The sequence below is a fragment of the Pseudomonas syringae genome (assembly GCF_001698815.1).
GTDB classification, from domain to species: Bacteria; Pseudomonadota; Gammaproteobacteria; order Pseudomonadales; family Pseudomonadaceae; genus Aquipseudomonas; species Aquipseudomonas syringae_A.
Window position 1 is genome coordinate 287,569 of record NZ_LGSI01000068.1, and the last position, 57,671, is coordinate 345,239.

A 57,671-nucleotide genomic window follows, 5' to 3' on the forward strand; every position below is an offset into this window, starting at 1 on the left:
CACGGGCCGAGCGAACGCGCCAAGTAAACCAGTCACTGGAGTTGGTGCAACTGGGCGCCCATGCTGACAAGTTTCCGCGAGACCTTTCCGGCGGTCAGCGGCAGCGCGTCGCATTGGCCAGGGCTTTGGTCATTAAGCCACCGTTGCTTTTGCTAGACGAACCTCTATCCAATCTGGACGCCAAGCTGCGTCACGATATGCAGACTGAGCTGCAAAGTATTCAACGCCAAGTGGGGACAACCACGATCATGGTCACTCATGATCAGGATGAGGCCTTGGCCATGAGCGATCGAGTTGCCCTTCTAGATCGTGGTCGCATTGTGCGCTTTGATAAACCCAATCATCTCTATGACGATCCAGGTTCGCGCTTTGCTGCTGATTTCATCGGCCGCGCCAATCTGTTAACTGGCGAGGTCGTGCTGCGGGGCAGTCAGCGACAATTCGTCTGTGGCGTAGGCAGTCTTAACCTCAATGCTGAAATCCCCTGTGGTCGCGCGACGTTGTCCTTGCGGCCTGAGCGAATTGACCTTGTTGATAGTTCGAATGCCGTTCTTCGCGGTCAGGTAATGGGATGCGTGTTTAAGGGGAATTGCTGGCTGGTCACGGTCATGACCGAGCTTGGGGTTCTGCATGTTATGCGTGCCAATCGCGGTCAGCTTGCCGTGTTGCCTGGTGAACATGTCGGTCTAGCGTGGGAGCCTTCGGCTCTACGTCACTTGATTATTAGTAATGATTCAGCAGCGACCTCTTCTGGGGTGGAACCATGAATCAAGTGTCTGTATTGGCTCCTCGGCGGAAAGCTTTCTCCTTTAGTAGCCGTGCACTGTTACTGCTACTCCCAGCGAGTCTATTGTTCATCGCTCTCCTCGCAATTCCAATGTTGATGATGGGCGAATTAAGCCTGTACAGTTTTGATATAACTACCAGCACCACGTTGCCTGCCCGCTCGTTGCACAACTACGCCTTAGTGCTAGTCGATCCTTATTACCAAACGATTTTTCTGCGCACCTTTGGGCTGGCGTTAGCTGTCACAGTGGGCGCAGTGGTGCTTGGCGTCCCAGAGGCTTACATCATCTATCGGATGCGGCCCCGCTGGCGTACGTGCTTCCTGATCCTGACCTTGGCTCCGTTGCTGATCTCTGCGGTTGTCAGGACTCTCGGCTGGTCGATCTTGCTCAGTCAGAACGGGATCATTGGTAGCGTGCTCGTGTGGTTGGGGCTGATGGATAGCAATGCACAACTGCTGTTCTCGTTTTGGGCTGTGGTTGTGGTTCTGATCCATGCCTTAGTGCCGTTGGTCATTTTGTCAGTCTGGACCTCGTTGCAAGGCATAGACCCTCAGAGTTGTGATGCTGCCCTTAGCCTGGGTGCTGGGCAACTGGCGGTCTGGCGTCGAATCGTATTGCCCCAAGTGTTGCCTGGTGTGTTGTCCGGGAGCCTGATGACATTCGCCCTTAGCGCTAGTGCGTTTGCTACCCCGGCGCTGATTGGCGGCCGACGTTTGAAGGTCGCAGCAACCGCTGCTTACGATGAGTTTCTCAATACCCTGAACTGGCCGATGGGCGCGACCATCGCGGTTCTATTGCTGCTGATTAACCTTCTGGTGATTGGAGTGTACGGCAAGTTAGTCGAACGTCGAATTCAAAAACGGCTGGGGCGCTGACATGAACAAAAATGGAGTCTTGGCGCTCGTTTTTCACAGCATTTTTTCAGTGTTCCTGGCAGCACCTTTGGTCGTCGTGTGTCTGGTCGCTTTTACACCGGACAACATGTTGACCATTCCGACACTGCACTTTTCACTGCGCTGGTTCGTAGCGCTGTTCAATGACAACGGTTTTATCACTGCATTCTGGAACAGCATTATTCTGGCGACTCTTTCCGCGACAGGGGCTGCGCTACTAGGTGTTCCTGCTGCTATGGGATTGTCTCGTTACCAGTTTCCCGGTCGGGCGGCTCTGAACGGTTTGCTGTTGTCGCCGTTGATGATTCCTCCTGTAGTTCTCGGCGTTGCGTTGCTGCGGCTATTTAATGAATTCAACGTGAACGGTTCGTTTAGCTCGTTGGTATTGGCTCACGTGATGTTGATCTTTCCTTACTCGCTGCGCCTGATCATGGCGTCGATGGTGAGTCTTTCTCGTGAGCCTGAGCATGCAGCGTTGTCTCTGGGCGCTAGCGCCTGGACGACCTTTCGGCGCATCACGTTTCCCTCACTTCTCCCTGGAATACTTGGCGGTTGGGTGCTGGCGTTTGCTAGCAGTTTTGACGAACTGACTGCAACCATATTCCTCGCTTCCCCCGCGACAATCACCTTGCCAGTGCGGATCTATATGAGCATGACCGAAACCGTTGATCCCATGGTAGCGGCCGTGGCAGTCGTGATCATCGCGGTGACCTTGGGCTTAATGATCGTGCTTGACCGACTGGTAGGGCTGGACAAAGTTTTAATGGGAAAAAAATCATGAAGATCGATTACGACTACGTAGTGGTCGGTGGCGGGCTGGTGGGGATGGCCATCGCTTATGGACTGGCTAAACGAGGTGTCAGAACTCTGGTGCTGGATGGCGAGGACTCAAGCATACGCGCCGCCCGAGGCAACTTCGGCCTGGTATGGGTCTCGAGTAAGGGTTCCAAGCAAATCGATTATGCACGCTGGTCATTGGAGTCCTCGCAGCTTTGGCCCGGCTTCTGCCAAGAACTTGAAGACGCCAGTGGTATGAAACTGGGGTACGAAAAACCCGGTGGAATGATGATCGCGATGAGCGAGGAAGGTCTGGCCAGCAGTGCAGCGGGGCTGGCAAAGCTCCATGCGCAAGACAACAGATTGACCTATGAAGTCCTCGACAACGCGCAGTTGAAGGAGCGTATACCAGCGATCGGCGCCGACGTGACCGGGGCCGTCTATTCGCCCCACGACGGGCACGTCAGTCCGCTCTATACATTACGGGGCCTGTTCGCGGCCTTTGAGCAGGCCGGAGGCGTCTATAAGACCGACTCACGTGTCGATTTGATTGTTCCGCATGAGGGTGGTTTCCGGCTAACCGTGGGCAAACAGGTAATTGATGCTGGAAAAGTTGTTCTGTGTGCCGGCCTTGGGAATCGTGAATTGGCACCTATGGTGGGCCTGCGCGCTCCTGTAGTGCCGCTTCGGGGGCAAATTCTAGTGACCGAGCGGGTTAAACGGTTCCTTGATTACCCGACCATCTCTGTACGCCAGACGGCCGAGGGTTCTCTGTTATTGGGAGAGTCCGCTGAAGATGTGGATATGGATGACGGTGTAACCCCTGGGGTCATCGCTCATATCGCACAGAAAGCAATTGCGCCGTTTCCCATGCTCAAAAACGTCCGCGTTGTACGAGCTTGGGGTTCGCTGCGGATTATGACCCCTGACAGCATGCCGATTTACGAAGAATCACTCACCCATCCTGGTGCGTTCGTTGCCATGTGCCATAGCGGCGTGACGCTGGCGGCAGCCCATTGCGAAAAACTCGTGCCCTGGCTGATGGGTGCTCCACGTCCCTCTCTTCTCGATTACTTCTATGCCAAACGTTTCGTTATTTAACGCGCGCGCTAGTGCGCCATCCACTCAGGTTTCAATCCTGATAAATGGGCATGACTTTTCCGTGCCTGAATACATGACAGTAGCGGCTGCGCTGCTGAGTGTAGGCATCACTCAGGTTCGCGAGACACCGGTGTCGAATGCACCGAGGGCACCGTTCTGCATGATGGGTGCCTGTTTTGAATGCCTGGTGGAAATTGACGGGGTTCCGAATCAACAGGCCTGTATGACGCTGGTGAAGCCCGGAATGACGATTCGATCCATGATCGGAGCCAGGAGTCTCAAATGAGCATGATCCATGTTGACCTTCTAATCATCGGCGCAGGCCCTGCTGGTATGGCCTGTGCGTTACAGGCCAAAGAGGCGGGCCTTGACGTATTGTTAATGGATGAAAATCCCCTGCCTGGGGGACAGATTTATCGCAGCGTCTCCCAGTCTCCTCTGGCTGACCCCATTTTGTTGGGCAAAGACTATACCGCTGGTGCGGCGCTGGTAGAGCGTTTCCTAGCCAGCAGCGTTACCTACTGGCCAGATACCTTGGCGTGGCAAATTACCCAGGACCGGCAAGTTAGCTTTACTCGCAATGGACCTAGTGGCGGTAGTGGCCAGATTCAGGCTCGCGCATTAGTGATCGCTAATGGCGCTCAAGAGCGGCCCTCTCCATTTCCGGGCTGGACATTGCCTGGCGTTATGGGAATCGGCGCGGCTCAAACGCTGTTGAAGTCAGCGGCGCTTTTACCGAGCAAGCGCGTTGTACTCGCTGGAAGCGGGCCGTTGCTCTATTTGTTTGCCTGGCAATTGATAAGGTCGGGCAGTTCCGTGGCAGCGATTCTGGACACCACTCCACGAAATAATCGTCTTCCTGCACTTCGCCATTTGTTTTCAGCGTTGCGTGCCCCAGGATATTTACTCAAAGGGCTAGGTCTATTAAGGGCTATTGCCGCAAGTTCTATCCCGCATATCCGTCAGGTCGAAACGCTGGAAGCGCGGGGCGATGGCGCAGTAGATAGCGTTCGCTACTCCGTAAGCGGGTCCTTCACGGATATTGACTCTGACCTACTGCTGGTCCATCAGGGGGTCATTCCAAACGTTCAGTTGTCCCGCTCTCTGGGTTGTGAACACCGTTGGGACGAGGTGCAATTATGTTGGCGCCCTGATGCTGATGTTTGGGGTGAAACGTCACTGGCGGGAGTTTTCATCGCGGGTGACGGTGCAGGCATTGATGGCGCGAAGGCCGCGGAGCTTTCCGGCGCACTGACGGCACTACGGATCAGTCAACAACTTGGATGTTTGACAGAGAACGTCCGAGATATACGGGCGGTCAAGCTACAACGTCAGTTAAATCGCCATCAAGCCATACGGCCATTTCTAGACACGTTGTATCGCCCCGCAGACATTTTTCGTCGTCCCGCAGACCAGACCATTGTTTGCCGGTGCGAAGAAGTCAGTGCGGGTGATATCCGGGCGATGAGCCGACTCGGTTGCAGTGGGCCTAATCAAACGAAATCATTTTCGCGTTGCGGCATGGGCCCATGTCAGGGGCGCATGTGCGGCCTCGTTGTTGCTGAACTCTTGGCCGAGTGCACAAAGGCAACGATGCAGAAGGTGGGTTACTACCGGATTCGTCCTCCGATCAAACCAGTACAGCTAGTTGACTTGGCAAACGCTTATGTTCCGGATGTGAATGCGGTCCCGTTGAAAGAGTTTGCACCTAAGTAGCTTGATGTCTGTTTTAGATCGAAGTGCATGCCTTGGGTGGTTTCTGAGTTTCCTTATTATCAATCCTTCAGGAGTTTAAAGTGAAAGATATCGTTCGTATCGACTGTAATCACCGTATGAGTCGGGCCGTCGTGAGTAATGGTTTTGTGTTCGTTGGCGGCCAAACGGCCGCAGATTCTTCACAGGATATCAAAGGCCAGACCGCCCAAGTATTGAAAAAAATAGACGGATTCTTGGAAAAGGCGGGAGTAGACAAAACCCGCATTGTTTCCGCGCAGATATGGCTCGCAGACATTAAGTCCCATTTTTCGGACATGAACGAGGTATGGGATGCGTGGGTGCCGCAAGGGCATACGCCCGCCCGTGCTACGGTCGAGTCGCGACTGGCTTTGCCAGAGCTGCTGATAGAAATCACAGTTGTAGCGGCTGTCTATTCTTTCTAGGTCAACACCGTTTTAGAGGAATTCTATGAACAAGCTCGAAATAACTCCTGGGCAAATGACCTTGCGGGAGTTGAGGAGTGTCTACGCCAGCCCTACAACCGTGACGCTTGCGGAGCACGCTTCAGACGATATAGCGGCGAGTGTCCACTGCGTCGAAAGCATCCTCAGCGAGGGGCGTACAGCTTATGGAATCAACACCGGTTTCGGATTGCTCGCTTCTACGCGAATTGCAACTTCTGATCTTGAAAACCTTCAGCGCTCGCTAGTACTTTCCCATGCCGCCGGGGTTGGAGAGGCGTTGGATGACGCTATGGTTCGACTGATCATGGTCCTGAAGGTCAATAGCCTCGCGAGGGGGTACTCGGGAATTCGCAAGATTGTTATTGATGCCATGATTTCTTTGATTAACGCTGAGGTGTACCCACACATCCCAGCGAAGGGCTCTGTAGGCGCCTCAGGCGACCTGGCACCGCTGGCGCACATGTCCTTGATTCTCATCGGTGAAGGCAAAGCCAGATTCCAAGGGCGTTGGGTGTCTTCGGGTGAGGCGCTGCAATTAGCCGGAATTGAGCCTGTCACGCTTGCGGCCAAAGAAGGCCTAGCGCTTTTGAATGGCACTCAAGTATCAACGGCATTCGCGTTACGTGGACTGTTCGAAGCGGAGGACTTGTTCGCGGCAGCTACGGTATGCGGTGCCTTGAGTGTAGAGGCCCTATTAGGCTCTCGTTCTCCGTTCGATGCTCGTATCCATGAGGCACGAGGGCAGCTTGGACAGATAGCTGTGGCCAGCGCCTACCGTGAGCTGCTGACGCCTTCTACTGAGATCTCTGAGTCGCATGTTGAGTGCGGTAAGGTTCAAGATCCTTATTCACTGAGGTGCCAACCGCAGGTCATGGGGGCGTGTATTACACAACTGCGTAACGCTTGCGACATCTTGGCAATTGAATCGAACGCCGTATCAGACAATCCACTCGTCTTCGCAGACGAGGGGGATGTTATCTCTGGTGGGAATTTCCACGCAGAGCCTGTCGCTATGGCAGCAGATAATATTGCGTTGGCAATCGCTGAAATTGGGGCTCTATCAGAAAGACGTACATCCTTGATGATGGACAAGCACATGTCGCAGTTACCCCCATTTCTGGTCGCCAACGGGGGAGTAAACTCAGGCTTCATGATTGCCCAAGTCACCGCTGCTGCATTGGCGAGTGACAACAAGGCGCTTGCCCACCCGCATAGCGTTGACAGCCTGCCGACGTCTGCTAACCAGGAGGATCATGTGTCGATGGCACCCAACGCAGGACGCCGGTTATGGGCGATGGCAGAGAACACTCGAGGAGTTATCGCGATTGAATGGTTAGCGGCTTGCCAGGGACTCGACCTACGCGGCGGGCTGAAAACTTCTCCAGCACTAGAGCGCGCTCGAGCGATTTTAAGGGAGGAGGTTACGTATTACGAAAAGGATCGCTTCTTTGCTCCTGATATTGAAGCTGCTACAACGTTAATTGCGAATAATGCCTTACATAGTCTCGTGCCACGAAACCTGCTGTTTACTGTTTAGTTCTAAAAATTGATTTCTTCCCCGTCCTGACGAGTTGAGTCTTGTGCTGAAGTGCTCATAGTCATACCGGTAATTCAAAAGGAATTAGAATATGCGCGTCCTTGTACTGGTGTTTTTGCTACTGATGTCGTTTTTTTCAATCGCGCAGGCTGCGATGATCAAAGTATCCGATGATCTGGATATTCACTATGAAAGCTCTGGGCAGGGGAAGAACGTCATACTTCTTGTTCCAGGGTGGACAATGAGTACGGAAGTGTACGTACATCAGTTGGAGCATTTCAGAGACTCTAAAGATTATAGGTTAATCGTCCTCGATCCTCGGAGCCAGGGCTTATCCACCGATACAGTTGAGGGGAATTTCTACGAGCAGCACGGTCGTGATATTGCTGCCTTCATGAAAGCCCTTGGCTTGCATGACGTTGTGCTGGGCGGCTGGTCTTACGGAGGCTTTGATGTCTTAGCGTATGTGCATCAGTTTGGGACTGACAACCTCAAAGGGTTTATTATGATGGACTCTGTCCCAAAATGTCTTGGGAGTGACGATCCAAAGAATCCGAATGACTGGTATTGGTTTAAGTCTGATGGCTCGGACGGAGTACGGGAGCACTTCACCCAAGGCGTATTATTGCATCGCGAGCAGCTCAACGATGAGTTCGCCCGTTACATGGTTGATAATCCACATCCAGAATACATGAAGTGGATCACGCGGATTAGCAATCAAACGGGGGATGGTGTTGCTGCTTTATTGAATGAGTCTGGCTCATATCAAAATTACGAGATGGACCTCAAGGGGATGGAAGGCAAGGTGCCCTTGTTCTACTACATGAGTCGAAAAAGTCAGAGTGTTGATAAGTGGAGCAAAATTAATACCCCATCAGCAATGATAGTGAAATTCGGAAAACATTTATCTTTTTGGGAACACCCAGAGCATTTCAATAAAGCGCTGGACGAGTTCCTGGCGATGATCAAGTAGTGCTAACGCTACCTGGGGAGGACTGACGTCTCCATGGCTCTGATTTGGTAGCCGACTTCACGAAAAAAGCCGACTCACTCGCCGGATTTGTGCAGCCGCTCCTAGCGGAGGAGCGATGAGCACCGGGTGCTACTCTGGCCCGGTAGTAAGGCTGTTTAGTGATGGTAAATGCAGCAATCGTCGTCAGGTAGCGAATTGCTGCGTTCGCCAACGTCTTGGACTAACGCCAACAACTTTTGTGAAAGTACGAGTTAAATGTGATTGGTCAGAAAAGCCGCATTCCAGGCATATCTCGGAAATTGACATACTTCTATGGCTGAGTAGCTCTTTAGCTCTTGTGATTTTTTCTTGCCGAAGCCAATCTCGCGGCGCGTAGCCGGTTGCACTTTTAAATGCCCGAGAGAAATGACTTCTGGACAAGGCGCATTCCCGTGCGACCTGCGCAATCGAGACGCCTTGTGCCATTTTATTAATCATGATGTTTTTCGCGCGTTTTTCCTGCCAAGGCGCTAGCGTAAGCTTTGGCATGGGTAGCGTAGGTGGCGAGGTGAAAATTAATGCTGGTAACGCTATAAATCGAAGCTCTAATTTTGGGCAGTCTTTTTGCAGGATTGATTCGAGGAAGAATCTGTTTTGATTGCCAGGTAGAGTGACGGATTTATGTAAGCTCGGCATGTAGGCGCTCCTATGTTACAGGTGCTCACAAGCTCATTGGAAAAAATGAGTTCGCAAGCCTGTTTTATGCTGGTTGCTATAACGACAATGATCAGTCAATAAGTCGGATGTTGCCGAATTCCATATATAGGATTATGAGAGGTACTGTGTTAAGTAGCACTGTGGCACTGTGGTAGTGTATAGGCGGTAAAATAGAATTTATTAGATGTAGGTAGTAGCCCTATTAGTTTTTTCTTAATGAGTCAGAATTTGCGCCAGAAATTCTTGGGCCCTGGGAGAGCGATTTTGTACATCACCAAAGAATGATTCGGTGGGACAGTCTTCTATAATTTTGCCGTGATCCATGAAAATCACTCGATCACTGACCTTTCGTGCAAAACCCATTTCATGGGTTACACACACCATGGTCATTCCGTCTTCTGCCAGTTTTACCATCACATCAAGTACTTCCCCGACCATCTCGGGATCCAGTGCTGAGGTCGGTTCGTCGAAGAGCATTGCTACTGGGTCCATCGTCAGCGCGCGGGCGATTGCTACGCGTTGCTGTTGACCCCCCGAGAGTTGGCCCGGGTATTTATCGCGATGAGAAAACAGGCCCACCTTTTTCAGGTAGTCGGATCCACGCTCCACCGATTCCTGCTTGTTTCTTTTGAGGACACGCATTTGTCCCAGGGTCAGATTTTCAATCACACTCAGGTGGGGGAACAACTCAAAGCTTTGAAAGACCATGCCGATTCTGCTACGCAGTTTTGCGAAGTCGGTTTTCGCGTGTGTCAGCGAAACTCCCTCCACGACTATGTCGCCACTGCTAATGCGTTCCAGACCGTTGAGGGTCTTGATCAAGGTCGACTTTCCTGATCCTGAAGGGCCGCAAATGACGACAACTTCCCCGCTCTCTATCGACGTTGAACAGTGGGAAAGCACCTCAAAGGCACCGTAGTGTTTAGTGACATCTTTGACTTCTATCATTAGTTTTCTCACCGCAAGTACATGGCTCAGCAGGCCTGTTTGTTCTTTTTCTGAAGGTGATTAACCAGCGCCACCCCAGCACTGCAAATCAGCAGATAAATAGCTGCCGCAAATAAATAAAACTCCACCAACTGCCCATTACGTAGTCCCATTTGCCCAGCTGCTCCAAGAAAGTCGTTGAGGCTGATGACATAGACCAGAGAGGTGTCTTTGAGCAATCCAATCGATTGATTGACCAGTGCGGGTGACATGTTCCTGAAAGCCTGTGGAAGAATCACCCATCGCAAGCACTGAAGGGTCGTCATGCCAATGGCCTTACCCGCTGCCATCTGTCCACTTTTAACGCTGCCTATTCCCGCGCGGATGATTTCGCAGTAGTAGGCTGACTCCGCCAATACTAGAGCGATCACGGCGGAATACATCGCGCCTACTGACAGGTAGGGATTTCCCGTGATCTTTCGTAGCACAAATGGCATCAGGAAGAACATCCAGAATATCGTCAGGATGAGCGGTATTGCCCGAAAGAAATTCACATACCCGGCGGCAAGTTTTGCCAGTGGTCGGGGTCCGAAGATCCGGATGACAGCTAAAACGCACCCCAGCGATATACCCAGCGTCATACCTACCAGAACCAGCAGCAATGTGGTCTGCATGCCTTGGGCAAGATAGGGCAGGGCGGGGATAATGCCGCTCCAATTGAATTCATAATTCAATGGACAATCCCCGCGGTTATCAGGCCTGGTACGGTCAAACTTTTCTCTAGGCGACGCATAAAAATAACCACCCCGTAGGTAATCACCATGTAGATCAGCGTCGCAGCAATGAACGACTCAAAGGGATGACCCGAAAACTCGCTGACCTGACGACTTTGACCTGTCAGCTCCATCAAGCCGATGGTGAGCGCAGCAGCCGAGTTCTTGAACACGTTCATGAAGTCGGACGTCATGGAAGGCAGGATTATTCGAAAAGCCTGAGGCAGCAAGACATAGCGCTGAGCTGCCCACGGCCCCAGGCCAATCGCCTTGGCCGCATTCGCTTGTCCTCCGGAAAGTGATTGAAGCCCAGTTCGTACCTGCTCGGCGACACCGGCCGTGGTGTAAAGCGTCAGACAAATCACTACGCTCAAAAACTGATTCAGCGTGGGGTTCATCTGCTTGATTGCCTCTCCCCACTGGATGGGCAACAGCTCTGGAAGTACGAAATACCACAGAAACAATTGCACCAGCAGCGGCGTATTTCTGAAGCAATGCACATAGATCGCAGAAGCCCAGCGCGCAGCCGTACTGTCAGATGCCCTCGCTATTCCCATCAGTGTCCCCAGAGCCAACGCGAGAATCCAGGACAGGAGCGAAAGAGAAACTGTCCATAACACACCCTCTGCCAGCAGCACCCCATATAAGCCTTCGCCTGTAACAGACGGTTGGAAAAATATTGCCCAGTCCCAGCTGTAGTTCATGAGGTGCCTGCTTGATCAAAGATTACTGAAAAGCTTTGTCGCTTGGATTTTTGTAGAGCTGCGCATTTTCGCTAGACAATGGAGCCGGAATTTCCATTCCTCCGTTCACATTGATGCGGGTATTGAAGTATTTGTCATACAGCTTGGTCATCTCTCCGGACTGCTGCATTTCGATGATCACGCTGTCGGCCAGTTTTTTGAATGCAGGATCACCTTTGCGCATCATGCAACCGTAAGCTTCCAGAGATTGAGGGGTACCTACCACTGTCCATAGCTCGGGCTTCTTGGCGAGCGCTATGTTTCCGTAAAAAATGATGTCGTCGCCCATTGATGCTACAGCTCGTCCGGTCTCTACCGTGGTGAAGTTCGATATCGTGTCTTTGGAAAGTAAGATATTAACGCCGAGGTTTTTCTCTGTATTGAGTGTGCGTAGCAGCCGCTCTGACGTGGTGCCAGCCTCGACCACCACATTTTTCCCCTTCAGGTCTGAAAAATCATTGATCCCCGAGTCTTTACGCACCAGGAGTCGAGTACCCACGACGAAGAAGGTGTTGGAAAACGTAACCTGCTGTTGTCGTTGGGTGTTGTTGGTAGTTGAGCTGCACTCCAGATCGACAGTTTCGTTCGCGACCAGTGGAATACGTGTCTGCGGTGTAAGGTTCAGGGTTTTGATTTGCAGCGCGGACAACCCCAACTCTTGTTTTGCACGTTCAGCAATGCGCTGCGAAATTTCCCAGCCGAAGCCAGCGTGCTGACCCGCGTCATCAATGAAGTTGAAGGGCGTTGATGCCTCTCTGGTGCCTAAGGTGATCTCACCCGTAGCCTTGATCTTATCCAGCGTCCCAGTGGTTTGAGCGCAGACCACTTGGGCGACCACAAGAAGAGGGAGGGCTGCCAATAGTTTTTTCATGATTGCCTCTAGGCTTAGGTTATTCAGGAGTAAGTGTCGAGAACGCTCTATCAAGGTCATGCATCAAAGCTTCAATGGGCTCCAGACCAACGTGCAGGCGTAGAATCCAGGACAGGCCTTTCCATCTCACTGATGTACGTGACTTGCTGATATCTGTCAGTGCAATAAGGCTGTGGGTGCCGCCCCAGCTAGCGCCGATCCTGAAATGCTCAAGGCTGTCGATGAACTGCTCAATCTTCGAAAGATCTTCTTCGTGCAATATCAGGCTGATAACCCCGTTAGCACCGTAGAAGTAACGCTTGAAGCGTTTATGCTGAGGATCGGTATCCAACGCGGGAAAGAACACGCGGGAGACCGCCGGGTGCCCGTCTAGCCATTTGGCGACTGCCAAACCACGTTTTTCGTGTTCCGCCAAACGAACAGTGAGAGTCTGAAGGCCGCGCATCACCAGATACGCATCGTCGGCCGCCACCCCTGTGCCCAGCGCGATGAAAGACATTTTCAGTTTCTCAAAAAGACTGCGCTCTTTGACAGTGCACGAGCCCATGCAAACATCTGAATGTCCGCTGGCGTATTTGGAGAGTGCGGTACAGACAATGTCCACACCATGCTCGAAGCAGTTGATTTGACCAAAGCCCCAGGCATTGTCCATGAGCACCAATGCGCCCCCCTTGTGTGCCTGAGCGGCAATTACCGCTATGTCCTGAATCTCCATGGTGTACGAACCAGGCGACTCCAGCACGACGAGCTTGGTCGCATCATTGAGCCATGGTTCGATGGTTGAAGCATCAGAGGGGAAAAAGGTATGCGTGATGCCGTACTGAGCTAGTACAGACGTACACAGGTCACGGGTTGGGCCATAGACGCAATCCGCAAGCAGTACGTGATCGCCATGCTTTAGCAAACAAAGCATTGGATGGGTAACAGCGGCTAACCCCGACGGAAGCAGCATGCAATAGCCGCCACCTTCTATCTGGGCTATCTGTTGCTCTAGGGCGCGTCCGGTTGGTGTGCCGTAAAGCCCATAACTGAATCCATCCATCATTCTCTCAAAACGATTCAAGAAGTCGCGGGCAGACGCATAAGTCAATGTGGATGCTCGGTGCACCGGCATATTCAACGCGGTGAACTCAGGCATTGCAGTTTGGACGGGACGCAGATCGCTTGGCAGGTAATGTGATTTCACGGAGAGGGCGCCTTTGGGTTGCCGATTTCTTAGGGCTCCAAAATGCGCTATCCAGCGTATAACATCCAATGCGAATATGTCTTGGATCAATTCGTTTTGGACATAGGTAAGTCTGCATGAATCCGCGTCAGATTGAAGCATTCAGAGCTGTCATGATCACCGGTAGCACGGTAAAAGCCGCCGAGCTTATTCATACCTCACAGCCGGTGGTGAGCCGGTTGATAGGGCAGCTTGAGGTCAATCTGCGCTTGAAGCTGTTCGAGCGGGAGTCATCAAGGTTGCGCCCGACTCCCGAGGCCAAGGCGTTGTTCATTGACGTCGAGAAGTTCTATTCGGGACTGGAGCAACTGGCAGAAAAAGCTCAGAGCCTGCGTGAAGGTCGCAGTGGATTGCTTTCGATAGCATGCCTGCCAGCGCTGGCTTACGGCCCTATGCCCAAGTTCCTGGCCGAGCTTCAGCGCCAGTTACCCAACCTCTCTGTACGCCTTGAAATCAATTCATCTAACGAGGTGCGGGAGCTAATTGCCAGTGGGCGGTGTGACATAGGCTTTGCAGCCCAAGAGATTGATACCCATGGCATCGTTGCTAGAAGTATTGCCAGACGAAGAGCCTTGTTGGCTGTACCGAATGGACACCCACTGGCGACGTTGTCGACAGTATCAGTCCTTCAATTGGCGGATTATCCCTATTTGAGTTTGTCCTCTACTGACTCGACCCAGCGCTTTTTGAACGGCGTCATGGCAGAAGCGGGTAAGACACTCAAAATCGCTATAGAAACGCCCTACACGTTGACAATCGCCTCATTAGTCATGAGCGGCGCTGGTGTAGGGTTAATTGATCCCGTTGCATTGGAAGGCTTTGATTGGCCGGGGTTAACGCTTATTCCGCTGAAAGAGGATGTGGATTTCAATACGCTGGTTATTCACAGTGCGACGGCACCGCTTTCTGGCCCGGGGAATTTATTGATTGATATTGCACAGGGCCATCTCAGCGGCTCGAACCCTTTGTAGCTTTACAAAGGGAATATCCCCAGCAGTCAGGCGTGAACAGGTGGCAGACTTTGGAATTTTTTCGGCTCTGCTGCCAGGACCGATTGCTGAAGAATTTTCGCCGCCGGATGGGTGAACTGCATGCCCGGAATGACTGCGCGATCCTCGACGATACCTCCCTCGGCAAGAACGATGACCCGCTCGCAAAAGTGCTGCACCAGGCTCAGATCATGGGTGATGAGAACGAAAGCCATCCCTAGACGTTGGCGCAGGTTCGCCAGTAACTCAAGCATCTGCACCTGCAAAACTCGGTCAAGGTTGGAAAGCGCCTCATCCAGAATGATGAGTTTAGGTTCTGCTGCTAGCGCTCTGGCGATGCCCGCGCGTTGCAGTTGGCCACCGCTGAGTTGCGACGGCAGCTTTTCAGCATCACTCGACGCCAGTTGTACTTGCTGGAGCAGCTCGGCCACGCGTGTCTGTTGTTCGCTGGCATGCAAGCCACGGAGGTTGCGTAAAGGTTCGGCAATGCTCCAGCCGATTGTGCGCTGTGGGTTGAAGGCACTGATTGCATCCTGAAAAACCATCTGTACGGTTTGCAGAAAGGCTTTGCTCGCAGGCTCAAAGGCGCCATTGTAGAAACTGATGCGACCCTGCTCCGGCGCTTCAATGCCCATCAATAAACGAGCAAGGGTACTTTTACCGCTGCCACTGCCGCCGAGCAGGCCCAGGCTTTGGTACTCGTGCAGGGTCAGGCTGAGGTCATGCAGCACTTGAATGCGGTGCTTGCGAGTCAACAGGCCGCCACTGGTATAGCCGTGACTCAGGTTTTGCGCTTGCAAGAGGCTCATTGGCTGGCGTGCTCCATAGTCAATGTACGGTGGGCGTGCAGAAGGGCCCGTGCGGCCGTGCTTTGAGGCGAATCGAAAAGGGTTCGGACATCGGCTTTTTCGACGATCAATCCACTCTCCATCACGGCTACGTGATCACAGCTACGTGCCACGACGCCCATGTCGTGGGTGACCAGTAGGACGCCCAGACCACGCTGTGCTGTCAGCCTTTCGAGCAGATCCAGAAACCGAGCTTGCGCGACGACGTCCAGGTCGCTGGTGGGTTCGTCAGCCAGAAGGAAGCGACTTTCGGCCATCAGCGCCAGGGCTATCATCATCCGTTGCAGCATGCCGCCACTGAGCTGAAAGGCACATGAGTCAAGCACGCGCTCTATGTCGACCAAGCCCACGTCGCTGACTGCTTCGTTCATGCGCATCCGGGCCTGAGCACCCTTGATTCCTCGAACGGCGAGGGTTTCTGCCGCATGTTGACGCAGAGTGCGTACCGGATTGAAGGCGCTGCGAGGGTTCTGCAATACCAGAGCGATCTCCCGCCCACGGAGCTGTTGTGCCGTGACTGTCTTGCCATCCAGTAGCAGCTCGCCTGACAGGCGTTGCAGGTTATCGGGCAGGAGGTCGAGCATACCCAGGCAGGTCAGGGACTTGCCCGAGCCGCTGGCGCCTACCAAGGCGCAGATATGCCCGGCATTCAACGTGAGATCAATGCCGTTAACCAGTGGGTCGCCCCGGTGCTCAATGTGCAGGTCACGAAGCTGAAGTTGCCCGCTCATAATTTCACCTCCGCGCGCAAGGCCGGATCAAGTCGGTCACGCAGGGCATCACCCAGTAGGTTGAATGCCATAACCGAGAAGAAAATCATCAGCCCGGGCCACAGCAGCAGTTGTGGTTGCGTCCAGATAAACTCCTTGGAGTCGTTGATCATAACGCCCCATTCCGGAGTCGGCGGACTGACGCCCAGCCCCAGAAATGACAGGCCGGAAACGTGCAGCATCATGTGACCGATATCCATCGACGCCAGCACCAGCAACTGCCCGGCAACGTTAGGCAAGATGTGCTGACGGACGCGAGTGAAGCGAGAAGCCCCGGCCAGCCGTGAAGCGAGCACATAATCCCGTCCGCGCTGTGCGATGACCATGCCGCGCACCATGCGGGCATACCAGGCCCAATGAGACAACGCGATAGCAATAATCACGTTGCCCAGGCCGGTACCCAGCAAAGCGATCAGAAAGAACGCCAGGACCAGCGTTGGAAAGGTCAGGAACATGTCACACAGACGCATCAACAGCATGTCGACACGCCCCCCTACGAAGCCTGCCAAACCACCGATAACGACGCCTAGTACGAGTACCAGGCCGAGCGTGAGGACTACGCTGCCCAGTGATAAACGAGTGCCAACGATAAGGCGCGACAGTACATCTCGGCCCAAGTGATCGGTTCCCAGCCAATGACTTGTGCTCACCGGTAACAGCCGTTCGTTGAGGTCGACCAATGTAGGATCGTAGGGTGCCAGCCACGGCCCCAGGATTGCCAGCATCAGCAAGATACCGACCATCGCCCAGCCGATGCGCAGCCCCCAGCGGGTGGCGGGGCGCAATGCTGTCAAAGCATTCATGCCGGAACCCCCGCCAGACGCGTACGTGGATCGAGCCACGCATAGCAGATGTCCACGATCAGATTGCACACCACCAGCAACGCAGTGAGTAGCAGTGTGAAGCATTGCATCACCGGGAAGTCCCGATTCAGCACAGCACCGACGGCGAAACGACCTACCCCTGGCCAGGCGAAAATGGTTTCGATCACCAGAGCGCCGCCGAGCAGCTCACCGATGTGCATACCGGTGGCGGTGACGAGAGGCATCCAGGCATTGCGCAGAATATGACTGCGCCATACACGGTTTTCATCCAGACCGCGTGCCCGGGCATAAAGTACGTGGCGGTGCTTGCTGACATCCAGCAGGCTGGCGCGCAGCAGACGGGCATTGATCGACATGGACATCAGGGCAATGGCCAGAACCGGCATGACTACATGCGCGATACCGCCCCGGCCCATGGGTGGCAGCCAGCCAAGCCATAGGGAAAATAGCGCGATCAGTACAAAGGCCAGCCAGAAGTTGGGCATTGACACCCCAATGAACGTCACTAGACGCACCAGTTGATCCGGCCAGCGTCCACGCCAGCGTGCGGCTGCAAGTCCCAGCGGAATGCTCATCAGCAAGGTCATGGCCAGCGCCAGGCCACCGAGTTGCAGAGTGGCAGGCAAGTAGTAGAGCAAATCATCCAGCACCGGCCGCCCGGTGATGTAAGAGGTGCCGAAATCCAAGTGCAAGGCATTCCACAACCAGGTCAGGTATTGCTCTGGTAGTGGCCGATCAAGCCCGAGTGCGTGCCTTGCTTCTTGCAACGCGGCATCGGTTGGCGGGATCTGCGAAAGACGCAGGTAGTCCAGCGCCGGATCACCATTACCCAGGTGCAGCAGGGTAAACACGATCAGGGACACGCCGAGCAATACGGGAATCAGCAGCACCAAGCGCAGGATGATGTAGCGCAACATGAGTTATGGTTTCCCGGCCGCTGGGCGCATGCGTTCGAAAGGCACGTCGAACAGCGTGCTGCCAAACTCGACCCCGTCGACAGTCGGGCGGCTAACGCTGATCGCGGTCAGATAGGAAATCGGCAGGTAAACGGCTTGATCGTGGAGAGTCGTCAGAATTTCCCGATAGCCGTCTGCGCGAACCTGTTCCTGAGTGCTGGCCAACACCTCGGCGATTTTGCGGTCGATGGCGTCTTTCATTGGCAGACCGCGTTGGGCCATGTAGTCGGCGTGCCCGGCATAACGCATGGAACTGACGAATGAGTGCGGATCGTAGGGCGCGCCCCAAGTGTCGCCGAATATCATGCCAAAACGGCCTTCGCGCTGACGTTGCACCAGGGCGCCTTCCTCCTCGGCGCGCAACTGCACTTGGATACCGACCTTGGCCAGCTCGCCCTGAATGATCTCGGCGAGGCTTTTTTGCAGTGCGCTGGTACCCAGGAAGCACAGCTCGATACTCAACATCCGACCCTCTTTTACCAACGGGCCTTTGCCCGTTGAAGGTTTCCAGCCAGCCGCTTCCAAGGTCTTGCGAGCGGCGGCGGGATCGTAGGGCAGGGCTTTGAGGCCGATGTCGGTGTACGGCATGTTGTTGGAGAACAGTGCATCGGCGCGCGGTTCCAGACCATGCAGCACCTTGGCGATGATGGTGTCTTTGTCGATGGCCTGGTTGATTGCCTGGCGTACTGCCAGTTCATTGGTGGGGGCGAGACCGGTGTTCATCGCTACTGCGCGGGTTGCCAGCGGAGCGGAGATTGCGGTTTTGAAACCGGCATCACGTAGGCGTACAAACGTGCCCGGAGATATCTCACCCTCAGAGCCCTGAATCAGATCCAGTTCTCCGGTTTGCAAGGCGATAGCGCGGCTATCGGGGTCAGAGATGACTTTTACCAACACTTCCTTATAAGCAGGCTTTGCCCCCCAATAGCGTTCGTTACGCTGAAAGCGGTCGTACTCGCCTCGCCGGGTTTCAACAAGCTTCCAGGGGCCTGTGCCTATCAAGCTGCCGGGCTTGTCGTCGGGCGCGGCAAAGCGCAACGGCCGAACCTGGGCCAGCTCAAGTAGAGTGGGGTAGTAGGGGTGTTTGAGAACCAGCACCAGTGTCGCGGGGTCTGGTGCTTCGACACGGTCAATCGTAGTGACCAACTCCATCCATTGATGCCTGCTGGTGTTCGCCAGTGCGGCATCCAGATTAGCTTTCGCGGCAGCAGCGTCGAAGATCGCCCCGTTACTGAAGGTGACGCCTTCACGCAGCTTGAAGGTGTAGGTCTTGCCGTCCGGGGAAATGGTCCAACTTGTCGCAAGCCAGGGTTCAAGTGCGCCGGTCGTGGTGTAACGCACCAAAGGTTCATACACCATGGCCTGCGCGTACATCTGATTGGGGGAGTAGCCTCGGGGATCAAGAGGCCCGGCATTGGTCGGCCAGCTGTAGGTGAGTACGTCTGTTGATGTTTCACCGCTATCCGCGTTGACAACCTGACCAAGACTAACGGCGAGGCAAGCCGCGAAGATCCAACTGTTGAGCTTTTGTTTCGTCCGTTGCTGCTTCACACTCGTACTCCCCAATGATGGCGGGCATAGAGTATTCATCAGTAAGTATGATGTCTATGGATAAACCTCATACTCGCAGGAAGGTATTGATGCAACGAGTCACCATCACGCTGGACGACGAACTTCTGGCGGCCATTGATCAGCGCGTCGCCACTCGCGGCTATCAAGGGCGCTCGGAAGCCGTCCGCGATTTGCTCCGTGCAGGCTTGCTTGAGCCTGGAGCGGGTAATCCTGAAGCAGACTGCGTCGCTACCTTGAGCTATGTCTACGATCACCACACCCGTGAGTTATCCAAACGCCTGAATACTACCTTTCATGCTCACCATGATCTGACCATGTCGACGCTGCATGTGCATCTTGATCACGGTAATTGTCTGGAAGTCTCAGTGCTAAAGGGACCCACAGGCCAGGTAGCGGAATTGGCTCAGCATGTGATGGCAGAGCGTGGGGTAAGACATGGGAATGTGCAGATCATTCCGGTGGCGAGTATCGAGCATGTACATGAGTAGTCGTTAATCAATCGATCAACCACTCTGGCTCAGTACCCAGCAGGTTTAATGACGGCAACTTTCGACCTGCGCAGAAAATTTGAAGATACCAATTTCATCAGCCCCGCATTATCCAAGTGATAGCGCGCATGCCAGCCCCTTTAGGTTGTGGCTCGAAGGTGGACATCTGCGCCATCTTGAACGACTGGTCGCTATCACAGATTGCACGCAACCTGCGGACGCAATCTGGACGTGTTATTCCCGAACAGCGTCGGTCCCGATGTATTGAGGTCGATTCCAAGCAGGCCGTAGAGGGCGGACAATTGATCCAGCGACCTTAGTCTTAACCCTGCACCCATCATGAGCCTGACTAATTTTTTATTGAAATCAATTCGTTTTCGGTCATGTGTTTACTCGATCTAGAATGCGCGCAGCTCTTCATGAAAGGTTGGAATGCCAGCACTCAGTGAAGAAACAGAACGTAGGTCAAAGCTTAATGAAGGCGAAAGTCCATTTCAGCTTTGCGTTGAAAAACAGGATGCTAGGTCAGGATGAAAAAAGAACTCACATTTGCTATCAAGAGCATTTCTTTTGATGAGCATTACTCTCCATCAGCCACTACGCGCATCACGACGAACTTTGCCAATCTTGCCAGAGGGGAAAGTCGCCAGAAGAATTTGCGCAACACGTTGACGATGATCAACAACCGTTTCAACGCCTTGGCGCACTGGGACAACCCTACAGGTGATCGTTACACGGTCGAACTGGACATCATCTCCGCTGAGCTGACTATTGCTGCTGACGGCGGGGAGAATGCCATCCCGCTAATCGAAGTTCTGAAAGCCACGATTATTGATCGAACAACCGGTGAGCGCATCAAAGGTATTGTCGGAAATAACTTTTCTTCTTACGTGCGCGACTATGACTTCAGTGTGCGGTTGCTAGAACACAACAAGGATCAGTCCCAGTTCAGTACGCCAGAAAATTTTGGAGATTTGCACGGAAAGCTGTTTAAGTGCTTCGTTAATTCATGTGCCTACAAAGATAATTTCGAAAAGCCGCCTGTTATCTGTCTGAGCGTTTCGAGTAGCAGAAGGTACCATCGGATTGAGAGTCAGCATCCCGTTCTAGGACATGAGTACCAGCAAGATGAATACTCTTTGACGGATGAGTATTTCAATAAGATGGGGTTGAAAGTTCGCTATTTTATGCCGCCGAACAGCGCCGCACCTTTGGCTTTTTATTTCTCTGGCGACTTACTTAGTGATTACACCAATCTTGAACTTATTGGCATCATTAGCACAATGGATACCTTCCAAAAAATTTATCGACCTGAAATCTATAATGCAAATTCAGCGGCAGGAAAATGCTATCAGCCTAGCTTGAAAAACCAGGATTATTCACTGACTCGAATTGTGTATGACCGCGAGGAACGCAGTCGGCTTGCTGCTGAGCAGGGAAAGTTTGTCGAAGAGCACTTTATGAAACCTTACCGCACTGTTCTTGAGCAGTTTTCCGCTAGCTGCGCTCTTTGATTAGTTTAAAACCAAGGTCATCTTCATGAAAAAATTGTTACCCACTTCGACTGCTGGCAGCTTGCCTAAACCTTCTTGGCTTGCGCAGCCTGAGACCCTTTGGTCACCTTGGAAGTTGCAAGGCGAAGAATTGACTGAAGGCAAGCAGGACGCGTTACGTTTATCACTGCAAGAACAACAAATGGCCGGTATCGATATCGTCAGTGACGGTGAGCAAACTCGCCAGCATTTCGTGACGACGTTTATTGAGCACCTCGACGGCGTTAATTTTGAAAAACGTGAGACTGTCAGAATTCGTGACCGCTACGACGCGAGCGTACCAACGGTGGTGGGTGCTGTTGCTCGTCAAAAGTCTGTTTTTGTTGAAGACGCCAAGTTTCTACGACAGCAAACCAAGCAGCCAATCAAATGGGCCCTACCAGGCCCCACGACGATGATTGACACCCTCTACGATGCTCACTACAAAAACCGTGAAAAACTGGCTTGGGAATTCGCGAAGATTCTCAATCAGGAGGCCAGAGAGCTGGAGGCTGCCGGGGTAGATATCATCCAGTTCGATGAGCCTGCATTCAACGTGTTTTTTGACGACGTGAATGACTGGGGTGTAGCCACTTTGGAACGAGCAATCGAAGGGCTCAAATGCGAAACCGCCGTGCATATTTGCTATGGCTATGGCATTAAGGCCAACACCGACTGGAAGAAGACGCTGGGTTCAGAGTGGCGACAGTACGAAGAAGCGTTTCCCAAGCTGCAAAAATCCGGCATCGATATTATCTCGCTGGAGTGCCATAACTCTCACGTACCTATGGATCTGCTTGAACTCATTAGGGGTAAAAAAGTGATGGTAGGAGCCATTGACGTGGGGATCCATACCATTGAGACGCCCGAGGAAGTGGCCAATACCCTGAGAAAGGCACTCCAGTTCGTCGATGCCGACAGGCTTTATCCATGCACTAACTGCGGCATGGCACCTTTGCCACGTCGAGTCGCCAGCGGCAAGCTGCACGCGTTGAGTGCTGGTGCAGAAATCGTACGTAAAGAACTCTCTAGCGAGCGCTGAGCTACATTCGCAAATGGCGTACGTAGGTTGAGTGGGCGATCAGGTCGATTTTGATCGACGGGCCGCTTTCAAAACTGAAGAAGACTGAAGCCAGCCAGATTATCGGGCCACTTCAGGCTCGGGAGCTGCTTTTGATCCTACTCCCCCTGTTTATGCTTATGAGGTTTCAGTTTTGGATGATCCTTTTGCTTTTCAGGCGTGACTCTCTGCCTCTTGTCCGGGGTGCCATCCTCGTTCGTTCTCTTAGGGCCAGGTTTAATACTCATCGTCGATTTCCTTTATCGCTTGGGTTGTTAAATCCTGCTTTGTAGATATCCCAGCCCCTTATAGCTGTCAATAGGAGGAGGGCAAAGTTCGCGTAGTCAAAGTATAGGCATTAGGATGTCAATAGCCGACTTGGTCATGACTTGGCCGCCGCGAACTCAGGGCTTCATCGAGCTGCTTGAATCGCTCCCTAGCTTTTAAGTATGTACGTAACGTCTCCCATTCAGCCGCCTGCTGCCCCCATTACAGGCAGCAGGCGTCCCAAAGCAAACGCCGAGGCTGGCGGCTATCTACTAGCGGGTGTCTTTGCATGTGCGTATTGTTTGATTGCCGCTACCTTCCCTGGAAACCACGCGGAACCACGCAATAAGGACGATGCAAATGAATGTTGGAATGGATCATGCGATTGAGGCCGCAGAAAGCGAGTATTTGTGTGCGCGCGTCGAGAGTTTGTCTCGGATAAGCGGGAACCCTTTTGGTGCTCGCGTGTTTTTTAACGACGCTTTTCCATGTTTTCGAGTGAAGGCATCATCCAGCCCGATGCTCAATCGTATCTACGGCGATAGCTCCGCCAGCCCCGAGGCACTAGTGAGCTTGCTCCTTGAGTCGGCGGAGTATTCGACCGTAACGCCTCTGATCGGCAAGGCCTCTACATTGGAGCAATACGCTTTTGTGGGAGAGAGGCAACTGGAGCGTCTGAGGGGATGGACGCATCTGCAACTCGCGTGCGCCATCGAGGACGTGGTCTTGAACCACCACTCATTCGAAATCGAAGAGGCCACCTCACAAACGCTTCCTGAGTTCGTGGCCGTACATGCGAGTGGATTTCATACCAAGCCGGAACATCTTCAGTTGAGCCAAGCTTCGTTCGCAGGGCTGATCTCAAATGAACGTATGAAAATTTACGTCCTCAAGTCTGATGGAAAGATCGTTGCAGGAGCGTTGATGTACTTGGCCTGCAACGGGGTTGCCTACCTTGGTACGGCTGCAACGCGAAAAAACGCACGAGGCCAGGGCTACCATGGAGCGCTGATATCTCATCGGATAGAGCAAGCAAAGAAACACGGCGGCCTTTTTATTGCCGCAACCGCGCTTCCCAGCTCGCAAAGTCGCCGAAATTTGCAACGTACAGGGCTATCGATATCCCACGCTCAAACCCTATATCGCCTAGCAGATAGCTAAAATATGTCTCCGCAGTAGCGTTTCCTTTTGGTCGGTAACCAATCATTTGGCGTTTGATTGACTATAAACAATTCCCAACCATCAATTACTCATGGACTATAGGTGTATTTGTCGGCCTCTTCATGAGGCCAGCGCTCGTAGCTCCAGGAGCCTATGAATGAACATCAAGATTGAGGCGCTGATCGCACGCAAGATCGGCTTCGCCTCCCACCAGAACGCCGTCCCGCTTGTACGTGAACTGAGTCTCTGGAACCAAGAAGAAACAAACTTTGAGAACCTTACCCTGACATTGAGCACGGACCCAGACTTTGTCGAAAGCCGGACTTGGCATATCGACCGCATTCACGCGGGTGATCGCCTCAGCATCTCTGAGCGCGACATCAAGCTCAATGCTGGTTATCTGTCCGGACTGACTGAAAGCCTGAGCGCCGATGTGGTCATGCGCCTTTCCCAAGGCGACAATTTACTTGTCGAACAGCGCTTCCCTACTGAACTTTTGGCACGCACTGAATGGGGCGGTTTGAGCGCCATGCCGGAGTTGCTGGCTGCTTTCTGCATGCCCAATGATCCGGCTATAGATCGGGTTCTCAAAGCGGCCTCTCAAGTCTTGAGACGTGCAGGGAAGAAAGACGGCATTGATGGCTATGAGAGCAAGTCGCGCACACGTACTTGGGAGCTTGCCTCGGCCATCTGGTCTGGGGTATGCAGCTTCCAACTGAGCTATGCATTGCCGCCAGCTAGCTTTGAGCAACAGGGCCAGAAGGTAAGGCCTCCGAGCGTGGTTCTGGAGAATGGCATTGCAACATGTCTGGATACCGCATTGCTCTTCGCAGCGGCTTTGGAGCAGGCTGGACTCAACGCCCTGCTTGTCATGACCAAGGGACATGCTTTTGCAGGCGTTTGGTTGCAACCACAAGAGTTTTCCCAGCTGTTGACAGATGAAGCGTCGGCGGTACGTAAGCGTCTAGATTTGAAAGAAATGGTGGTCTTCGAGACCACCCTTGCTACCCAAACGCCTGCGCCTAGCTTTTCCCAAGCCGTTGCGGCTGCGGAGCGGCAACTCGATGATGAGCAGTTCATCATGGCCATTGATCTGCATCGTGCCCGGATGCAGAAGATTCGCCCGATGGCATTGGTGTCGGCAGTGAGTGCATCCGAAGCGACCGATGATGCACAACCGGCTGTTGAAGGATTGGAGGAAGCTCCGGCCCTTCCAGGCTTCGATGTTGAGATAAATGACGGTAATGAAGGTCCGGCTGGCAAACTCACGCTATGGCAACGTAAGCTCCTTGATCTGACAACGCGTAACCGTCTGCTGCATCTCCCGGACAGTGCCAAAGGCGTGCGTCTTCTCTGCCCGGATCCAGCGGCGCTTGAAGACCTCCTCTCCAGTGGCGGTCGCATTCGGGTAATGCCAGTACCTGACCTGAACAGCAGTGGCCGTGATGTGGCCCTGTATGAGCAGCAGAATAATGAAAGCTTGGTCGACGAAGTGGCTCGTCAGGCACTCGCACGCGGTGAAGTGCTCGCCAGTCTGGAGAAGGTCAAACTCGAAGCGACGCTGATTGATCTGTTCCGCAAAGCGCGCAGTGATTTGGAGGAGGGTGGCGCGAATACTCTTTTCCTGGCTATCGGTTTTCTTAAATGGAAAAAAACCGCAGAAGACCCGAAGACGTATTCAGCTCCGTTGATTTTGCTTCCGGTAAAACTCGAACGCAAAAGCGCCTTGTCCGGGGTAACGTTGAGCCTGCTCGACGAGGAGCCGCGTTTCAACCTGACACTGCTTGAGTTGCTCCGCCATGATTTTGAACTGGTGATTCCCGGCCTGGATGGCGAACTACCGAGTGATGAAAGCGGCATTGATGTGACTGGCATCTGGAACATGGTACGGCGAGCGGTGCGCGATGTCCCAGGATTCGAGGTGAGCACTGAGCTGGTTCTGGGCACATTCTCGTTTGCCAAATATCTGATGTGGAAAGACCTCAACGCCAACGCAGCGCAGCTGCTGCAAAGCCCGTTGGTTAAGCATCTTTTGGAGCCAAACGCGGCAGGTGAGGGCTTCTCCGGCTCAGACGATTTTCCTAAACCTGAGCGTCTCGATTCCACAGTAACACCGGCACAGCTCTTTGCCCCATTACCGGCTGACTCTTCGCAGCTATCAGCCGTTGTGGCATCCGCTAGTAATCATAGCTTTGTAATGGATGGACCTCCCGGAACCGGTAAGTCGCAGACCATTGCCAACATGATTGCCCATAACCTAGCGCTGGGCCGTCGCGTGTTGTTCGTGGCTGAGAAGCGTGCCGCCCTCGACGTGGTTTATCGTCGTCTGGCCGAGAAGGGGCTGGGCGAGTTCTGTCTGGAGCTGCACTCAAGCAAGGCTTCGAAAGTTGAAGTGCTCAAGCAGCTGGATCGTGCGTGGGACGTGAGCGACGCATTGAGTGCTGAAGAGTGGGAGCGTGAAGCCGCTAGATTGCAAGCGCTGCGCTCACGTCTCAACCAACTGGTCGAAGTTCTTCATCGCCGTTGGGGAAATGGCCTTACCCTGCACCAGTCGATAGGCCGTGTTGTTCGTGACCATGGCCTTCAGACGCCAAGATTATCCTGGCCTGCAAACACCGAACATGACGCTGCTGAGTACGGCCAGCTCCTCGACTTATCCCGTCGACTTGGCCTCAATGGGGCTACTGCGCGAGACCTGTCAGGCAAGTTCGGCGCTCTGGCGCAGACCCAATGGTCGAACGCCTGGCAGGCGCAGATCGCCAGTGCTTCTCGTGAGTTGCCGCAGGCGCTTGATGCGTTGAACGCCGCCAGCGAAAGACTGGTTGGCCTGACGCACCTGTCGTTGCCTATCGCTGAAGTGATGCAGGTCCAGCAGCTCAGCGATTTGGTAGCCCTGGTTGTAGAATCTTATGGCCAGAACCTTTCATTCGCTTTCTCCCCCGACGCTGTCACACGTATCGAATCAGCCCGTCGCGCTTGTCAGTTGATCGAGAGCTATCGGGAGCTGGAAGAAAGCCTATCTTTGGATTACGCCGATGAAGCTTGCCGTCGCATTCCGTTCGAACAGATGCGCAGTGAGTGGAGAGAGGCTGAGAGTAAGTTCTGGTTCCTGGCGACATTCGCTAAGAAAAAAGTGGCGAAGAAATTGGCCTCTTTAGGTGGCGCAGCGGGCATTCCTGATATGGTTGCCGATCTCGCCATTTTCGAGCGCCTGCATTCACAGCTAATGGAGCTGGACGCGTTGTCGAGTGACATGCAGTCAATTCCTGGCTGGCAAGGACTGGGGAGCGATACCTCCCGCACACTGCACGCCGTCATACTGGCCGAGAATCTGCGCGCGCTGCTGAGCGGCCTGGCTGAATCGCCCGACCACTTGGTTGCATTGCGCGGCGCAGTCGCGCGTCTAGTCATCGATGCGAACGACATGTTGGCGCCGGGTGGGCAGATCGGTGCTGCGCTAACGACTTTGCAACAGACCTTGTCCCGATATGACGATGCAGTCCGGTTGTTTACTGGATTAGCTGCATCGCCCCCTGGCACGCATCCTAGCGTTACCGCATTACGTACTACTTCACTGTCCATCCAGCAGCAGGAAGAGCAGCTCAAGGCCTGGTGCGATTGGTGTCGAGTGCGGGAGCAGGCTACCGAGGTGGGTTTGTCCAGCCTTGCTCAGGCGTTAGAAGCGGGAAGCTTGTTGCCAACGGCAACTGAGGACACCTTCGTCACCGCCTATGCGTATTGGTTTGCCACTCAGGGCATCGACAGCGAACCGCTGCTGAGAAACTTCGTCGCAGCCGAACACATGAGTGATATTGGCTCTTTTGCTCGATTGGACGATGAGCTGGCAAAACTTACGGTGCGTTACATCAGGGCAAAACTCTGTGGTCTGATCCCGTCAAAGAATGACATTCCCAAGAGCAGTGGCTTCGCAATTCTCAAGCATGAATTGCAGAAGTCTCGTCGGCACAAACCCGTCCGGCAGTTGGCCATTGAAATGGGGGATGCACTGAATCGCCTGGCGCCGTGCATGCTCATGAGCCCGCTATCGATTGCGCAGTTCTTGCCTGCCGATCAGCCCCCATTCGACCTGGTCATCTTCGACGAGGCATCTCAAATTGCTCCATGGGACGCAATCGGTTCGATTGCTCGCGGCAAGCAAGTGGTGATAGCTGGTGACCCGCGTCAAATGCCACCGACGAACTTCTTCAGCCGTGGGCCCAATGCCGGTGACGACGATACGGCCGAAGACATGGAGAGCATCCTGGACGAATGCTTGGGGGCAGGGGTGCCAAGCCACAGTCTGAGCTGGCACTACCGCAGTCGCCATGAAAGCCTGATCGCGTTCTCGAATCACCGTTACTACGACAGCAATTTGATCACCTTTCCTGCGGCAGAGACCCGTGCAAGCGCTGTTGAGTGCCGCAGAGTCGAGGGTGTATACGCAAAAGGTAAGGGCCGCTACAACCAGGCGGAAGCTGAAGCGATTGTCAGCGAGACCGTCAAGCGTCTTACCGATCCTGCGTTCATTGCAGCTGGTCATTCAATCGGGATAATCACGCTCAACTCTGATCAACAAAAACTGATCAACGATCTGTTGGACGCGGCCCGCAAGCAATACCCACAGATCGAGCCGTTCTTTCAGGACACCCAGACCGAACCGGTAGTAGTGAAGAACCTGGAAACGGTCCAGGGCGATGAGCGGGACCTGATCATGCTCGGGATCGGTTATGGTCCCACCGAAGCAGGCGCGCCGGTCATGTCCATGAACTTCGGTCCGCTCAACAAAGACGGGGGATGGCGCAGGCTGAACGTCGCGATCACCCGGTCTCGGCGGGAGATGTTGGTGTTCACATCGTTCGACCCGTCAATGATCGATCTGAATCGGACCAACGCTCGCGCCGTTCGCGATTTAAAGCATTTCATTGAGTTTGCGCAGCGCGGTCCAAGGGCCTTGGCTGAAGCGATACAAGGCTCTGTAGGCGGCTACGACTCGCCGTTCGAGGAAGCCGTCGCCCAAGGGTTGCGGCGTCTCGGTTGGCAGGTCGTCCCTCAAATCGGAGTGTCACGCTTCCGCATCGACCTAGGTATTGTTCACCCTGATCGTCCGGGCGACTACTTGGCGGGTGTTGAATGTGATGGTGCTACTTACCATAGCGCTGCCACCGCGCGGGACCGTGATAAGGTCCGGGGTGCAATCCTTAAGGGCCTGGGCTGGAGCCTGGTACGGCTGTGGTCAACAGAATGGTGGGTCAACAAAGAAGGGGCGTTGCAGAAGCTGCACGCTGCTCTAAACGATCTTCTCGATCGATCGCGGAACGAGTTTAGTGCCGGTCAAGTAGCCGACGAGCCGTCGGTAGCTCCCTTCGTGATCGACTTCACGACCGACATCGCTGTTAACAACCTGTTACCTGAAGCTACTGTGGCATCCGAGAGTGAATGGCCAGCGGAGATTGGTGAAGTTCGCATCGCACGAGCCCATAGCGTTCAATCAATATCTCTGGGGCAGAAGAGGGAGTATCGCGTTGCGGACCTTTCGCCCCTTTCGTTGATGATCCAGGCCGACCAGTTTCACATGCCCGAGTACACCCCTGTGCTACGTCAGATCGTCGAAGAGGTCCTGCGCCAAGAAGCGCCAATTCTAGATGCACTTCTGGTCCAGCGGGTCGCTCGTGCACATGGCTTCCTGCGATCAGGGCGACTCATTCGGGACCGCGTGCTGGAGTTGGCCGAACAGCATCATTACGTTCAGAAAGCAGGGTTTGAAGAGGTATTCATCTGGCACGCAGAAGGCGATGTGATGGAGTGGTCTACATACCGCGTTCCGGCTTCGGCCAATGACGCGCGCTCTATCGAAGAGATCGCAGCAGAGGAGCTACGTATCGCAGCAAGCATCATTGATGCGACTGATACTGCATTGGACGTGGCACGGTTGCTCGGTGTCAAACGGCTTACAGGCGCAGCTCGTCAACGGATAGAGCGGATTCTCGGCAGCTAGGAGCACTTGATCGATGTAGCGATTCAAGACACTCAATAGGATTGGCTTAGGAATAGACTTTGAATTGTATCCTGAGAGGCATATTCCAGCGGTTCAGTAACTTTTGCCGCTGGAATACGCCTAGCTAATGGCGTGATGGGGCACCTATGCAGTAAGTTTTCGCCGCGCCTCTAATTCGTCACGCCATTTTTTAAGGGATTCGATATCTACCCTTAGCTCCGCCTCCTCCGGTGGCTGAACCGGCGTCTCATCGGATTGGCTGTGCTCAAAGCAGCTGAACTTCGTCATCAGCTCATCAATGCGGTGAAGCTCCTCGTGAGTGATCCCAAGCAGGGCAGGAAGACGTCCATCGGTGGAAATTCCCCGGCGGTGACGTACAACGATTTTCTGTAGCAGGTCGTCCTCAACGGAGCGTTCGATCAACTTGCGGAAATCGCTACAGATCCCTTGGGCAAGCGCGTAGTAGGCTACCGCGCCAGCTGTGTCACCTGCTTTTTTTGCGTCACGAAGTCTATCAAGTAGAATGTTATTCGCCGTCTTCGTAGGGCTGTTCCATACGGCCTGATCAGCGGGGTGTCCTGATGCACCTCCGTATGACTCGATACACATAGCCCGATAATTCGCTTTCTTCCACCCATCTCCAATTTTCTTTGCTACATCCTCCATAGCCCCATAAAGCGATAGACGGTGAGTGAAAATGAGGACTTGGCGGTCCTTAGCTAATTCAGCTAAGCGGCAAGCAACCTGCCATTCGAAATCGTGGTCCAGTGAAGAGATTGGATCGTCGAAGATGAAGGGCGCAACTCCAGGCTTGTCAGTCACATCAGCTAAAAAAGCTGCCAAGGATATGATCCTTCGCTCTCCCTCGCTCAGAACTTTATCGGGCGAATGGTCCGTGTTCTTGACTGCTTTCAGCTTAAGTTGGTGTAGCACCTTGGCGCGTGAGGTTCGGGTCTTGACTAGTTCAACCTGAATACGTGTAGCGCCTAGCAAGCGAAGTTCTTTATTGAACCGAGCAACATACACCTCTGTGACTACGTTCTCTGAAATCTCTGTTGCTTTGGTCGAAATCCGCCGAGAACTCGCGAGGGTCTTCAATGAATCCAGCTGCTTTGAACTTTTGAGCCTTAACTGCTCATTTCGAATGGCGTCAGATTGTTGCGAAACCCATTGCTTTGTTTCCAAGGCGGTCTTCTCAGCATTTGCTTTCAGCCTGTCGAACTGAAGGGCATCCTGATCAAACTGATCGGCCTCATTGCCAAGTTGCTCGGCATATTTGTCCAGTATCGACAGGTTGGCTGTGAAGTCTGGCAGGGCTCCGGCGATTTCTCCCGTCTCATTACCCAGTAGCGCGGTTCTAATTTGGGTTACAGAACTCCATAGGTTCCACAGAGCGGTCTTCCATTCTGGAGTCAAGCTAGCAGCTGTGCATTGAGTCTGGACTTGAGATTCAGTTAGAGAAGCTGAAAGGCTAAGCAAGGCTTCAGCGTATACGGCTTCGGCCGTCCTGGCGTCGGTCTCCAAACGGCCTTGAACGAACTGTTCAAAATTATTGAGCCGTGCTTGCGCTTCTTCTGAGAGATCTTGATGGCAAAGAACACACTTCCCATCTTGGGTAACGGGAAAAGGTACTTGCGCATAGGGAATCAACGAATACTGACGCGCGGCCTCCCACAGTGCTCTCCAGGTAGGGGTTCCCACACCATCAAGTATGGCCGATTTTGCCTGTGCTCCCTCGGTTGCGATTCGGCGCTTCGCAACCGCATCAGCTCGCAGTGCCCGGATGATGTCGATCTGCTGGGGTCCATAAGCTGTGAGCGCAGATTTGGCGGCAATGGACATCTGTACCACTTGGTTCTTGGTCTCACGCTTTTGCTTTGCTATTGATGCTGCATCTGTGGCCTTTAACCTCTCATTTAACGCGTCGAGGCTGGCCATGTCTTCCGGAGTCCAGTGCAACATCTGTTCCACTGCGGATGCTTTAAGCGTGCTCAAGGCCCGATAGGATTTGCCTACACTGGTTTCCTGATAGGCGGGTGGAATGATGGGAAGGGCACTTACGAGCGAATCCTGTTCTCCTTGTAACAGCTCTTTGACTTTATCAGTAACTGTGGCAAGCTTTTCAAACAACCCCATGATGGGAGGGCTGTATGTGGCTGCGCTCTCGCTTTTCAGATAATGCTGGGCTTCGTCGCTATCGAAAATATCGATCTCGCGCAATTTCTCTAAAGGCGAGTGATGGATATGCCATTCGACGCTGTCGGCGGTTTGATCCAGTTCGAAGTTAATTGTGCACTTGCTTGAGGTCGGAGCTGGTTGAAAAACGTTAGGCTTTAGGTCAGTTGCGCGAGTTTTCCCCGTGGCTTTCTTCAAGATTCTGGTGTAGCAAGACTTTCCAGAACCATTTTGCCCGTAGATCACGGTCAAGTTGCCCGTGCCAAACTCTAAGGGGGCTCGTGGCCCCAGGCTTTCAATACCTGTCACATCCGAGAGGCTTCGCAAGCGCAGTACCGAACCCGCTGCGGCATGAGTCAGCTCATCAAAGCTGCGGTGTTTGGAAACCGCCTGACCTTGCTGGGTTTTCAGCAGGGCGGTTATTTGAGAAATATCCTCCGGAGTCACAGAGCCTTTTTTGAGAAGCTTGTCAGCAGCCTCCTGAATCCAATCTTGCTGCTGAAGCAACCAGATCCGTACCTGTCCTTGCACGTCCATACAATTCCCTTCTGATGGTAAGTCAGGAGACGCTAGCAGAGTGCCATACAGTAGGCAATTCAGGAGTGGGTACGAGGGGGCGTTACGTTACTGCCTATATTCATTTGCATTGCTCAGCCCCCCAACCTGTGAGGATCTGGAACATTCGGATTGGTTTCGCCGCCTGTCTTACTCAGACGAATTTCTATCAACCTAATGAAAAGGCGCTGGCCATAGCAGAACGTGCCAAACGAATTATTGCCCTCAGGCACCTAGCTGATCACGCTCAGCACCTATCGCTATCTGGTCAGGGGGTGGCTACTCGAAGTCATCTGCTATGAGAGCTGTCTCGCCGCACATCCTAGCCCCATTCGGGGCTAACACCATGCATCGGGAACGCGCGACATCCGAAATATTTTAAGGGGCTCAACGGGCTTTCGACCGGACTATTCTTGATTATTGTCTGGCGGCAATGCCTGTGGTTGGATTTGGTGGCGATCGAATATAGCTGTTGCTCTTGCGTTCGAGAACTTGAAGCTTCCATCATCAATGATACAGTTTTGTACCCCTCCGAGTTTGCCATCAAAAAATAACGGTATATCAGGTAGGTTGTCGGCAAGCCAGTCAAAAAGCCGCTGAATTTCTTTGTTCGACATAATTGCCTTCCTCTAGATCATCCATAAAAACTGCACACATCAATTTAGCCTTACAACTATAAAATGCAAGCGTCGATTAATAAAACGCACAGCAATCTGACGTCATGGGCTAAAGCGATCTGCGGCCTTATTTTAGCTTGAGATTCTTGACGGAATGCGCCCGCTGCTCGTCCAGCGAATTGTAGTAGGTATTTTGGGTAGTGCTCAGGCTGTTATGTCGTAGGTCAGCCTGCAATCCTTCATGTTTCGATACGGAGCGTCGAAGGTTGCGGACGTATGCCGCAGCCAATGCAGCGAGGCGGATCGAAGATTATCAATCTCGTCCTCGCTCCGGCCTTCGATCGTCATTTTAGCCAACGCTCTGTCGAACACCTGCTGGAGCAGCAGCCGGACATGTCGGCCCGAAAACCCACCGCGACACCCGCCTTACAATCTCTCGCAGCACCAAACGGCGTATTACCCTGCTGCATCGACGAGTATGTTCAGATCTAGAACTTAAGTTTCTGAAACAGTCTGCGCCTCTTTCAGCAAGCTTCGAACTAAACGCTCATGGCTAAATTCTTCCCAGACCTGATCATCGATCATTCGACTTACGGCGAGGTCTACACTTTCACCTCCAGTTCCCAGCTTAATCAAATCCAAGTAAAGAGGTGCTGAGAGAAGTTCAGGGGACTCCCGCTCCGCTTCGTCGGCTTTGGTGGCGTACTTCTCAATCGTGATTTTAGTCTTGACGCCCAGATGCTCTGCAATTGTCTCCCACGGTATTCCTGCTGATAGCATCGAACGAGCAGTAGACCACTTGATGTAGTCGTTGATCTGTTTGACCAATGACCAGGACCCTCGGTGGAGGTCTTTGTGCATAGAGCGGTACATAGTCAGATCGGCTTTGTGTGTGTCGATGAACGATTGGCAGGCGACACGGTTCTGGCGTGCTGACCAAGGCAGAGGTACACGCAATTTTTGCGATATTTCTTCTGAATACGCGATCTGTTTTATGAGTGGATATTTGACGCTGGCAGGGGTGTGCCGATCAAGATACTCAAATATTTCGGCAGACAGACGGCTGGACATCGACGGCATCGGCGAGTTTTCGGCTAGATGCCCAATCAGGCCCTCACACACCCAGGGCAGCTGAATCTCAATGGTTTTTCCACCTATGGTGAGTTGGCCGAAGCAGCAAGGCGCATCTTCAGCTTCGCTTGGGATTTCTGGTTCGTTTTTGTCGCGAGCCCAATCACGCTCGGATGTGCGGAGCGGCCCAGTGTAAAGTCGATTTTCACGCATAAAGTCGAGAACTTCGGACGGTTTTTTGGAGATGAAACGACACCCTTTGTCGTAGTCCCCAATTACGACCGATGAGGCGAAGTTGGTATCCAGATCATCCCGCCAAAACGCGCCCCATAATCCATCTGGCAGCATCAGAAGCATCCACTCCCTGAATTCGCAGGTCTGTGAAAGCAATTTTACATGCTCTATTTCCGATGCCGTCGACTTGAGTCTTGGAAGCGATTGAATTACCTCGTCAGGTGTTGGTGTGAACGGAAGCCAGCGCTCCAACTCCTCGCACATCTGGTCTTCTGTGGTCCACCAGACACGATTCTCTTCGTCCCATTCAACGCCGAAATGCTTAGCGTCATCTTTCTCTTCGAAAGGTACAGCCAAGTCTACGCGCTTTGACATTCAATAAATCTCAATTCAACACGCCGCCCAAGAGGGGATGGCGTAAAAGGCTTCACTATAGCGTTATGCCAATATCTGGTGTTCCTTTCAGGGTTCGGGGCCCACAGAAAAGCCCAGTTTGTTGCAGCTGATGCCAAACTGACCCAGCTGCCGAAATTTCGTTTACCCACGCTTCTAATTCGTAAAGCGTCAGCAGTTCTGACTTTGCGCTGAATGCTTATGGGGCAACGCCAAGTCGCCAGCTGGGTCAATTCTGCATCAGCAGGGACGCGGAGCTGTACCTAAGCCGAACGCACACCCATCGCGCCGTTGGTAGCAACTCCGAAAATGCATTACCGTATAGGAGGTTCCCTCACCTAAGCATGGTCGACTTGAAGAGGGCTGAGCAGTCAAGATTTCATCTCCTTTCGCATCTCTTTTCCTAGCTGTCTTGCTATCAAAAAACGACCAGCTGCAACGACAGCACCGGAGAATTTGAGATGGCCAATTTTATTAAAGTCGCCGCAGCGGACGTAAAACAATCACTAAACAGACAAAGCATCGAGGTCAAACATTCCGTATTGATCGAGGTGCTCGCCGCGCTGCTGGGCTACCACACGTTTGCGGCGCTGAGCACAGAAGAACTTGACCAAAGCCTTGACCACCATCTTGGCGATGCACAGTTCCTGATTCTCAACAAAGAGCTAGGCCTTAAACGTACGACGCAGCTCTGTCCGTCGGCAGCCCCTGTGTTCGCAGAGTGTGTGGCGGCGCTTGATCGTAGCGTGCCAATCCTAGTGTTCCTGACTGTCGAGGAGTACTTTGCAGGTTTAGGGCGGTTGGCTGTCCAGGCAGTGCTTGATACCAACTCAGCGGCGGCGAATATAGCAAGAGCTAACCGCTCGACTGGGACGACTGCTGCCGGAAGCTTTCGCTTCACCAACTCTCTATGGAGTTCCAGGACAATCTGGACTCTGGATGCCGACATCACAAGGCGATCTAACGAGGCTGTGGACCCCGCTCAGAGCCACTCAGCAGTGAGCCTGGAATTTCACAAGGCCGGTCGGGCAGGGCTCATTCTCCGGTTGGACGGTATTAGATGGGCATTACGCGAACCTCTGAAGACAGCGCTTGAATGTTCCCGTCTCGACGCGCTTGTCACGCTGAGTGACGGTAGCAAATGCCGACCGACTATGGGCGTACTCGTGGATATGGAGAGACGCATAGTCCTGGGATCGTCAATTTCAGCGACTGAGCGTGAAGCCCGACTGGATGCTGTGCGGAATGCCTCTGAGACCTCCTTAGCTCAGCAGAGTGTATCCGACGCCTCCGGCCAGATGCCTCTGATTAAGGAGGGGATTGATGGTGGCGTTTGGAGCGCCGAACTATATGAAGGCGTCTTAGCCACGATGTGCATAGGTAAGTCGTGCCGATTTGGGGTGTCGAAAGGGCCTGTAGAGCTAGTAATCAATCGCCTCCAACGGCTGGCATCCATGATCCCGGACCATCGCGGCGTTGGCACTCATTTTAGCCTCGAAGACTTCAGGATTTTGTTCGCGGAGTTGATCAAAACGTCTAACAGCACTTTGTAGTGGGAAAATGCCAACTTGAAGCCTGAGGATTAACCGATAACAGGACATTCAGGTGGGATTCGTCATGGTACTCACAATGCTGCTGGTAAATGTCTCACCCGAAACTGAATCTGCCACAGAGGCGCTATTTCAGCTTGAGGTATTTGACGGAGTGAGCACGCTGCTCGTCCAACGAGTTGTAGTAGGTATTTTGGGTAGTGCTCAGGCTGTTATGTCGCAGGTCAGCCTGCAAATCCTTCATATCTCGATACGGAGCGTCGAAGGTTGCGGATGTATGCCGCAGCCAATGCAGCGAGGCGGATCGAAGATTATCAATCTCGTCTTCGCTGCGGCCTTCGGTCGTCATTTTAGCCAGCGCTCGGTCGAACACCTGCTGGAGCAGCAGCCGGACATGTCGGCCCGAAAGTCCGCCACGGCCAGCCAAAGTTGTCAGAAGCGGATAGGTTTCGTGTGGTGAGGGCAGGGGGCTCAACCCCAGATGTCGGCGATAGCGCCGCAGGTACGTATCCACGTAGTCATCCCGCACGCTGATCTTAGCGGCCTTGTTGCCTTTTCCTACGACATGGAACCACCAGTTCCCGGAGCTATCACGGCGAAAATCACCCATGCCGGGCTCCCAGTTGTCGCGGCCTACAAGGTCTGAAACGCGAAGGTACATCGCAAACAAGGTGGTCAACACGAACAGCGTTCGCTCGTGATCGACATCTTCATCAGCCATCTGCTCAGCGGTGTCGATTACGTAATCCCATTGCAGATGGGAGAGGGCGCGTCCAGATACGTCCTGTGTATTGCGCTGCTTGTATATCGACTTCTGTTTCACTGCGCGGAACGGATTAGCCTCAGTGATGCCTTCGTCCATTACGTACTGAAAAAAACTGCCACATACCGCGAACACTTGAGCGACTGAACCTTGCGCCATTTTGTAATGCGCCGTCGGTGGTGGTTCGAGGAGATGCTTTTGGCGTTTAGGCACGGTTTGGCTAAAAGGCCGCCAGGCTGGATTCACGTAAAAGGTTTTGCCTCCGGTGCTATGAGCACAGGGACTGGCCAGAAACCGTGATTTGACCACCGGACCGATCCAGGCTTCCGGAGGCCGGAGGCAAAACTCCATGAATTGTTCGGCATCGCTTCGGCGCAGTTCAAGCAGCGGCTTCTTGGCCAGGAGCAAGGACCACAAAAGCAGCCGCTCAACGTGCGTACGGTAGGAATTGAAGGTGGCTTCGTTCCCAGCGTACGACTTGAGAAAGCCACGGACGGCCATGTATCCCTCGTGTGCATCCGTTCCTACTGGCGCGCTTTCTAAAAAATCGACGACCGCAGGTAGCTCCTGGCTTAGCTGATGGAAGTTAAGCTCCAGGAAACGGCGGTAACTTTCAAACAGCGGTTGCGGCACAGACGGCATGGACTTTGACCTGGAAAACGAAAGATCTAACTTAAAGGAGAATATCCGGGTCTGGGCATTATCGGATATTTGGTTTCAATAATAGGGCAATCTGCCCCGCCACCAACCGCGCATGCTAGGATAACTCAACTAAACAAGCATTTAGTTTAGCAAACTCTCAAGCCGATAATGGTGTGCATTCTCAGGATGTTATAATAAGACGTCACGTACGGCAAGCGCATAGACTCCCACCAAACTAAGAAGCAAGCAAGACGAGCGTAGCAAAAAAAGCAGAGAGAATAATATCTTAACTTTCATGATTTCTTAATGGGTTGGTATGGCTAAAAAATTAACCTACCTTTTAAAGGTGTCTCACTATAAAGGTTTCAGTTTTAAATGACTCTGGGATAGCTAATTTGACTTTTCACTGACTTTTTAGTTTGCCATTTTTAGAGTCTTGAGCGGAGCCTTTACCAGAAAATCACTAGCTAGCACGGGGTGAAACACTCATTGATGAAAAAACATCAAAGCCGGCATTGCTGAGGGCGAGGACAATCAGTTGAAATTAGTTTCACTTTTAAATTATTGTTGGTTTCGTTTTTAGCTGATTTTATTAGCGCCACTTTTTACTGACTTTAACTTTTATTTGAGCGATGTCGATCTTGATCATCACGATAGTAGTACCTGTCCAACGTGCTCGAGAGATTTTGGTGTCCCAGATCGGCTTGGAGATGCTTATGGTCCCGTACCTGCGCATCAATTAAAGCGGAGGTATCTCTGAGCCAGTGAGGCGAAGCAGAGCGCAAGTTTTTTATGTCATCCTCTGAAAAGCCATCTATACGCATACGCTCGTACGCTTTATCGAAGACATCCTGAACCAAATCCCTGATACGTCTGTCGCATAAGCCTCCGAGCTTCCTAAGGGAATGTAATAGCGGAGAATCATCCTCTGGGAAGGGTTCCGGCGTTAGCCCTAAGAATAGACGGTAGCGGGACATCCAAATTCGAATATACTCGTCTTTAACGCTGACTCGGCTGAATTCCTCCCCCTGGTTGATCACGTAAAACCACCAATTCCCTTGATCATCTTTACGGAAGTCACGCATCATCGGCTCGCGGCCATTCCTCCCCACAATGTCGGTTACCTTCAGATACAGCGAGTACATGGTAGCTACGATAAAAAGTGTACGCTCATGCATTTCGGGCTCTTGGTCAGCCATCATTTGCGCGGTTTCGAAGACAAAATCCCATTGGCGCGACGTTAGTGAATGAGCCATCGATGCGACAGATTTTTTTCTGTAGCTGGATTTCTGTTTGATGGCATGAATAGGATTAGGAATGCTCGACAAACCTTCATTAGCCATCCATTCGAAAAAGCTACCACACACAGAGAAGGTCATACTGATTGAGTCCTTCTTCATCTTGTAGGGTGTAATCACAGACTCCATACGTTGCTCTTCAGCGAACTTCCGATCTTGCTTCCGCACCGTGTGATTGAACGGACGCCACTCAGGATTAACCACGTAAGTATCCGTTGGCATTAAAATAATGCCACCGACACGCTGATAACGACTTCTTACAATTGGGCCAACCCAATCGGCAGGTGGTGTCAAACAGAACGTCATAAAGCGTTCGAAATCCTGGCGTGTCAGAGTCATCAGTGACTTCTTCAAAATGAGCAATGTCCAAAGCAGCAATCGCTCAATGTAAGAGCGGTAGGCGTTAAAGGTCGCTGAATTGGCTGCGTAATTGAGCAGGAATCCCTTGACGGCGCGATAGGAACTGACTGCATCGAGATTCTCTGGGAAGGACTCAAGCCAGCGAATGACCGCCGCTTGCTCTCTGGATAAGCTGTTGGGGTCCAATCTGAGAAAACGTTTGTACGTTTCGAATAATGGGATCAGTTTCTCGGGCATGGAGTTCCAATCTCTGGCTGTAGGTGAACGAATGGTAGAACTGACGCTAGACTAGTTATGAGAAAGTCAGCTCATTTTCATTAATATCTCCACTGCACGGGGTATGTCAACGTTACTATCGGTATTTTTTAGTTCCGATTTTAAATGATTTTTTCTGTTTCCATTAATTAGTTTCGTTTTTAACTGACGTAAAAAATAACACCAAAAAATCTGAGCCTGATCAGCTGCTTAGGTATTTAGTTGAAATGTGAAAGGATAAGTTTTTCGAACATTGGATTTTGAAAAGCTTTAGAAAATATTAAGAATCTTGCCTAAACAGTTGATTTATTGGCAGTTCCATTTTTAACTGATTTCAGTCCCAGTTTTAACTGACGCTCACATCATGAGAGTCTCAAGGCTTAAATCTGCGAGGAACACGGGACCCGTGGCGCAACACAATGGTACGCATAATGTATATTATGTTAAATCATGTATCCAAACCTTGTAGCCAGAACCCTATGTCTGTTTCCACTAACCTATGAACCCTATTCCACAAACTTGCGAAACCTAAGGAATCATGTCGATCCTTATCAGAAAAAACTCCGGGATACTTATCGGTAGCCGACTGCCTAAGTTGAGTGAGTGATCTGCATCAGCGCCTGAAAAAACGTTCTCTCTGCGGCAAACTCGGTGTCAGCTCATTAACCGCCTTACTTGGATGGATGCAGAGTATTTTCAAGAAGCTCTAGAAAGCAGTTACACGCAGCGGCGTAAAATGCCTCGATGGGACAGCGGCCCAAATTGATAAGGATTCCATGTCAGCGTCTAAAAGCTTTACGCGCACAAGTGATCCATCTTCCAGTTGCTGGCGTACATCCCAATACGTCAGCATCGCCAACCCCTGCCCTTGCAAGCATGCTGTGCGAACCGATTCAACTGAGCTTACCGAAAGGTTGCCCTGCAAGCTCAGCGAGCGCACTTTTCGCAGCACATTTTTGGTTCGCCCAAGCAAGGGCAGACTTTACAGCCTCAACTTATTGATTTGCCGACGCCATTCCCGTTCTGAAGCATTCCGCTGCTCGTTGAATAGCACTATCGTCAATATGGCGGTGTGTTACACAGCGCAGTTTTCCGGCCCCCCATGGACGTACCTTCAAACCAACACTCTCAAGATTCAGCACCCAGGTCGTACTGTCCAGACCCGTTTGTGATATATCAACCTGAACGATATTGGTGTCCGGCTGCGAAGCACTGATTGCAAGTCCCATTTGGTTGATCTTATTGCTAAGCAGCTTGGCTCGACGGTGATCTTCGTCCAGACGCGCAACCATATTTTGGACTGCATACAAACCCGCGGCTGCCATGATCCCAGCCTGGCGTTGAGTACCGCCAAGCATGCGACGCAGCCGCCGCGCTTGAGCCATCGTGGTGGAAGATCCAACCAACACGGCACCGACCGGGGCACTAAGCCCTTTAGACAAGCATACCGAAACAGTATCGGCGTTGCGGGCCACCTGCTCGGGGCTCACGCCTAAGGCTACCGCTGCGTTGAATAGCCGAGCGCCATCCAGATGCACTTGGACGCCCCGCGCTTCGGACATCCGATACACCTGTTCCATATGCTCCAGCGCAGGTACCGTGCCGCCAGCGTTGTTATGTGAGGTTTCCATAGCCAGCAGGCCGGTCTGCAGTTTGTGCTTGCCCCCTTTGAGCGCCTCTTCGGCCTCATTGAGATCCATCGCGCCCCGTAGCCCAGAAACGCCGAGATAGAACAGACCGGTGAACGTAGCGGAGCCACGCTCTGACGTGAACATATGCGCGCTGGACTCAAGCACAACCTGTTCGCTGCGGCCCGTCTGTGCCAGTACCGCCAACAGGTTCGCCATGGTGCAACTGGGCACGAACAAACCTTCGTCTTTACCTAGTAGTCGGGCAACGCTTTCTTCAAGCATGCGCACCGAGGGGTCAAAATCCAGACCATCGTCGCCGATTGGCGCGGACTGCATGACCTCATACATTTCTTGGGTCGGGCGGGTGACAGTATCGCTACGCAAATCAACGGGCGTCGAAGCTTCCGCCCTGCGTTCGAGGGCATTCAAAACTGACATGAGAAACCCCTGTTTTAGTGCTGGAGAATTTTGGAAAGAAACTGGCGGGTGCGTTCGCTGCGCGCTTCGACGTTGTCGAAAAACTCTGAAGTGACGCAGTCCTCAATAATCTTGCCGCCATCCATGAAGATCACCCGATCGGCGACCCGACGTGCGAAGCCCATTTCATGGGTAACGACCATCATGGTCATGCCTTCACGAGCAAGGTCGCTCATAACATCAAGTACTTCATTGACCATCTCTGGATCGAGCGCCGAGGTCGGTTCATCGAACAGCATGACTGTAGGATCCATCGATAAGGCACGCGCGATAGCTACGCGCTGCTGTTGTCCACCCGAAAGCATGCCCGGGTGTTTGTCCTTGTGTGCCAGCAGGCCAACCCGATCCAGCAGCGCATGGGCTTTGACTCTCGCTTCTTCAGGGTTGCGCTTGAGTACTTTAATCTGCCCCATACATAGGTTTTCAGTTACAGACAAATGCGGGAACAGCTCGAAGTGCTGGAAGACCATACCTGCTTGCGCACGCAATTTAGGCAGGTTGGTTTTCGGATCGCCCACACTGATGCCGTTGACCAATACGGTGCCTTTCTCGAAGGGTTCGAGTGCATTGACGGTCTTGATTAAGGTCGACTTGCCTGAACCAGAGGGGCCGCATACAACGACTACTTCACCCTTTGTGACACGAGTGGTGCAACTGTCCAGCACCTGGAACTCGCCGTACCATTTGCTGACGTTATTGAATTCAATCATCTGGGATAACCCGCTTGGTTGACACTAACTAAATGGACATTCAGCGCGCTACAAGCGCTCTTCTTTCAAGCAGCTTGACGATTCGCGAGGCACTGAAGCAGATCACCAGGTAAACCAGCGCGACGAACACATACAACTCAACCAGTCGGCCATCACGCTGTCCGATCTTTGCACCAGCGCCTAGGAAATCGGTCAACGACAGCACGTACACCAGTGAAGTGTCCTGAAACAGAATGATTACCCGCGTCACCAGCGACGGCAGCATGTTGCGAAAGGCTTGCGGGAGGATGATGCTCTGCATCGACTGACGATAAGTGAGCCCGATCGCCAGCCCAGCAGACATCTGCCCCCGCGATACCGACTGAATTCCTGCGCGCATGATTTCGCAGAAATACGCGGCTTCGAACAGGGTGAAGGTGATGATCGCTGACTTGTATGCCCCCACATTCATGGGCCGTGAAGAACCCGTTATCCAGGCGCCTATGTACGGCATCAGAAAGTAGAACCAGAAAATCACCAGCAGCAGCGGGATCGACCGCATGGTATTGACATAAACGGCTGCCGGTATCGACAGGAGCCGATACGGTGACAAACGCATCACCGCCAAGAGTGTCCCGAGTGCCAGCCCCATGGTTGCGGCGGCAATGGTCAAGGTGAGCGTAAAGGTCATGCCAGTCCCAAACAGGTACGGCATGGCCTGGATTACGGCAGCGAAATCGAAGTTCATGAGGCACTCCCGCTCAATTTCATTCGTGCCTTCCAGCCAATCTTTCCGGGTAGGGAAAAATGGCGCTCCACGTAATGCATGACCAGAACGACACAGCCATTGATCACCAGGTAACCGACCGTTGCCGCTGAAAACGCCTCGAAGATATGAAAGCTGAACTCCTGCATAGCTCGCGCTTGCCCGGTCAGCTCAAGAAGGCCAATGGTCAACGCCACGGAAGAGTATTTGACGATGCCCATGAACTCGGAGGTCAGCGGCGGGATCACGATCCGATAAGCCTGGGGCATGATCACGTAGAGATACACTTGGACAGGCGTCAGGCCCATGGCCGTACCCGCCTGGCCCTGCCCTCGCGGCAACGACTGGATACCTGCACGCAACGTTTCTGCCAACCGCGCGGTGCCATAAAAGCTCAGGCACAGCACAGCCGGTATGAATTGCCCCCAAGGCTGCCCCATCTGTTTCAAAGCGTCACCCCACTCCTTGGGCAATACCTCCGGAAGGACGAAATACCAGAGAAACATCTGTACCAGCAGCGGGATATTACGAAATATCTCGACGTACACCGTGCCGATAAAATGCAGCAGCACCGAAGGCGACGTTCGCATGACCGCTACGATTGAGCCCAGGACGAAGGACACGATGCCGGCGGACAAAGACAGTGCCAATGTCCAGCCAACGCCCGTTAGCAAGTTGTACAGGTAGCTATCAACACCATTGGAAGACAGATCAAGAAAGATCTTCCAACTCCAGTCGTAGTTCATGGGTTTGCTTACTCGTAAGTGGCGGGATCAGGCGAATCGGTCGGATTAGCCAACGCCCTTTTGAGTGCAGCGCTCATGGGGTATTTGAGATTGATGCCGCGCGGCGGAATCGGCGACGTGAAGTATTTGTCGTACAGCTTGGCGACAGTGCCATCCTTGATGAGCTCAACCACAGCAGTATCCACAAGCTTCTTGAACTCAGGGTCGTCCTTAGGCTCCAGGATGCCATAGGGCGCCAGCTCCAGACCTTTAGTACCCACCACAAAATCTTCAGGATTTTTGGACGACGCCACGGCACCGTAAGCCAACCCATCGTCGTTAGCAGAGCCTGCGGCGCGGCCACTGGAAACCATCAGGAAGGTTTCTGCAGTGTCCTTCGCCGGCGCCATGGAGATGCCGTAGTCATATTTGGCATTAAGCATCGAGATCAGCTTGAACGTCTGCCCACCCGCTTGCGCTGCAATGGTCTTGCCGCGAAAGGATGAGAGGTCATTCACGTCCACCCCGGCATCCTTGCGAGCCATCAGCACGACCTGGGCGACAAACGTCGTGGGGGCGAAAGACACCAGTGCGTGGCGATCGGCTTTATTAGTGGTATTGCCGCATTCCAGATCGATCGTGCCATTGGCCAGCAACGGAATACGCGTCGCCGAAGCCGTAGGGTTGTAATTCACTTCCAGAGACTTCAGGCCGAGTGAAGTCTTGATTTTTGCAGTGATGGCCTCGCATATCTCGACCGTATAGCCCACGGGTTTCTGCTCGGCGTCTAGGTAGCCGAATGGCACCGAACTTTCCGGATAGCCCAGTGTGATTGAGCCTGACTCGCGAATCCTGTCGATTCGCCCATCTGCAAACGCATGCGCGCCGAGTACGAATGCCGCCAGCGCTGTTACAGCTGAAATTACTTTCATTTTCCTTCCTCGGTAATCGAAACAGAGAACATCTTTATCTTTTGTCGAGAACTGACCGAGAGCAGGAGATCGGTAGTGGCAAAAAGTATCCATGAAGAATATATTTAAGCCCAATACCTCTTACGTATTACTAGATACAGGACTGATATGAGCGAAGGCCATATGAAGCTTCGCCAGATCGAGGCCTTCCGCGCGGTCATGATGACGGGCTCCATGACGATTGCTGCCCGCAAGCTGCATACCTCACAACCTCAAGTTAGCCGCCTGATCGGGCAACTCGAAAACCTTGCGCAGTTCCCGTTATTCGAACGGCATGGCACCAAGCTCAAGCCGACGGTAGACGGAGAGCGTTTCTATGGCGAAGTTGAGAAGACGTTCGCAGGGCTGTCCAGCCTGGAGTCGGCTGCAGCGGTAATTCGCTCGTTTGGCAGGGATCGTTTAGTGCTCGCGGCAATGCCTCGACTGGCAGGAGGTCTGCTGGCAAGGGCAGTCGCCCGATTCAAACTGGAGCTTCCGGACGTCATGGTGACAATCCAGTCCGGCAATGAAAGCACTGTTAACGAGTGGATACGCTCCGGGATGTGCAGTACCGGTTTAGCCATGCTTTATGGCCAAACGCCCGGCATCCTCGTTGACCCCGTTATCAAGTCGAACTGTGTTGCTGTGTTCCCAAAAGGCCATCGCTTTGCACAACTGGATCGGGTCACGCCTCAGGATTTTGCGAACGAACGTTATGTCTCATTTCCGAGCACGAGCCCTGTTAGGGAACGTATTGACCAGATCTTCGAACAGGCTGGTGTCAGCCGATTCATCGTTGCGGAAGCAAGCCTGGGTTCGTCAATTTGCGCACTCGTAGGCGCAGGCATGGGCGTTAGCTTAATCAACCCGGTAGCAGCCGCTGAGGAAGCGACGATCAATGACATCGAATCGCGTCCATTCACCGAAAGCATTCCGGTTGTGATCGGGCTTCTTTTCCCATCGCACCATCCGCAGTCAAGGCTGGTGAGCCGCTTTGCGCAATGCGCTCGCGAAGTGATGCTCGAAGAGTTATCGCCACTGTGTGAGTGAGGCTAACAACGCTACAAAATTGCCGAAACGGGCGTTTCATGGCAAGGGACAACCTGGCGAGCATTCTCGCCTAAATGGGTGTCCGGAATCATTAGACCACTACACGATCTATACAGCCCCCAAAAAATACGAGGCCGGTCAGCCTCATATTTTTTATCCCTATCACTGGGTTAACTCAGCTACCTCTCTCGCCTGAACCGGACTCTTGTGATGCAAAGCACTGATGCGGTCCACCAGGTATCGCGCATCTTGTGCCACACCCGAAAATCGACCTGAGCCCCAGGTGTACAGCCACGGCAATCCAAGAAAGTACAAACCTGGCTGCGAAGTGATTCCACGTTGATGCCCGGGATGGCCGCGACCATTGAAGACCGGAGCCTCGACCCAGGTAAAGTCCGGGCTGAAGCCGATGCACCAGATGATGCTGGTGATTCCCTCGCCTACAAGGTCCAGTTCGCTGCGTTCCTGCTCTGGTACCCAGGTCGGCTGATAACGTTCACCGGGCGGAGCATCAATCGAGTGCTGCTCGATGTATTTGTCGATCGAGCCATTGATCCGGTTGTACACCGCATCAGCGTTGTCCAGGCTCTCGGCCAAGTTGTTGCCGAACTGGAGCCGCGTGCCTTGCAACCCGTCAAGACGTCCGACCAACTCCATGCCTTCGCGAGCGAAATTGCGTAGATCGATGTCGCGCCCGCCATCGCGCCCGGTGACGTAGTGATTGGTGTTGTCACGCACGCCTTCACGCAGCGGATGCGTATCAACGCCAATCTCGTAATAACCCATCTCAGCGAGCCAATCGACCACATCCTTGCCACGATAAAAACGCGCACAACGCGGTGCATCACCGACGGCCAGATAGACCTTGCGCCCGGCCAGGTGCAAGTCTTCAGCGATCTGCGCACCCGACTGGCCGGAGCCGACTACCAGCACATTGCCTGCGGGCAACGCCTGCGGATTGCGGTATTGCTCGGAATGAATCTGGTGAACACCCGCCGGCAAACGTTCCGCCAGACGCGGGATGATCGGCGTGTGATAACCGCCCGACGCGACAATCACCTGATCGGCGCTGAACTCACCTTGCGAGGTGTGCACCTCGAAACCACCTGCCACGCGAGGGATCACCCGTTGCACGGCGACGCCTTCACGGACTGGCGCATTGACCGACTGGACGAAGCCGGCCAGGTATTGGTTGATCTCATCCTTCTTCATAAACCCGTGCGGGTCGGTTCCCTTGAATCCGTCGGTGTAACTGTAACCCGGCAACGCGCACTGCCAGTTGGGGGTCACCAGACTGAAGGCGTCCCAGCGCTGGTTACGCCAGGTGTGGGTCACGCTGTGTTTCTCCAACACCAGATGATCGATCCCTTGCTGTTGCAGGTAATAGCTGGCGGATAACCCGGCCTGACCGCCGCCGACGACGATCACGCTATGGTGTGATGGTTTGATTGAAGTGAGGTGGCTGGTCATATTCGGCTCCGGTCATCGATGTCAAAAAGGAAAAATCAAACACTCAGAATGAACTCCAGCCCGCACCGATCACCTGCCCGGCGCCTTCGGTTCGCATGCTGAGAATCTCTACCTGCCCGGCGACAGCGTCTGGCTCGACCAGATAGCTGGCCTGCCCCTTGAGCGAACTCAAGGTGTCCATCGCTGAACTGCAATAGAAGCCCTTGACCTCCTTGACCCGTTCCGAGGCATTGTTCAACGCGCTTTCAACGCGTTGCAGAAAGTCCGCCAGCGGGTAACTGGCGCCCTCCTCCAGGTATTGATAAATCACCGTCGATGGTGAATAACCGGTCGCTTCCTTGCCATTGGGCCAACGAATTCTGAAATTGACGGCGGGCATATCAGTGCTCCTGTTGATCAAGGTTTAAAGGGGTCAAATCAAGATGGGGGTAGCTGAAGCCGGTAAACGCCTGCTCACGCAGGTTCCAGAATTCGCCGCGCTGATCGCTGAGTTGGACGTTTAACGCGCCGCTGGCATCAACCTCGCCGATACGCTCACAACGCACACCTTCGAAGGCAAATGCGGCCTGCACGTGCGTCCAGTCACGCTCATCCAGCGTCATTAAAAAGCCGTAGCTGGGGAACACCTGCAGCCAGCGCACGAGGTCGGCATCCGGCGGACATGGCATCGCCGCCAAGTCGATGGTCGCGCCGCAGCCGGTGGTTTCCAGCAACATCAAAAGACTGCCGAGAACCCCGGCGTTGCTGATGTCTTTGGCCGCCCGCAGCAGTCGGGCTTCGGCCAGGCGCGGCAGCACGTCAAGCTTGCTGCGCAGGCGTTCGGCCGGTACACCTTCGAAGGCTTTCCAATAAGCGCTGTCGGCATGCCATGCGCCTTCAAGGTCGACCGCCATGGCAATGACCTGACCGGGCGCGACATGTAAGGTCGAAAGCAATGTTTGCGCAATGCCGGTAATCGCCACGGCGAGCGCAGTCGGGTTACCGGCCGTGAGGCTGGTGTGCCCACCGGCCAGCAACAAGCCATAGGCTTTACAGGCCGCACGAATACCCGCCAACAGTTCGTGTGCAGCCGCGTTGTCGTGATGCCAATACGCGTTGACCACCGCCGTCGCGCGACCGCCCATGGCGGTGATGTCGCTGACATTGGCCATGACCGCTGACCAACCGGCAAACCATGGCGCCGACTCGACGAACGCCGGTAACATGCCTTCGATGGCCAGTAGCTGGTAATGATCGCCACAGACAATCGCCGCCGTGTCATCGCCGGGCAAGGCGTAAAGCTGCGCGCGGGTCAGTGATTGTTGTGTGCTGCCGATGACGGCTGCGGGTTGCTGGATCGCTTGTTTCGAACGCATCGCCGGGGTGTTGCGCAAGGTATCGAGCAGTGCCGGCAAATCAACGACATCAGTCATGGCGAGCCACCTTCAGCGCACGCAATGAAACCTGGCGCGGCATTAACGGGTAGCTCGGTAGATCCGCCTGCATCAGGCAATGCGGCTGGCCGAGCAATTCCAATTGTTCGAGGGTTTGCCAGCTCAGGCCGTGAAAGTACCTTTCGTTCTGTGCCTGCACCGTGGCGCGAAAAACCTCGCAGCCTAACTCCTTGGCCCGTGACACCGCTTCGTTGACCAACGCCTTGCCGATCATGCTGTGCCGTCGATACGCCGGGGCCACACACAGACGCCCGCCGAACCACAGGCCCGGCTCTGGCTGATAGATGCGCACTGCGCCGACCACCTGATCGGCAATCCCGCAGTTGCCCGCCAGGGCCACGATAGCAATCGCTTGAAAATCATGGCTGTCCTTGTCTTGCACCAGCAGTTGTTGTTCATCGGAGAACACCGACCGTCGCAGGGCGAAATAGGCTTGTTTCTCCCAATTTTCGCTGGCGGGTTTGACCACCAGTTCACCGGCGCGAAACGGTTCGAAAGTGCTGTCGACCAAGGCAAAGGCAAGATTCGGCATGGGAGTTCTCCGGCTTATTCGTAGCTTTTCAGGGCCGAGCACGCGCCGCATTTGGCGCAACCGGCGTTGATCTGATCCGAGTGCAAACCGTGCCGACGCAGGCTCGCACCGATCTGCGGATACAAACGGGCCATCATCGCGCTGTCGGGTTTTGGGTGATGAGCCAATGGCGTGCCGTCAATGGGCACGAACGGCACCACGAACGGGTACACACCCAACGCGCATAGACGTTCACTCATCTCACTGATGGCGGCTTCGCTGTCACCCAGTCCGGCGAGAATGTAGGTGCTGACCTGGCCGCGACCGAACACTTCGACCGCCGCACTGAAGGCGTCGAAATAGCGGCTCAGCGGCACTTCGGCCTTGCCCGGCATGATCCGTTGGCGCACTTCGTCGGTGACCGCTTCCAGGTGCATGCCCAGCGACACCACGCCGCTGTCGGCCAGGCGCTGGAACCAGCGATCATCGTCCGGCGGCTCGCACTGCGCCTGAATTGGCAGATCGACCGCAGCGGTTACAGCAGCGGCGGACTCACACAAGATCGCCGCGCCACGGTCCGGGGTTTGCGGCGTGCCGGTGGTCATTACCATGTGCTTGACGCCATCAAGCTCCACTGCCGCTTTTGCCACTTCCGCCAGTTGTTGCGGACGTTTACGGGCGATGGTTTTACCCGCCGCCAACGACTGGCCGATGGCGCAAAACTGACAGGAACTGCCGCGATCATTGAAACGAATGCAGTGCTGCAACACTGTCGTCGCGAGTACATCGCTGCTGTGCAGCGTGGCGATTTTCCAATAGGGAACGCCATCGGCAGTGCTCAACCCATAGAACTTCGGCACACCGGGCATCTGCACCTGACCAACCTGCAAGCCTTCGCGAAAAATCAGCGCCTGGCTGCCATCGGCGCTGGGCTGCGCTTGATAGGGTGAATCCTGAGACGCTTGATTGAGGATCGGCACCATCATGGTCCGGCTGCCAAAACTCAGCGCCTTGTGATCCGAAGGCCCCGCGCCACCTTGTCGCGACAAGCCGTTTTGTGCGACGGGCCAGCGCACGCCATGGCATTGCAGCTCAGCCAGCAATTCATTGGTTTGCATGATCGAACTCCTCGGTGACCATCGACGCAAAGTGCGCGCCGCGCTCATGCACATGGGCCGTCGGCGTGCGGTCGATCAACAGGCTGAGCAGTTCCGGGCGGCTGTAATGCCCGACGGCATCCATCATCCGTTTGCGCTTGTCGATCAAGGCCAGATCCAGGTCGGCGATCACCACGCCCTCCCCCGAACGCAGCGGCTCGCCGAGCAACTTGCCCTCGGGCGAGACGATCGCGGTGAAGCAACCGCCCGAGATCGGGCCGAGACCACAACCGGTGTCCTGCATGATCTGGCCCTGCTGATCGGCATCCAGCCACGCGGTGGCATTCACCACGAAACAGCCGGACTCCAAAGCGTGATGGCGGATGGTGACTTCGATCTGCTCGGCAAAGATGTCGCCCACCAGTGAGCCGGGAAACATCGCGGCGTGAATCTGCTCGCCGTCCGCCATCAAGGCGTAGCGGGCCAACGGGTTGTAATGTTCCCAGCACGCCAGCGAACCGATGCGCCCGATCGCGCTGTCGATGGCGCGCAGGCCAGAACCATCGCCCTGTCCCCAGACCATGCGCTCGTGGTAGGTCGGGGTGATTTTGCGACGGTGCTGAATCAAGCTGCCGTCGGCATCGAACAGTAATTGCGCGTTGTAGATCGTGCCGCCATCGCGCTCATTGACACCGATGGAGACGACCATTCCCGCTTGCTTGCACGCTTCACCAATTGCCAGCGTGGCGGCGGACGGCACGGTAACGGATTGATCAAGCAATTTGAGGTGTTGTGCGCCCATGGCAAATGCCGGCTGCACAAATGAAAAATACGGGTAATAAGGCACCACCGTTTCCGGGAACACGGCGAACTGCACGCCTTGTCGGCCGAGGGCGATGATCTGTTGGCAGACCTTGTCCACGGTGCCTTCGCGGTTGTAAAGCACCGGGCTGATCTGTACGGCGGCTGCGCGAATGATGGCCATGATGGGTCCTAAAGTCAGTGTGTTCGGAAGATCCTGTGGGAGCTGGCTTGCCAGCGATGCGGGCGACGCGGTGATTCAGACGCACCGCCATCGCGAGCAAGCTCGCTCCTACAGGGTGTCGATGACTCAAGCAGTCCAGGTATCGATGATCATCGCGCCTTCACGACGCATCAGCAGACGCAGATCCATCACGTCCAGCGGGTTGATCGGGCGGATGCCTTCGATCAGGGCTTTTTCGGTCTGGCCATACAGCGCCTGCAAAGCGAAGCGGCAGGCGTAGACCTCTCCGCCCTCCTCCATGAACTGGATGAGCTGCTTGTTCACCGCCAGATGACCGGGGAACGCTTCGGCCCCCAGGGTCGGGAAACCGCGTTGCACGCCCAGTTGCACACCTGGCCCGTACAGCAGAATCTTGGTTTCGAAGCCTTTGCGCAGCAGGCGCTTGGCCTGAAGCATGTTGACAAGGCCAATGGAGCCCTCGAACGCGATTGTGTGGAAGGTGATCAGGACTTTTTCGCCGGGCTCGGCTTTGACGTCCTCGAAGACTTTCTCTTCGTAATTGACCAGGAAGTCGCCGTCTTTGTAATGGGGGATGTCCACGGTTGGCATAGTGTCGCTCTCCAGTTTCTTCGTGCTTGAACGTCAGCCTGTGTTGGCTGCCGGGTTGCAAGAGATAGAGCGAACGCCGTGCCAGAAAATAAAACCGAAATTTATACGCTGCCAACTGGTTGATTTCGTTGAGTATGTATATCTGATCTGGTTTTTAATCCCGCTTCTGATGCTATCGGTGAAGCACGGATTCCCGTAGAAATACGAATATTCGTAGCGACAAATCACGAGATCTCGTAGCCATGACTGAAACAGACTCTCTCAGCGGTTGGGCCGATCTGGCGTATTCGTCGCGGCATATGGTGTTCGAGCATTGCGCCGAAGCCATCGCGCTGCTTAACCCGTTCTCCGATCGCCTGGGCGACCTGAACATCGCCGCCTGCAAGTTGCTTGGCTACCCGCGTCAGGAACTGCTGGTACTGCCAGTAAGCAAGCTGTTCGGCCATCAGCTGGCCGACCTGATCGTGTTCACCCAGGCGGTAATGGACAAAGGTCGCGGCTGGACCGAAGAGCTGAGCTGCAACTGCAAAAGCGGCGAACGCATCGAGCTGGAGATTTCCGCTACAACCCTGCAGATCAAGGGAGAGCAACAACTGATCCTGGTGCTGCGCGAGTTGAGTCATGAGAAGTACCAGCGCGACCAGGCGCATACCGAGCGCACCATGCGCGGCGGGCTGATAGAGTGGCGCAACATTCTCAACCTGTTTCAGGAAAGTGAGCGCGATAACCAGTTGCTGCTCAGTTCGGTGGGCGACGGCATCTACAGCATTGACAGCGAAGGCCTGGCCACCTTCGTCAACCCGGCCGGCGCGCGCATGCTGGGTTGGGAGCCGCAGGACATGATCGGCAAGAACATCCATCGCATCCACCACCATACTCACGCCGACGGCAGCCATTACCCGGTCGAAGAATGTCCGATTTATAAAGCCGTGCGCGACGGTGTGGTGCATGAGGGGCGTCAGGAAGTGTTCTGGCGTCGCGACGGCAGTTCGTTTCCGGTGGAATTCACCAGTACTCCGGTGATTTCCGAGGGCCGAATCGTCGGCGCGGTGGTGGTGTTTCGCGATATCACAGAGCGGCGCAGCACCGAAATCCAGCTACAAAACGCCCTGGAAGAACTCAAGGTGCTCAAGGAGCGGCTCGAAGAACAAAACGCCTATCTGCAGGAAGAGATCCACATCGAGCACAACTTCCGCGAGATTGTCGGCCAGAGCGAACCGATCAAAAAAATCATCAAACAGATCGACGTGGTCGCCCCCACCGATGCCAGTGTGCTGATCAACGGCGAGTCGGGGACCGGCAAGGAACTGATTGCTCGCGCGATCCATCAGGCCAGCCGCCGCAATGCCAGCCCGCTGATTCGAGTCAACTGTGCAGCGATTCCCGCTGAGCTGTTCGAGAGCGAGTTCTTCGGGCACATTCGCGGCGCGTTTACCGGCGCCGTACGGGATCGCGTTGGCCGCTTTGAGCTGGCTGACGGCGGCACGCTGTTTCTCGACGAAATCGGTGAGATCCCGCTGGAACTGCAAAGCAAACTGCTGCGCGTGCTGCAGGAAGGCCAGTTTGAACGGGTCGGTGAAGAGCGCACCCGTAAAGTCGATGTGCGGATCATTGCCGCAACCAACAGGGATCTGCGACAGGAAATCGTCGCGAAAAACTTTCGCGAAGACCTGTATTTCCGACTCAATGTTTTTCCTATCCAGTCGCCGGCGCTACGCGAACGACCGATCGATATCGCGCCGCTGGCCGCACATTTCCTCAAACAGACCGGCAAGCGTCTGAACATGCCTGGGCGGCGCTTGCGCAACAGCGATATCGAGCAGCTGCAACGCTATTCATGGCCGGGGAATATCCGCGAACTGCAAAACGTGATCGAGCGCGCGTTGATCACTTCGATTGGCGCGGATCTGAACCTGGACCTGCCGGATGAGTCGACCACCCAGAACAGCAGTTTCCAGGCGACCGACCGCCAGATCATCATGACCGACGCGCAAATCCGTGACCTTGAGCGAAGCAACCTGCAGGCTGCGCTGGCGGCAACCAAGGGCAAGCTGTTTGGTAAGGAAGGCGCGGCAGAGCTGCTGGGCATAAAACCCACGACGTTGGCATCTCGACTTAAACGCCTGGATCTGAGCTGAGCGATTGGCGCTTTTTACATCAGTCCCCATGGGTTGTTAGCGCATCTCATGTGGCCATCGGGCAGACATCCGGCACCCAAGTTGCGGGTGTTCATTGATTTCCTCAATCGGAACTACAAAAAGGCCCAGATAGCGGATTACCTCGAACACCGAGTCATCTCACGAGTGCAGGCCGATCCAGCCGTTGATGCCTACATACATGCCTACGCAGATGATCAACACGCTGGAGAGGTAAGGTGCTCGTCGAGCGGCGGCATTGAGCCAGGGGAAACGATTTGAGGCTTTTCGAGCGCCGATGGCGGCGACAGCGCCAACGGTGACCAAGGTAATCGCGAGGCCGAGGCTGAAGCAGAGCACCATCACAGCACCCAGGGTGGTCTGCTTAACTTGCAAGCAGAGCAGCAGCACGGTGATCGCTGCCGGGCAAGGGATCAGCCCCCCGGTCAGGCCAAACATCAGGATCTGACCGTTGCTCACCTCACGATTGGTGAAGCGCTTGCGAATATCGTTGGCATGGGCCTTTTCATGGGCGTCCTGGTAACCCTCAGCGGTCAGGTTCAATCCGTCCAGATCGCCGTGATCATGATCATGGTTATGACCATGATCGTGCTCTTTGAAGTCCAGGTCGTAGTCGTGGCTGTGGCTTGCGTGCCCCAGGCTGAGCCGGGCGCTGAACTCATGCGGTTCCGGTATCGCATCTGGCGACTGGAGAAAACCGTCCTGCTGCACGAACCTGAATTGTTGCATCAAACCGTCCGGTCGAACGGTATGTACCACTACCTCGTCCGCGCTCCAGCCGTGTCCAGACAGAGCCTTCAAGCGCCAGTGAGGAGGTACGCCCTGTTCGAAAATCGACAATTCGACGCGCCCGTGCCCTGTGTCAATGCGGTGTGTTTCGTCATGGCCATGGTGGTCACCATCAACACCGTTTGCCTCTTCGAACTTATACAGCTGCTCGCCACGCCATGTGCGCCACAGCATCCATAGTGCAATGGCAATGATCAGAGCAGAAGATGCGAGCTGGAAGTAAGGCTCTGTGGTTTCAGCATCCAGACCCTGGCCTAGATACATCCCACTAATGGCCACCAACCAGACGACAGCGGTATGCGACAGCGTGGCTGCGAGCCCCAGCAGCACTGCCTGCTTGACGGAACCCCGGATGGCCACAATGAACGCCGCCATCATGGTTTTGGAGTGCCCCGGCTCTAGCCCGTGCAACGCTCCCAGCAAGATGGCACTGGGGAAATACAGCCAGGCGTGCGAACCACCTTGCTGCAACAATTCGACAAAGCTCAGCATGCGAGACCTACAGGTATTTAGTGATTTGCTTGAAGGCTTCCAGCGGTGCCCGCTCGCCTTTTGCGAGTGAATCTACGGTGTCTTCAAGGCAGTGATCGATGTGATCCTGAATCAACGTGCGTTTGGCTTGGCATACCGCTTTCTCAACAGCGTGAAGCTGCTGGGCGATATCCACACACTCACGGCCTTCTTCGATCATGGCGATGATGCCGCGCAAATGACCGTCTGCCCGCTTCAAGCGCTTGATAACGGCCTCATGGGACAAGTGCGTGTGGCCATGGGGGTGGTCGTGCTCACTCATGGTTTGAGCCTCTGGTCTGAATGATTCAGGCCGGCACTTTATCCCCCCTGGGGGGATATGGTCAACCCATCGAAAGATACTTCAAGCACCTCCGATAGCCGCCATTTCATGAAGTCCATCCTGCGCATAAAGCTCAATTATCGAGCGCAATCTGACTAGACCCATTCATTGGCATAAATGAAGTGCGGGTCCTCGTCATTGTTATGGGACATCAGTCTGTAAGGAGCATGGTTGTGTATCCACGCCTCACGCAGACCGGTATCCGACATCGGACATGGAAGCCCCTCACCTGCCCACCGCCGATAGGATTAATCCATCAGTTGAATGACTGATACCGAGGCTTTATCGCCTCCTTTCCCAAAGCGCGTTTTTCCCTCTATGCAAAACACCATAGACATCGAACAAGGCATCCCCCGGCAACCTGAAGTTTCTCAAAGTGTACGGCTCACTCTCCCTGTCTCTGTAACGCTGCGCGCCCCGCGCGGTGTGGCTAAATGGGCGTCCGAATTACCTGACCAACGAGCCCTTTATGACCTCCCGTGATAACACTGGCATGGCCCTCGGCCTGCTCGGCGTTATAATTTTCAGTCTGACCCTGCCCATGACCCGCATTGTGGTCGAGGAAATTCACCCTCTGCTTAACGGTCTCGGCCGCGCGTTGGTGGCCGCGATTCCGGCGGCGGCGCTGTTGCTGTTGAGGCGTGAACAATGGCCGACCTTGCAGCAGTGCAAAGGTCTGTTCTTTGTCATCCTAGGGGTTATCGTCGGTTTCCCGGTTCTCTCGGCATGGGCCATGCAAACGCTGCCCTCATCCCACGGCGCGTTGGTTAACGGCCTGCAACCGTTGATCGTGGCCATGTACGCCGCCTGGTTGTCCCACGAGCGTCCGTCCAAAGCATTCTGGGCCTGCGCCGCGCTGGGTAGTGCGCTGGTGTTGACCTATGCGTTGATTCAGGGTGCCGGCAGCATCAGCAGCGGTGACTTGCTGATGCTGGCGGCCATTGCCCTCGGCGGCCTGGGGTATGCCGAAGGGGGAAGGCTGGCGCGGGAAATGGGTGGCTGGCAGGTGATCTGCTGGGCATTGGTGCTGGCATTCCCGGTGCTGCTAGGCCCCGTGTTGTACCTGGCTTTCCAGCATCAGGGACCGATCAGCGCGCCAACATTATGGGCGTTCGCCTACGTCACCTTGTTCTCGCAGTTCATCGGCTTTTTCGCCTGGTACGCCGGGCTGGCCATGGGCGGGATCGCCAGGGTCGGCCAAGTGCAGTTGCTGCAGATATTCTTCACCATTGCCTTTTCGGCGCTGTGGTTCGGCGAGCACATAGAACCTATCACCTGGCTATTTGCTGCCGGCGTGGTAGGCACCGTGATACTGGGACGCAGGACCACGGTGAAGCCGCCGCAGCCGATAACGCTAAAGTGATTGAGCCAGGCAGGCCAAAATAAAACCTGATCGGATCGCCAGGTATGGAGGGTTGGACGAGAGTCTGGCCCCAGTTGCCCTGCAAAGCAGCAACAAACTCATCGTGACGCATATTTATCCAATCGCTTCATTCAACAAACACATAATTAGCTTAGATCAAAAAAGACTTTTACAGCTCTTAGTCATAAGATTACGGTCTTAGGAAACCTGCCGGGACATTCCCGCGTCAGCCCTCACTCCTGACTGATGACTGCCCAT

51 protein-coding genes and 2 pseudogenes (2 of these 53 only partly in view) are annotated in these 57,671 nt (G+C 54.1%); 20 read left to right on the top strand and 33 right to left on the bottom strand.

Annotation, left to right across the window (positions count from 1 at the left end; all coding sequences use genetic code 11):
• The 9 genes from AFK24_RS24845 to AFK24_RS24880 all read left to right on the top strand — a co-directional run.
• On the top strand, positions 1-767 hold the 3' portion of the coding sequence (locus AFK24_RS24845; RefSeq protein WP_065835748.1) for an ABC transporter ATP-binding protein. The gene continues 316 nt to the left of window position 1, outside the view; the window shows 767 of its 1,083 coding nt (coding positions 317-1,083); the start codon falls outside the window, past its left edge; its stop codon occupies positions 765-767.
• Entirely contained in the window at positions 764-1,663 is a 900-nt protein-coding gene (locus tag AFK24_RS24850) for an ABC transporter permease (protein ID WP_080482292.1), read from the top strand. Before AFK24_RS24845 ends, AFK24_RS24850 begins: the two co-directional genes overlap by 4 nt.
• Before the next feature lies 1 nt (position 1,664).
• A complete protein-coding gene (locus tag AFK24_RS24855) occupies positions 1,665-2,462 on the top strand; it encodes an ABC transporter permease (protein WP_065835749.1) in 798 nt (265 codons plus the stop codon).
• Positions 2,459-3,559, top strand: a complete 1,101-nt coding sequence (locus AFK24_RS24860; protein WP_065835750.1) for an NAD(P)/FAD-dependent oxidoreductase — start codon at positions 2,459-2,461, stop codon at positions 3,557-3,559. Before AFK24_RS24855 ends, AFK24_RS24860 begins: the two co-directional genes overlap by 4 nt.
• Positions 3,537-3,845 carry a (2Fe-2S)-binding protein gene (locus AFK24_RS30220; RefSeq protein WP_080482293.1) on the top strand — a complete coding sequence of 103 codons (309 nt, stop codon included), beginning with the start codon at positions 3,537-3,539 and terminating at the stop codon, positions 3,843-3,845. The genes AFK24_RS24860 and AFK24_RS30220 overlap by 23 nt, the downstream gene beginning before the upstream one ends.
• Positions 3,842-5,275, top strand: a complete 1,434-nt coding sequence (locus tag AFK24_RS24865; protein ID WP_065835751.1) for an NAD(P)/FAD-dependent oxidoreductase — start codon at positions 3,842-3,844, stop codon at positions 5,273-5,275. The genes AFK24_RS30220 and AFK24_RS24865 overlap by 4 nt, the downstream gene beginning before the upstream one ends.
• A gap of 80 nt (positions 5,276-5,355) precedes the next feature.
• Entirely contained in the window at positions 5,356-5,718 is a 363-nt protein-coding gene (locus AFK24_RS24870; RefSeq protein ID WP_065835752.1) for a RidA family protein, read from the top strand.
• A 25-nt stretch (positions 5,719-5,743) separates the two neighbouring features.
• Entirely contained in the window at positions 5,744-7,276 is a 1,533-nt protein-coding gene (gene hutH / locus AFK24_RS24875) for a histidine ammonia-lyase (RefSeq protein WP_065835753.1), read from the top strand.
• 91 nt (positions 7,277-7,367) lie between these two features.
• Positions 7,368-8,249, top strand: coding sequence for an alpha/beta hydrolase (locus AFK24_RS24880; protein ID WP_065835754.1), 882 nt, complete (start codon positions 7,368-7,370; stop codon positions 8,247-8,249).
• A 183-nt stretch (positions 8,250-8,432) separates the two neighbouring features.
• Here the strand turns inward: AFK24_RS24880 and AFK24_RS30225 are convergent, their stop codons facing one another.
• The 6 genes from AFK24_RS30225 to AFK24_RS24905 all read right to left on the bottom strand — a co-directional run bounded on the left by AFK24_RS30225 (position 8,433) and on the right by AFK24_RS24905 (position 13,445).
• Positions 8,433-8,924: a helix-turn-helix domain-containing protein gene (locus AFK24_RS30225; RefSeq protein ID WP_240500441.1), complete on the bottom strand. Its 492-nt coding sequence runs from the start codon at positions 8,922-8,924 to the stop codon at positions 8,433-8,435.
• A gap of 234 nt (positions 8,925-9,158) precedes the next feature.
• The gene (locus AFK24_RS24885; RefSeq protein ID WP_065835755.1) at positions 9,159-9,893 is read right to left on the bottom strand and encodes an amino acid ABC transporter ATP-binding protein; all 735 of its coding nucleotides are present in this window, start codon (positions 9,891-9,893) and stop codon (positions 9,159-9,161) included.
• Between the two features lie 26 nt (positions 9,894-9,919).
• Positions 9,920-10,606 carry an amino acid ABC transporter permease gene (locus AFK24_RS24890; RefSeq protein ID WP_080482294.1) on the bottom strand — a complete coding sequence of 229 codons (687 nt, stop codon included), beginning with the start codon at positions 10,604-10,606 and terminating at the stop codon, positions 9,920-9,922.
• Positions 10,603-11,349 (bottom strand): amino acid ABC transporter permease, encoded by a 747-nt coding sequence (locus AFK24_RS24895; RefSeq protein WP_065835756.1) that lies wholly within the window; start codon positions 11,347-11,349, stop codon positions 10,603-10,605. Before AFK24_RS24895 ends, AFK24_RS24890 begins: the two co-directional genes overlap by 4 nt.
• A 22-nt stretch (positions 11,350-11,371) precedes the next feature.
• Positions 11,372-12,259 carry a transporter substrate-binding domain-containing protein gene (locus AFK24_RS24900; protein WP_065835757.1) on the bottom strand — a complete coding sequence of 296 codons (888 nt, stop codon included), beginning with the start codon at positions 12,257-12,259 and terminating at the stop codon, positions 11,372-11,374.
• 19 nt (positions 12,260-12,278) lie between these two features.
• On the bottom strand, positions 12,279-13,445 hold the full coding sequence (locus AFK24_RS24905; protein ID WP_205884878.1) for a trans-sulfuration enzyme family protein: 1,167 nt from the start codon (positions 13,443-13,445) through the stop codon (positions 12,279-12,281).
• 116 nt (positions 13,446-13,561) lie between these two features.
• Between AFK24_RS24905 and AFK24_RS24910 the strand changes: the two genes are divergently transcribed.
• Entirely contained in the window at positions 13,562-14,455 is an 894-nt protein-coding gene (locus AFK24_RS24910) for a LysR substrate-binding domain-containing protein (RefSeq protein WP_080482295.1), read from the top strand.
• A 26-nt stretch (positions 14,456-14,481) separates the two neighbouring features.
• Here AFK24_RS24910 and AFK24_RS24915 read toward each other — a convergent pair whose 3' ends face one another.
• The 5 genes from AFK24_RS24915 to nikA are packed head-to-tail and all read right to left on the bottom strand — an operon-like array spanning position 14,482 to position 19,422.
• Positions 14,482-15,282: an ATP-binding cassette domain-containing protein gene (locus tag AFK24_RS24915; protein WP_065835759.1), complete on the bottom strand. Its 801-nt coding sequence runs from the start codon at positions 15,280-15,282 to the stop codon at positions 14,482-14,484.
• The gene (locus tag AFK24_RS24920; RefSeq protein ID WP_065835760.1) at positions 15,279-16,052 is read right to left on the bottom strand and encodes an ATP-binding cassette domain-containing protein; all 774 of its coding nucleotides are present in this window, start codon (positions 16,050-16,052) and stop codon (positions 15,279-15,281) included. The genes AFK24_RS24915 and AFK24_RS24920 overlap by 4 nt, the downstream gene beginning before the upstream one ends.
• Positions 16,049-16,894 carry a nickel ABC transporter permease subunit NikC gene (gene nikC, locus AFK24_RS24925; RefSeq protein ID WP_065835761.1) on the bottom strand — a complete coding sequence of 282 codons (846 nt, stop codon included), beginning with the start codon at positions 16,892-16,894 and terminating at the stop codon, positions 16,049-16,051. Before nikC ends, AFK24_RS24920 begins: the two co-directional genes overlap by 4 nt.
• Entirely contained in the window at positions 16,891-17,832 is a 942-nt protein-coding gene (nikB, locus tag AFK24_RS24930) for a nickel ABC transporter permease subunit NikB (protein ID WP_065835762.1), read from the bottom strand. Before nikB ends, nikC begins: the two co-directional genes overlap by 4 nt.
• Positions 17,833-17,835: 3 nt before the next feature.
• Entirely contained in the window at positions 17,836-19,422 is a 1,587-nt protein-coding gene (gene nikA, locus AFK24_RS24935; RefSeq protein WP_065835763.1) for a nickel ABC transporter substrate-binding protein, read from the bottom strand.
• Between the two features lie 89 nt (positions 19,423-19,511).
• On the opposite strand from nikA, the gene nikR reads away from it, so the two are divergent.
• The 5 genes from nikR (at position 19,512) to AFK24_RS24960 (ending at position 29,946) form a co-directional block, all read left to right on the top strand.
• Positions 19,512-19,931, top strand: a complete 420-nt coding sequence (gene nikR / locus AFK24_RS24940) for a nickel-responsive transcriptional regulator NikR (RefSeq protein ID WP_065835764.1) — start codon at positions 19,512-19,514, stop codon at positions 19,929-19,931.
• A gap of 530 nt (positions 19,932-20,461) precedes the next feature.
• Positions 20,462-21,445 (top strand): DUF1852 domain-containing protein, encoded by a 984-nt coding sequence (locus AFK24_RS24945; protein WP_065835765.1) that lies wholly within the window; start codon positions 20,462-20,464, stop codon positions 21,443-21,445.
• 25 nt (positions 21,446-21,470) lie between these two features.
• Complete coding sequence (locus AFK24_RS24950; protein WP_065835766.1) at positions 21,471-22,505, top strand: methionine synthase; 1,035 nt, start codon at positions 21,471-21,473, stop codon at positions 22,503-22,505.
• Positions 22,506-23,150: 645 nt separating this feature from the next.
• Entirely contained in the window at positions 23,151-23,951 is an 801-nt protein-coding gene (locus AFK24_RS24955; protein WP_065835767.1) for a GNAT family N-acetyltransferase, read from the top strand.
• 157 nt (positions 23,952-24,108) lie between these two features.
• Positions 24,109-29,946 carry a DUF3320 domain-containing protein gene (locus AFK24_RS24960; RefSeq protein WP_065835768.1) on the top strand — a complete coding sequence of 1,946 codons (5,838 nt, stop codon included), beginning with the start codon at positions 24,109-24,111 and terminating at the stop codon, positions 29,944-29,946.
• Between the two features lie 144 nt (positions 29,947-30,090).
• Here the strand turns inward: AFK24_RS24960 and AFK24_RS24965 are convergent, their stop codons facing one another.
• The 4 genes and pseudogenes from AFK24_RS24965 to AFK24_RS24975 form a co-directional block, all read right to left on the bottom strand.
• On the bottom strand, positions 30,091-32,658 hold the full coding sequence (locus tag AFK24_RS24965) for an AAA family ATPase (protein WP_065835769.1): 2,568 nt from the start codon (positions 32,656-32,658) through the stop codon (positions 30,091-30,093).
• A gap of 425 nt (positions 32,659-33,083) precedes the next feature.
• Entirely contained in the window at positions 33,084-33,293 is a 210-nt protein-coding gene (locus AFK24_RS24970; protein WP_065835770.1) for a hypothetical protein, read from the bottom strand.
• A 127-nt stretch (positions 33,294-33,420) separates the two neighbouring features.
• Positions 33,421-33,710, bottom strand: a pseudogene (locus tag AFK24_RS31695) (site-specific integrase); the annotation flags it as partial.
• A 78-nt stretch (positions 33,711-33,788) separates the two neighbouring features.
• Positions 33,789-34,973, bottom strand: a complete 1,185-nt coding sequence (locus AFK24_RS24975) for a DUF5710 domain-containing protein (protein ID WP_065835771.1) — start codon at positions 34,971-34,973, stop codon at positions 33,789-33,791.
• Between the two features lie 479 nt (positions 34,974-35,452).
• On the opposite strand from AFK24_RS24975, the gene AFK24_RS24980 reads away from it, so the two are divergent.
• Entirely contained in the window at positions 35,453-36,544 is a 1,092-nt protein-coding gene (locus AFK24_RS24980; RefSeq protein ID WP_065835772.1) for a hypothetical protein, read from the top strand.
• 124 nt (positions 36,545-36,668) lie between these two features.
• Here AFK24_RS24980 and AFK24_RS24985 read toward each other — a convergent pair whose 3' ends face one another.
• The 8 genes from AFK24_RS24985 to AFK24_RS25015 form a co-directional block, all read right to left on the bottom strand.
• Entirely contained in the window at positions 36,669-37,946 is a 1,278-nt protein-coding gene (locus tag AFK24_RS24985) for a tyrosine-type recombinase/integrase (protein ID WP_080482296.1), read from the bottom strand.
• Between the two features lie 614 nt (positions 37,947-38,560).
• The gene (locus AFK24_RS24990; protein ID WP_080482297.1) at positions 38,561-39,841 is read right to left on the bottom strand and encodes an integrase; all 1,281 of its coding nucleotides are present in this window, start codon (positions 39,839-39,841) and stop codon (positions 38,561-38,563) included.
• A 724-nt stretch (positions 39,842-40,565) separates the two neighbouring features.
• Positions 40,566-40,811, bottom strand: a complete 246-nt coding sequence (locus AFK24_RS32125) for a LysR substrate-binding domain-containing protein (protein WP_430962174.1) — start codon at positions 40,809-40,811, stop codon at positions 40,566-40,568.
• Positions 40,812-40,854: 43 nt separating this feature from the next.
• Positions 40,855-41,928, bottom strand: coding sequence for a threonine aldolase family protein (locus tag AFK24_RS24995; RefSeq protein WP_065835774.1), 1,074 nt, complete (start codon positions 41,926-41,928; stop codon positions 40,855-40,857).
• A 14-nt stretch (positions 41,929-41,942) separates the two neighbouring features.
• A complete protein-coding gene (locus tag AFK24_RS25000) occupies positions 41,943-42,677 on the bottom strand; it encodes an amino acid ABC transporter ATP-binding protein (RefSeq protein ID WP_065835775.1) in 735 nt (244 codons plus the stop codon).
• Positions 42,678-42,717: 40 nt separating this feature from the next.
• A complete protein-coding gene (locus tag AFK24_RS25005; protein ID WP_065835776.1) occupies positions 42,718-43,404 on the bottom strand; it encodes an amino acid ABC transporter permease in 687 nt (228 codons plus the stop codon).
• Positions 43,401-44,168, bottom strand: a complete 768-nt coding sequence (locus AFK24_RS25010; RefSeq protein ID WP_065835777.1) for an amino acid ABC transporter permease — start codon at positions 44,166-44,168, stop codon at positions 43,401-43,403. The genes AFK24_RS25005 and AFK24_RS25010 overlap by 4 nt, the downstream gene beginning before the upstream one ends.
• Positions 44,169-44,176: 8 nt before the next feature.
• Positions 44,177-45,172, bottom strand: coding sequence for an amino acid ABC transporter substrate-binding protein (locus AFK24_RS25015; RefSeq protein ID WP_205884880.1), 996 nt, complete (start codon positions 45,170-45,172; stop codon positions 44,177-44,179).
• A 54-nt stretch (positions 45,173-45,226) separates the two neighbouring features.
• Between AFK24_RS25015 and AFK24_RS25020 the strand changes: the two genes are divergently transcribed.
• Positions 45,227-46,147, top strand: coding sequence for a LysR substrate-binding domain-containing protein (locus AFK24_RS25020; protein WP_170826391.1), 921 nt, complete (start codon positions 45,227-45,229; stop codon positions 46,145-46,147).
• Between the two features lie 162 nt (positions 46,148-46,309).
• Here the strand turns inward: AFK24_RS25020 and AFK24_RS25025 are convergent, their stop codons facing one another.
• The 7 genes from AFK24_RS25025 to AFK24_RS25055 form a co-directional block, all read right to left on the bottom strand.
• Positions 46,310-47,617 carry an MSMEG_0569 family flavin-dependent oxidoreductase gene (locus AFK24_RS25025; protein ID WP_065835779.1) on the bottom strand — a complete coding sequence of 436 codons (1,308 nt, stop codon included), beginning with the start codon at positions 47,615-47,617 and terminating at the stop codon, positions 46,310-46,312.
• A 43-nt stretch (positions 47,618-47,660) separates the two neighbouring features.
• Positions 47,661-47,996, bottom strand: a complete 336-nt coding sequence (locus AFK24_RS25030; RefSeq protein WP_065835780.1) for an MSMEG_0570 family nitrogen starvation response protein — start codon at positions 47,994-47,996, stop codon at positions 47,661-47,663.
• Between the two features lies 1 nt (position 47,997).
• Complete coding sequence (locus AFK24_RS25035; RefSeq protein ID WP_065835781.1) at positions 47,998-49,029, bottom strand: sll0787 family AIR synthase-like protein; 1,032 nt, start codon at positions 49,027-49,029, stop codon at positions 47,998-48,000.
• Positions 49,022-49,582: an MSMEG_0567/Sll0786 family nitrogen starvation N-acetyltransferase gene (locus tag AFK24_RS25040; RefSeq protein WP_065835782.1), complete on the bottom strand. Its 561-nt coding sequence runs from the start codon at positions 49,580-49,582 to the stop codon at positions 49,022-49,024. Before AFK24_RS25040 ends, AFK24_RS25035 begins: the two co-directional genes overlap by 8 nt.
• 14 nt (positions 49,583-49,596) lie before the next feature.
• A complete protein-coding gene (locus tag AFK24_RS25045) occupies positions 49,597-50,679 on the bottom strand; it encodes an MSMEG_0568 family radical SAM protein (protein WP_065835783.1) in 1,083 nt (360 codons plus the stop codon).
• Entirely contained in the window at positions 50,666-51,643 is a 978-nt protein-coding gene (locus AFK24_RS25050; RefSeq protein WP_065835784.1) for a Nit6803 family nitrilase, read from the bottom strand. The genes AFK24_RS25045 and AFK24_RS25050 overlap by 14 nt, the downstream gene beginning before the upstream one ends.
• A gap of 126 nt (positions 51,644-51,769) precedes the next feature.
• The gene (locus AFK24_RS25055) at positions 51,770-52,252 is read right to left on the bottom strand and encodes an MSMEG_0572/Sll0783 family nitrogen starvation response protein (RefSeq protein ID WP_025859346.1); all 483 of its coding nucleotides are present in this window, start codon (positions 52,250-52,252) and stop codon (positions 51,770-51,772) included.
• 242 nt (positions 52,253-52,494) lie between these two features.
• Here AFK24_RS25055 and AFK24_RS25060 point away from each other — a divergent pair, with 242 nt between their 5' ends.
• Complete coding sequence (locus AFK24_RS25060; protein ID WP_065835785.1) at positions 52,495-54,390, top strand: sigma 54-interacting transcriptional regulator; 1,896 nt, start codon at positions 52,495-52,497, stop codon at positions 54,388-54,390.
• A gap of 159 nt (positions 54,391-54,549) precedes the next feature.
• Here the strand turns inward: AFK24_RS25060 and AFK24_RS25065 are convergent, their stop codons facing one another.
• From AFK24_RS25065 to AFK24_RS32130, 3 genes and pseudogenes are all read right to left on the bottom strand, one after another.
• Positions 54,550-55,689, bottom strand: a complete 1,140-nt coding sequence (locus AFK24_RS25065; protein WP_065835786.1) for a nickel/cobalt efflux protein RcnA — start codon at positions 55,687-55,689, stop codon at positions 54,550-54,552.
• A 7-nt stretch (positions 55,690-55,696) separates the two neighbouring features.
• The gene (locus AFK24_RS25070; RefSeq protein ID WP_065835787.1) at positions 55,697-55,990 is read right to left on the bottom strand and encodes a metal-sensing transcriptional repressor; all 294 of its coding nucleotides are present in this window, start codon (positions 55,988-55,990) and stop codon (positions 55,697-55,699) included.
• Positions 55,991-56,145: 155 nt separating this feature from the next.
• Positions 56,146-56,286 (bottom strand): annotated as a pseudogene (locus AFK24_RS32130) (MEKHLA domain-containing protein); the annotation flags it as partial.
• A gap of 233 nt (positions 56,287-56,519) precedes the next feature.
• Between AFK24_RS32130 and AFK24_RS25075 the strand changes: the two are divergent.
• Both AFK24_RS25075 and AFK24_RS25080 read left to right on the top strand, forming a co-directional pair.
• The gene (locus AFK24_RS25075; RefSeq protein WP_065835788.1) at positions 56,520-57,413 is read left to right on the top strand and encodes a DMT family transporter; all 894 of its coding nucleotides are present in this window, start codon (positions 56,520-56,522) and stop codon (positions 57,411-57,413) included.
• 256 nt (positions 57,414-57,669) lie between these two features.
• A protein-coding gene (locus tag AFK24_RS25080) for an ABC transporter substrate-binding protein (RefSeq protein WP_240500442.1) crosses the window boundary here: on the top strand, positions 57,670-57,671 show a 2-nt sliver of it. Its footprint extends 1,714 nt past the window's final position; a 2-nt sliver of its 1,716-nt coding sequence is all that appears in the window; its start codon straddles the right edge of the window (only 2 of its three bases are visible, at positions 57,670-57,671); its stop codon lies beyond the right edge, outside the window.

What these genes read in the sequence shown, in the direction of transcription:
- AFK24_RS24850 (WP_080482292.1), top strand. Translation starts at nt 764, where the DNA reads ATGAATCAAGTGTCTGTATTGGCTCCTCGGCGGAAAGCTTTCTCCTTT.
- AFK24_RS24855 (WP_065835749.1), top strand. Translation starts at nt 1,665, where the DNA reads ATGAACAAAAATGGAGTCTTGGCGCTCGTTTTTCACAGCATTTTTTCA.
- AFK24_RS24860 (WP_065835750.1), top strand. Translation starts at nt 2,459, where the DNA reads ATGAAGATCGATTACGACTACGTAGTGGTCGGTGGCGGGCTGGTGGGG.
- AFK24_RS30220 (WP_080482293.1), top strand. Translation starts at nt 3,537, where the DNA reads ATGCCAAACGTTTCGTTATTTAACGCGCGCGCTAGTGCGCCATCCACT.
- AFK24_RS24865 (WP_065835751.1), top strand. Translation starts at nt 3,842, where the DNA reads ATGAGCATGATCCATGTTGACCTTCTAATCATCGGCGCAGGCCCTGCT.
- hutH (WP_065835753.1), top strand. Translation starts at nt 5,744, where the DNA reads ATGAACAAGCTCGAAATAACTCCTGGGCAAATGACCTTGCGGGAGTTG.
- AFK24_RS24880 (WP_065835754.1), top strand. Translation starts at nt 7,368, where the DNA reads ATGCGCGTCCTTGTACTGGTGTTTTTGCTACTGATGTCGTTTTTTTCA.
- AFK24_RS30225 (WP_240500441.1), bottom strand. Translation starts at nt 8,924, where the DNA reads ATGCCGAGCTTACATAAATCCGTCACTCTACCTGGCAATCAAAACAGA.
- AFK24_RS24885 (WP_065835755.1), bottom strand. Translation starts at nt 9,893, where the DNA reads ATGATAGAAGTCAAAGATGTCACTAAACACTACGGTGCCTTTGAGGTG.
- AFK24_RS24895 (WP_065835756.1), bottom strand. Translation starts at nt 11,349, where the DNA reads ATGAACTACAGCTGGGACTGGGCAATATTTTTCCAACCGTCTGTTACA.
- AFK24_RS24900 (WP_065835757.1), bottom strand. Translation starts at nt 12,259, where the DNA reads ATGAAAAAACTATTGGCAGCCCTCCCTCTTCTTGTGGTCGCCCAAGTG.
- AFK24_RS24910 (WP_080482295.1), top strand. Translation starts at nt 13,562, where the DNA reads ATGAATCCGCGTCAGATTGAAGCATTCAGAGCTGTCATGATCACCGGT.
- AFK24_RS24915 (WP_065835759.1), bottom strand. Translation starts at nt 15,282, where the DNA reads ATGAGCCTCTTGCAAGCGCAAAACCTGAGTCACGGCTATACCAGTGGC.
- AFK24_RS24920 (WP_065835760.1), bottom strand. Translation starts at nt 16,052, where the DNA reads ATGAGCGGGCAACTTCAGCTTCGTGACCTGCACATTGAGCACCGGGGC.
- nikC (WP_065835761.1), bottom strand. Translation starts at nt 16,894, where the DNA reads ATGAATGCTTTGACAGCATTGCGCCCCGCCACCCGCTGGGGGCTGCGC.
- nikB (WP_065835762.1), bottom strand. Translation starts at nt 17,832, where the DNA reads ATGTTGCGCTACATCATCCTGCGCTTGGTGCTGCTGATTCCCGTATTG.
- nikR (WP_065835764.1), top strand. Translation starts at nt 19,512, where the DNA reads ATGCAACGAGTCACCATCACGCTGGACGACGAACTTCTGGCGGCCATT.
- AFK24_RS24945 (WP_065835765.1), top strand. Translation starts at nt 20,462, where the DNA reads ATGAAAAAAGAACTCACATTTGCTATCAAGAGCATTTCTTTTGATGAG.
- AFK24_RS24950 (WP_065835766.1), top strand. Translation starts at nt 21,471, where the DNA reads ATGAAAAAATTGTTACCCACTTCGACTGCTGGCAGCTTGCCTAAACCT.
- AFK24_RS24955 (WP_065835767.1), top strand. Translation starts at nt 23,151, where the DNA reads ATGAATGTTGGAATGGATCATGCGATTGAGGCCGCAGAAAGCGAGTAT.
- AFK24_RS24960 (WP_065835768.1), top strand. Translation starts at nt 24,109, where the DNA reads ATGAACATCAAGATTGAGGCGCTGATCGCACGCAAGATCGGCTTCGCC.
- AFK24_RS24965 (WP_065835769.1), bottom strand. Translation starts at nt 32,658, where the DNA reads ATGGACGTGCAAGGACAGGTACGGATCTGGTTGCTTCAGCAGCAAGAT.
- AFK24_RS24970 (WP_065835770.1), bottom strand. Translation starts at nt 33,293, where the DNA reads ATGTCGAACAAAGAAATTCAGCGGCTTTTTGACTGGCTTGCCGACAAC.
- AFK24_RS24975 (WP_065835771.1), bottom strand. Translation starts at nt 34,973, where the DNA reads ATGTCAAAGCGCGTAGACTTGGCTGTACCTTTCGAAGAGAAAGATGAC.
- AFK24_RS24980 (WP_065835772.1), top strand. Translation starts at nt 35,453, where the DNA reads ATGGCCAATTTTATTAAAGTCGCCGCAGCGGACGTAAAACAATCACTA.
- AFK24_RS24985 (WP_080482296.1), bottom strand. Translation starts at nt 37,946, where the DNA reads ATGCCGTCTGTGCCGCAACCGCTGTTTGAAAGTTACCGCCGTTTCCTG.
- AFK24_RS24990 (WP_080482297.1), bottom strand. Translation starts at nt 39,841, where the DNA reads ATGCCCGAGAAACTGATCCCATTATTCGAAACGTACAAACGTTTTCTC.
- AFK24_RS24995 (WP_065835774.1), bottom strand. Translation starts at nt 41,928, where the DNA reads ATGTCAGTTTTGAATGCCCTCGAACGCAGGGCGGAAGCTTCGACGCCC.
- AFK24_RS25000 (WP_065835775.1), bottom strand. Translation starts at nt 42,677, where the DNA reads ATGATTGAATTCAATAACGTCAGCAAATGGTACGGCGAGTTCCAGGTG.
- AFK24_RS25005 (WP_065835776.1), bottom strand. Translation starts at nt 43,404, where the DNA reads ATGAACTTCGATTTCGCTGCCGTAATCCAGGCCATGCCGTACCTGTTT.
- AFK24_RS25010 (WP_065835777.1), bottom strand. Translation starts at nt 44,168, where the DNA reads ATGAACTACGACTGGAGTTGGAAGATCTTTCTTGATCTGTCTTCCAAT.
- AFK24_RS25015 (WP_205884880.1), bottom strand. Translation starts at nt 45,172, where the DNA reads ATGGATACTTTTTGCCACTACCGATCTCCTGCTCTCGGTCAGTTCTCG.
- AFK24_RS25020 (WP_170826391.1), top strand. Translation starts at nt 45,227, where the DNA reads ATGAGCGAAGGCCATATGAAGCTTCGCCAGATCGAGGCCTTCCGCGCG.
- AFK24_RS25025 (WP_065835779.1), bottom strand. Translation starts at nt 47,617, where the DNA reads ATGACCAGCCACCTCACTTCAATCAAACCATCACACCATAGCGTGATC.
- AFK24_RS25030 (WP_065835780.1), bottom strand. Translation starts at nt 47,996, where the DNA reads ATGCCCGCCGTCAATTTCAGAATTCGTTGGCCCAATGGCAAGGAAGCG.
- AFK24_RS25035 (WP_065835781.1), bottom strand. Translation starts at nt 49,029, where the DNA reads ATGACTGATGTCGTTGATTTGCCGGCACTGCTCGATACCTTGCGCAAC.
- AFK24_RS25040 (WP_065835782.1), bottom strand. Translation starts at nt 49,582, where the DNA reads ATGCCGAATCTTGCCTTTGCCTTGGTCGACAGCACTTTCGAACCGTTT.
- AFK24_RS25045 (WP_065835783.1), bottom strand. Translation starts at nt 50,679, where the DNA reads ATGCAAACCAATGAATTGCTGGCTGAGCTGCAATGCCATGGCGTGCGC.
- AFK24_RS25050 (WP_065835784.1), bottom strand. Translation starts at nt 51,643, where the DNA reads ATGGCCATCATTCGCGCAGCCGCCGTACAGATCAGCCCGGTGCTTTAC.
- AFK24_RS25055 (WP_025859346.1), bottom strand. Translation starts at nt 52,252, where the DNA reads ATGCCAACCGTGGACATCCCCCATTACAAAGACGGCGACTTCCTGGTC.
- AFK24_RS25060 (WP_065835785.1), top strand. Translation starts at nt 52,495, where the DNA reads ATGACTGAAACAGACTCTCTCAGCGGTTGGGCCGATCTGGCGTATTCG.
- AFK24_RS25065 (WP_065835786.1), bottom strand. Translation starts at nt 55,689, where the DNA reads ATGCTGAGCTTTGTCGAATTGTTGCAGCAAGGTGGTTCGCACGCCTGG.
- AFK24_RS25070 (WP_065835787.1), bottom strand. Translation starts at nt 55,990, where the DNA reads ATGAGTGAGCACGACCACCCCCATGGCCACACGCACTTGTCCCATGAG.
- AFK24_RS25075 (WP_065835788.1), top strand. Translation starts at nt 56,520, where the DNA reads ATGACCTCCCGTGATAACACTGGCATGGCCCTCGGCCTGCTCGGCGTT.